Consider the following 54,733-nt stretch of genomic DNA (forward strand, 5'->3'; position numbering starts at 1 on the left):
GGCCGAGATGAACTGGGCCTGGAAGACGTGGCTCGGAGGCGCCAACCCGGACAACGAGGACATCTCACCGGCCCGCATCAAGGACCTGTCCGGCCTGCCGCCGACGCTGATCATCACCGCGGAGTTCGACGTGCTCCGGGACGGCGCCGAGGCGTTCGGGGACGCGCTCGCCGAGGCTGGCGTCCCGGTGGTCACCACCCGGTACCTCGGTGTGCCGCACGGCTTCTTCCGGCGGATGGCGGTCTACGACGCCGGGCGCACCGCGGTGGACCAGGTGGCGATCGCGATCAAGGACGTACTGGATCCCATCGCGTTCCCGGTCAGCATGGCGTGAGCACCGCCTGAGAGGATGCCGGTATGCGCGTCTACCTTGGCTCCGACCACGCCGGATTCGAGCTGAAGCAACACCTGGTCGGCCACCTCACCGACGCAGGGTACGAGGTCGTCGACATCGGGCCGCACGAGTACGACCCGGAGGACGACTACCCGCCGTTCTGCCTCGCGGCGGCGACGCGGGTGGTCGCCGATCCGGGCAGTCTCGGCGTGGTGATCGGCGGCTCCGGCAACGGTGAGCAGATCGCGGCGAACAAGGTCGCCGGGGTACGGGCGGCGCTCGCCTGGAACATCGAGACCGCTCAGTTGACCCGCCTGCACAACGACGCGAACGTCGTCGGCATCGGGGCGCGGATGCACTCGGTCGAGGACGCCACCACGATCGTCGAGGCGTTCCTGGAGACGAAGTTCAGCGGCGAGGAGCGGCACGCCCGGCGGATCGGCCTGCTGGCCGAGTACGAGCGCACCGGGCAGCTCCCGCCCCTGAACGCGGCCGGCCCGGACCGGGGCTGACGGTCTCGGCCTGGACGGGCCCTACGCCGGGTCAGGGATTCGGTCGACGGGCCGCGGGTCTGATGCCCGGCGGCAGGGACTCGGTCGGGACGTACTGGCGGCGGACGACGGTCAGGCTCTGCTCCGCCTCGGCCAGGTCGTCGTCGGTGGGGCGGGACGCGTCTCGGGCTCGCATCGCTGCGTCCAGGCTGAGCAGCGACGGTCCGGCGCCGACGAGGCCGCGCAGCATCTTGTCGGCCTCCCGGACGTCGCTTCCGGCGTCGGATGCCCGGGTGCGGGCGGTCGTGGCGGGGGCGTTCGTCGTAGCCGGGGCGTCCGTCTCGGCCGGCGGCTCGCGTCGTCGCCGCGTTCGGTGCCGGTGCCGAGAGGACTCTCCGGCCGGAGCTTCCGCGGCGGGTGGCCCAGCGGCCGGGGGGCGCCCAGCGGGTGCGGAACCGGCGGCCGCGGCGTCGGCGGGGGACGGTTTCGCCGAATCGTCCGACATCCTGCGAACCCCGATCGAGGAGAATCCGAGAAGTGCCCGAAGGCCACACGATCCACCGGCTGGCCCGGCGGCACAAGCGGCTGTTCGCCGGCGCTCCGGTGCGCGCGTCGAGCCCGCAGGGACGCTTCGAGGCCGGCGCGGCGGCGATCGACGGGCTGGTGCTCCGGCGCACCGACGCCCACGGCAAGCACCTGTTCCACGACTACGGTGACCGCTGGCTCCACGTCCACCTGGGTCTCTACGGGACCTTCACCGACGGCGCGGGCGACCCGCCCGCGCCCCGGGGACAGATCCGGCTGCTGCTGACCGGTGGCCGGCTGCGGCGCGGAGTGCTCGCGCCGGCCTGGGCCGAGCTGCGCGGACCGACTGCGTGCGAGGTCCTCGACGACCCGGCGCGGGACGCGTTACTGGCCAGGCTCGGCCCCGACCCGCTGCGCGCGGACGCCGACCCCGCTCTCGCCTGGGAGCGCATCGGCCGCAGCCGGACGTCGATCGGCGCGTTGCTGATGCGGCAGGACGTCCTGTCCGGCGTCGGCAACGTCTACCGCGCCGAGGCGCTGTTCCGCGCCGGGATCGACCCGTACCGGGCGGGGCGCGACCTCACCGTGGACGAGTGGAACGCTGTCTGGGACGACCTGGTCGTGCTGATGGCCGACGGCGTCCGGCTGGGGCGGATCCTGACGCTGCGCCCGGAGGACAAGAAGCGGGCCACCGACCCGATCGGCAGCGGACCGCAGCGCGATCGGGGCGTGGGGCGCTACGTCTATCATCGAACCGGACGCCCGTGCCGGATTTGCGGCACGCCGGTGCAGACCTCCGTGGTGGAGGCACGGAACCTTTACTGGTGCCCGGTCTGCCAGAAGTGAGTCCGTCAGCACATCACGCTCGGCTGGGGCGCCCGTACCCGTAGCTCGAACCAGATCCGTTTTCCGGGGTGGGCCGGTCCGCCGGGTTCCACCCCCCAACGATCGGACATCGCGTCGACCAGAGCGAGACCTCGGCCGGACACCGCGTCCGGATCGAAGCTACCCATCCGGGGCGGTTCGTAGGCGTCGTCGTGCACCTCGATTCGAACGTCCGAGCGGTCGCGGGCAGTAATGATCAGCACCCGGGCGCGGGACCGGGCATGCACCACCGCGTTGGTCACCAGCTCGGTGACCAACAGTTCCGCCGCGTCGACGAGGTCGACGTCGGCGCGGGGGCCGAGCGTGTCAGCGACGAACCGCCGGGCCAGTCGTGGGCTCCAGGCGACGGGCTCCAGCTCGATCTGGGCGCGGATCGGGCACCTCCTCCAGATCGCGGGGCACGGGGTCGTTCATTCCTAGTGTGCCGTTTTGTCATACACCACCCACGCCTGGGTGTGCCTGTAGCCATCTGTGGTCGTCCGCGCCGGACGAATCGGGACTCTTGAACGGTACGGATCGGGATGTGACATATACGAAACCTCGCCGCCGTTCGTTCGACAATGCTCAGGGGTAGGCAGGTGTCAGCTCGAGTGGTGGGCCCACAAGGCCCTCTGCCAGGAAGACAAGGAAGTTCGATGCGGGACCACGTCATCGTGAAGAACGAACGCCGGGCCCTCGCGGCGTACTCGACCAACACACAGCCTTCGGTCAGCCCCGAATTCAGCCGATTCCTTCGCGGTGCCGGGGCGGCGCTCGACTGGGCCACCGGCTCGGTGGCCACACCTCCGGTGGGCCTCGGCGCCGGCCCCGTCGATCCGGAGGCGATCACCGCCGAGATCCGGCTCTGCGACGTGCTGCTCGCCGGCGCGGTGTCGGCGCTGACGCCGATCCGATCCGATCCGCACTACGTGAACGGCGTGGAGCACGCGCTGCGCTGGTTCCTGGAGCTCGAGGCCGAGCCGCCGGTGCCGCTGGACGAGCGCCCCGAGGTCCCGGCGGCTTGAGTTGGTGAAAGCAACCAACGCGACCAGCGTTTGCCGGTACCGCGACTAGGGCACATGCCTCGACGTTCGACCGGCACGACAGCCGGCCCCGCACAGAGAGGAACCCCCATGGCGCTCAGCGACGACGACATCGTCACCTCGGGTCCTGGCAGCAACGAAGGCACGGCGGACGCGGGAGCGGCGGGCACGCCGGGCGTGCACGACGGTGGCGCTGACGGCGGTGCCGATGGCGGCGCGGAAGGTCCTGCGGACGGCGGCGCGGCCGGCGCGTCGGGTACGCACGACGGTGGCGCTGACGGCGGTGCCGATGGCGGCGCGGAAGGTCCTGCGGACGGCGGCGCGGCCGGCGCGTCGGGTACGCACGACGGTGGCGCTGACGGCGGTGCCGATGGCGGCGCCGAAGGCACGGCGGACGCCGGTGCGGCCGGTACGCCGGGCGTGCACGACGGTGGCGCAGACGGCGGTGCCGACGACGGTGGTGCGACCCGGCTGTGACCGCGGAGAACGTGCATCCGCTCCGGACGACCGGCTCTCCGGCCGGTCGTCCGGCGCTTCGGCGGTGTGTATCGGTCCCACCGGAGCGGTTCGCCGCCGAGAACTGGTCCCGCCGTCCGCTCCTGAGCGTCGGCGGCGACTACGCCGATCTGTTCGGACTCCGCGCCGTCGACGAACTGCTCACCCGCCGCGGGCTTCGGACGCCGTTCATCCGGCTGGCGAAGGACGGGGCGGTCATCGACCCGAGCCGCTACACCGGTCCGGCGGGCGCTGGTGCCGAGATCGCCGATCAGGTCGTCGACGAGCGTGTTCTGCAGCTCTTCGTCGACGGGGCCACGATCGTCCTGCAGGCGCTCCACCGCACCTGGCCCCCGCTGGTCGACTTCGGACAGCAGCTCGCCACCGACCTCGGCCACCCGGTGCAGATCAACGCGTACGTCACCCCGCCGCAGAACCAGGGCTTCGCGGCGCACTACGACGTCCATGACGTGTTCGTGCTGCAGGTGGCCGGTGAGAAGCGCTGGCTGATACACGAGCCGGTGCTCGAGCACCCGCTGCGCGATCAGCCGTGGAACGCACGCGCAGCGGCGGTCGCCGCACGGGCGTCCGAGGAACCGGTGATCGACACCGTGCTCCGCCCCGGCGACGCGCTCTACCTGCCGCGCGGCTGGCTGCACTCGGCGCAGGCGCTCGGTGAGACGTCGGTGCACCTCACGGTCGGAGTCCACCCGGTGACCCGGCACGCGCTCGTCGACGTGCTCGCCGCGCTGGCGGCCGAGGTCCCGGCGCTGCGCGAATCGCTGCCGCTCGGTCTCGACCTCGACGATCCGACCGCGGTCGCGCCGGAGCTGACCGCCGTGGTCGACGCGCTCTCCGAGTGGCTGCACACCGCGGCTGGAAGCGCCGAAGGGGCAGCCGCGGTGGCCGACCGGCTGCGCGCCCGGGTCCGGCCGCAGAGCCGCCCGGAGCCGGTGCCACCGCTGGCGCAGGCCGACGCCGTGGCCCTGCTCGGCCAGGACAGCACGGTGCGGCTCCGCCGGCACCTGCCGTGCTCGCCCTCGTGCCGCGCGGACGGGTCGGTGGTGCTCCGCTTGCCGGACCGGACGCTGACGCTCCCGGCGCTGACCGCTCCGGCGGTGAAGACCCTGCTGTCCGGTGTGCCGGTGCGCGTGGGTGAGCTGCCAGGTCTCGATCCGGACGACCGGCTGGTGCTCGTCCGTCGTCTGCTGCGCGAGGCGATCTGCGTCCCGTTCTCCGAGGCCGACGCCGCCGGCGCGGACGTCCCGGCGGATGGCGGCGCTCCGGCGGACGCGGGCGTCGTCCCGGCGGAGCCGGGGCGGGGCGGCGGCGCGTGGTGACGCTGCCCGCCGCGGCGCGGGCCGAGCCGAAGCCGCGGTGCTCGGTGACCGCTCGAGCGCGCGGTGACCAGCTGTTCGCGACTGCGGCGCCGGGCGAACGCTGGTTGCTGATCGAACACGGCGGTCCCTGGCCGCGGCGGGCGTTCGAGGCGTCCCCGGAGTTGCTCCGGATCGCCGAGCGGGCGACTTCGGCCGGTTTCCGCGCCGTGCTGATCCGCCGCCCGGGGCGCGCCCGGCCGGCCGCGGACCGTGCCTACGCGCTCGTGGATGCCCGACCGGGCCGCGAGGGCGTCTGGTGGGGGACGTTCACCGACGAGCGGGAGTTACTCGACGTCCCGCTGGAGCCGACCGGCGTGGCGTCTCCGGAGCCGGTCCAACTGGTCTGTGCCCACGGGCGGCACGACACGTGCTGCGCGGTCGAGGGACGGCCGGTCGCCGCAGCGCTCGACGCCGCTCGTCCGGGCAGCACCTGGGAGTGTTCGCACGTCGGCGGTGACCGCTTCTCCGCGAACCTCGTCCTGCTGCCGCACGGCCTGTACTACGGGACGCTCGATCCGGGCACGGCCCTGGCGGTTGCCGAGGCGTACCGCGCAGGCCGGTTGGTGCCCCAGTACCTACGCGGCCGCTCCGCGTTCCCGCCCGCCGTGCAGGCCGCCCAGCACTACGCCCGCCTCGCCACCGGCGACGACCGGATCGACGCGCTGCGTCCGCTCGGCGCCCAGACTTTGGACGACGGCACGGTTCGGGTGCGGCTGGACGGGGCGACCATCACCGTCCGCGCGGGCTGGTCGGCGCCGGCCATGCTGACCTGTGCCGCCGACCGACCGCAGCCCGCGCGGATCTTCGAGCAGGTCGCTCTTAGTACGCCTGGCCGTTGATCGTCGGCGGTACGACCGTGCGCTCCCACTCCAGGAATCGGTCGGTCTCGGCGAACAGCGCGCCCGCCAGGTAGACCGCGACCGCGACGTCGTCGGCCAGCCCGAACAGCAGCATGAACGCCTCGGGCATCGCGTCGATGGGAGAGACGACGTACGCGACGCCGACCCCGAGAAGCGCCAGCTTGAGCCGGGACAGCCCCGGGTAACGGCCGGACGCCGACGCTTTGATCATCCGCGGGATCGCGCCGATGCGGGCCGCGATCGACGGCGAGCCCGGCCGGGACGCTTCCTTCGCCACCTTGGCGGCGGCGGCGAGCCGAGTCTTACGCCGCAGGGACCCACTTGCGGTGCGAGCCATCCAGGACACCTCCGATGGTCGAGACGGCGTTGTTGGTTCCTTGATACCCCGTCTCAGCAACGTGACCCGTCGCGCGCCTGTTCCGTCAGTCGGATGTGGCGGTGCTGCAGCCCTTCGGCGGCGGCGTGTGGCCGGCGGCGAAGGCACCCGGCGGCACGCCCATGAGCTGACGGAACTCCCGTCCCAGGTGTGACTGGTCGTAGAACCCGGCCTCGGTCGCCAGCCGGGCCCACGGCGCCGATCCGATCCGGCCGAGCAGGCGTCGGACCCGCTCGATCCGCGCGTAGTGCTTGGGCGAGACGCCGACCGCCGCGGCGAAGCGGTTCCGCAGGTGGCGTTCGCTCACCCCCAGGTCGTCGGCGACGGCGGCGACCCCGGCGGGCGGGCGCCCGGCGGTGCCGACCAGGCGATCGGCGGCCGCACGGACCCACCGCGTCTCCCGCTCGGCGTCCGGTGCGGTGGCGGCCAGGTACGGCCCGAGTGCGGTGCCCGGCTCACCGGGGACGTCGAACCAGCGAATCACCAGCTGCCCGGCGTCGATAGCCGGCAGTTCGGAGAGGGGAACCACCCGGTCGGCGAGCTCGGTCAGCGGAACGCCGACCACCGCGCGTGCCTGGCCGGCGGTCAGCCGGAACCGAGGCGCGAGCGGTTCGGCGTTCGGCCGGTAGTAGAGCGCCCGGGTCCGGGGGCCGAGCGCGACCAGCTCCGGCTCGCCCGGCGAGCAGACCGAGAGAACGAGCTCGGTGGCGGTGGAGGGTGCGTGCAACACGCTTCGAGCCTAAGCGTCCGGACGGCGGACGCCAGTGCCGAAACGTCCTATCCGGCGCTGCGTGGCGGCGGCACGGTGGCGGTCATGATTCTGGTGACTGGTGCCACGGGCACCATCGGTACGCATCTCGTCCAGGTTCTCGCCGCGGCTGGCGAGCCGGTCCGCGCGATGACCCGCCGGCCCGAGCAGGCCGTCGTGCCCGCCGGCGTCGAGGTGGTCCACGGCGATTTCGCGGACGCCGACTCGCTGCGGTCAGCGGCCAAGGGCGCGGAGGCGGCCTTCCTGCTGACCGAAGGCGGACCCTCGGTGGGCGCGCACGACCTGGCGTTCACGGCGGCCGCCGTGAACGCCGGGATCCGCCGCATCGTGAAGCTCTCCGCGTTCGGCACCGATCTGGGCCTGCTCGACTGGCACCAGGCCGGTGAAGCCGCGGTGCGCGAGGGCAACTGGGAGTGGACGCTGCTGCGGCCGCCGATGTTCGCCTCCAACGTGTTCTGGTGGGTGCCGGACCTGCGGGCCGGTGGGTCGGTGCCGAACCGCACCGGCGACGGGGGCATGGGTGTCGTCCATCCGCGGGACGTCGCCGAGGTGGCCGCGGCCGCGCTGACCGGGGACGGCCATGCCGGGCAGGTGTACGCGGTGACCGGTCCGGAGGCGCTGAGCGTGCCGGAGGAGGTGGCGATCCTCGCGGACGTGCTGCAGCGGCCGTTCACCACCGTCGACGCGACATTGGCAGGGCTCGACGAGGGATCCGCGCGCGCGATGGAGTACGTCCGGTCGGGTCAGGCAGCGGTGGTGGCCGACGTCGTCCCGCGCATCCTCGGACGTCCGGCGCTGACGTTCCGGAGCTGGGTGGAGGAGCACCGCGAGCAGTTGGTTGCCACACTGGACGGATGACTGACGAGGACGCCCTGCGGGCGGCGGTGGAGCGGCGGGCCGAGGCGCTGGCCGCCGGGGAAGCGTCCGGGCTGGAGGCGGTGCTCCATCCGCGGTTCCGATGGACGTCGCACCGCGGCGAGGTGTTCGACCGGGCGGCGTACGTGCGGTCGAACACCGCCGGCGGGCTGGTCTGGCGGCAGCAGCTGGTCGACCGGACCGACGTGGTGGTGCTCGGTGACACCGGCGTGGTGACCTGCCTGGTCACCGACCACGTCGAGGTGGAGGGGGAGCAGCGCTCGTACCGCATGCCGGTGACCCAGACCTGGATCCGGGAGCACGGCCGCTGGACCTGTCTGGCCGGCCACGCGGGTCCGCTGCTCTAGGAGAACACGTAGGAAATTGCCTACGCTTGACGCGTAGGTAGTTTCCTACCTCCCGTGGGTACGGGACGAGTGAGAGGGGCTTCGGTGCCACAGCGGGCCAAGTCATCACCGACCGATCGGGTGTTCGCCGCACTGTCGAACCCGACCCGGCGGGACGTGCTCGATCTGCTCCTGGACGGTCCACGGGCCGTGCAGGAGATCGCGGAGCGCTTCGACATGGCCCGGCCCAGCGTCTCCGAGCACCTCCGGGTGCTGCTCGACGCCGGGCTGGTGACCGAGACGCGGCAGGGGCGCCACCGCATCTACGCGGTGGTCCCCGAGCCGCTGCACGACCTGCAGAGCTGGCTCGCTCCCTACGAGCGGTTCTGGCGGGCCCAGCTCGCCGGTCTGCGCTCCTACCTCGACGAGGACCCTTCGGAGGAGAACCGATGACCGACGACCTGACCGCCATCCACGTGGACGAGTTCCTGCCGCACCCGCCGACCCGGGTCTGGGACGCGCTGACCAACCCGGACGCGCTCGCGAAGTGGTTCCTGCCCGGCGACTTCAAGCCGGTCGTCGGGCACCGGTTCCGGTTCCAGGCCGAGCCGATCGAAGCGACGAACTTCAGCGGCGTCATCGCGGGTGAGGTCCTCGACGTGCAGCCGGAGACGCTGCTGAGCTACTCCTGGGTAGACCCGGCCAACCCAGCGGGGCTGGACTCCGTCGTCACCTGGACGCTGCATCCCGAGGGCACCGGCACACGGCTTTTCCTCGAGCACCGCGGCTTCGATCCGGACGATCCGCAGCAGCAGCTCGCCCGGAAGATCATGAGCGGCGGATGGAGCAGCCAGGTGTTCCGTGGCTTGATCGAATACCTGAGCTGATCGGCGTACGGTCGGTGCGTGATCGACGACTGCCTGATCTGCGCCAAGCACGCCGGGCGCGGCGAGCTGCTCGCTCCGGTTGTCTGGGCCGACGAGTCGGTCGTGGTGACGCACCGGCCGGCCGATCTCACCGGGTACGGCCCGCTCGGTTACCTGTTCGTCGAGACCCGGCGGCACGTCGAGTGCTGGGACGCGCTGACGCCCGACGAGGTCGCGATCGTCGCCCACACCGCGTGGGTCGCGGCCCGGGCGCTCCGCGCGGAGCTGCCGGTCGAGAACGTCTTCACCGCGATCGTCGGGCGCCGGATCCCGCACTTCCACCAGCACGTGTTCGCCCGGTTCGCGGACACGCCACCGGACGTCGACTGGCTGGAGTCCCCGGTGGTGGCGCCGCAGCCCGCCGCGGCTGAGCTCGCCGACTTCGCGAGCCGCCTCGGCCGGTACTTCACCTGAGACGTCCGGTCGCCCAGCGGTCTGCTCGCGCAGGTGAGAACGCTCAGCCGCTGAACGCCGTCAGGAACTTGTCGCGGAAGGCGTCCATCCTCCAGACCGGGGCGTCCGGCCGCGGGTTCAGCCCGTCGTGCCAGCCCCAGGACGAGACCCGGTCCAGCACCTTCGGGTCCTTCGCGACGATCGTCACCGGCACGTCCCAGCTCGCGTTCTGCCCGGTGATCAGCGGGATCGGCTGGTGGTCGCCGAGGAAGACCAGCACCGTGTCGTCGGTGGCGTACTTCTCGGCGTACGAGATCACCGACGACAGCGAGTACTCGATCGACTTCCGGTACTGCGTCCGGACGAAGTCCGGGTTTTTCTGGGAGAAGCTCGGCCGCGGACCCGCCGTCGCCTTACCGTCGCCGACCTCGTCCCAATCGGCCAGCTTCGGCACGTAGTTCCAGGGGGCGTGGCTGGACGTCGTCTCGACCTCGGCCACGACCGGCTGGTCACCGGGCTTCGAGAGCTCGGCGCGCTGCAGCTTCGACAGGATGTACTGGTCCGGGATGGACGACCACTGGTACTTCGGCCCCTGGAAGCCCAGGTTGCGGGAGTCGTAGATCTTGTCGAAGCCGAAGAAGTCGCCCTCCGGCCAGTAGCCGGTCAGCCCGGGCATGATGCCGACCGAGCGCCAGTCCGCCTCCTGGAACGCGCCGGTCAGCGTCATCCGGTCGCTCTTGGTGAGGTTGCGGTACCGCGCCTCGTTGTTGATCCAGAGCCCGGAGTGGAGCGTCGAGTGCGCGAGCCAGCTGCCGCCGCCGGTCGTCGGAGACGTGAGGTACGCGCTGCGGGACTCCAGCCCGGCCGCCTTCAAACGCTGCGTGCCCCCGTCGAGCAGCGCGTCGATCTGCGGGGCGTACTTCGGGTCCTCGACCGCGCTGCGTCCGTAACTCTCGATGAACGTGAAGACGACGTCCTTGCCGCGCAGCGCGGACAGCAACTGGTCGTTCGGGGTGTCGCGGAACGCGTCGACGGCCAGCTGCTCGGAGAACCGACGTTGATCGAGCAGCGCGGCCGGCACTTTGCGCAGCGTGTTGTAGGCGAACGGTGCGGTGATGTTGCTGGTGCGCGGCAGCCCTTGGATGTCGTAACCGAATCCGGCACAGACGAACCAGATCACGGTGAGGGCCGCGACCGCCTTCGTCGCGTGCGGCTCGGTGTTGACCAGCGTCGTCGACAGGCGTCGGACGGCGAGCGTCATCAACGTCACCACGGCGAGCACCATCACGACGGCGCCGACCGTAGCGCCGAACGCCGCGGCCCGGCCGTACGAGCCTTCGACGAAGTCGAAGCCGTTGGCGAGCAGGCTCCAGTCGAAGATGACGTTGAACGGGCGTGCCAGGGTCTCGAAGAATCCCATGTCGAGGACCTTGAGCACGGTGAGCAGCCCGAGCACCGCCCCGGTGACCGTCGCGGCGATCCGGCGCAACCGGCCGGGGAGCACCAGCAGCAGGGCCGCGCCGACCACGGCCTCCACCGGGATCCGCAGGAAGGCCTTCGGGGTGAGCAGGTACACCCGGTTCGGGAACAGCAGCGCGGCATAGACCAGGAGGAACGCCAGCGCGGTCAGCGTCCAGCGCAGCACGGTGCGCCACCGGCGAGGCTTCGGCGGCTGGGTGTCGTCGGGCGCGGAGGGCGCAACCGTGCTCAGGTCGTCGTCGACTGCCGCCGGCAGCTCGCCCGTCCCCGTCAAGAGCGCCATCCGTAGGCCCTTCCCAATTAGTGGCCGGCACCGCGGGTCCGCGTCGCCACCTGGCTCACGGACCCGCCCGCCGGAAGGTTCACGCCCGTACGCCGACGCTCTGTCGCTCTGCCGACACCTCCGCGAACTGGTCCAACCCGTCCCGGGGCGCCGACCGCGTCCGAGCGGCCGGCTCGGTTTCGGCCCGGTCGTCGGACGACACGTCCGGCAACCCCGACGCCGGCCGTCCGCGGACGTCCGCCAGCAGTGCGTACAGCGTGATCAGCAGCGCGGCGAGCATCAGCGTGGCGAGCAAGCGCGGATCGATCAGCGGCCCGACCGGCCCGGTCCGGAACAGGAACGGCAGGTACGCGAAGAACGACGACGCCTGGACTATCAGTGGCAGGAACCACAGCCGCGGGCGGTAGAACGCGACGACGAGCGTGAGCACGTCGGCCAGGTAGAAGTAGCGCTCGTGCATGCCCGGCAGGAAGAACGGCACCAGGATCGCGAAGCAGGCGGCGGCGGTCACCAGCCGGGTCCGGTCCAGCTTCGTCCGGGTGGAGACCAGCACGTAGCAGATGCCGAGCACCAGCGCGGCGGCGAACAGGTAGCCGAGGTTCTTCAGGACGTCGAGCCCCACCGAGACCCGCAGATACTGGTAGACCGACGGCGCGCCGCGCCGCAGCGCCGACGGCTCGTCCAGCTGATCGGCGTAGAGCCCGAGCAGTTCGACCGGGTCGCGGCCCAACAGCATCGCCGGGACGTCGAGCGCGATGTACACCAGCGGCAACGCGATCAGCGTCCGCCACCGCACGCGACCGGCCAGCACGGCGAGCATCAGGAGCGGGAAGATGAAGATCGCCTGCGGCTTGAACGCGTACGCCGTGGCGAAGAACGCCACGGCCAACCACTGCCGGTCGCGGAGGAGGAAGTACACCCCACCCAGGCAGAACGCGGCCCAGATCGAGTCGCACTGCCCGTACATCGAGGCGTTGATCACGACCGTGGGCAGGAACGCCGCGACGAGCGCCGCGACCGTGGGGATCCGCCATCCCGGCCACCGTAGCGCTACGAGGCGGTACACGAAGAAGACCAGCAGCGCGTCGAAGGCGACGAGGATCAACTTGATCTTCATCAGCGTTGCTCCGGGCAGCCACCCGGCGACGACCAGCAGGTACAGGAACGGCGCGTTGTAGTTGCCGATCGGCTCCCGCAGCCCGCGGATGCCTCCCGCCGCCTGGAGTTCGTCGTACCACTGGCCGAACACCACGAGGTCGGACGTGTAGTAGCTACGGCACGCGTAGCGAATGAGCAACGCCACGACGACCAAGCCGCCGAGCAGCAGCCATTCGGCCGGCGGCACGGTCCGGGCCCGTGCGATCCGGTCGCGTACCCACGCCACGTGCGCCCCCTTCGGCTGATCGACCGGTCCGGAGGGAACACGGCCGGTCGCGGCCCCGGGTTCGACAGCTGTACCAAAAAAACCCAGGCCGGAGCGGCCTGGGTTGCTTTGGAGCGGGTGACGAGAATCGAACTCGCGTAGCCAGTTTGGAAGACTGGGGCTCTACCATTGAGCTACACCCGCGGGTGGCCGCTTGCACGACCGGCACCATGATAACGGCTACGACCGGGGGACCTGCCACCGAGTTCCGGTGTGGCGTGCGTCCCCACGCCCGGGGCAACGACCCGGTCCGGGACGCTACCGCCTACACTGGCGGCGCAGTGCTGCGGGGTGTGGCGCAGTTTGGTAGCGCACTCGCTTTGGGAGCGAGGGGCCGTGGGTTCAAATCCCGCCACCCCGACTGTTTTTCGGCTGTTCAGGGGCTTTCTGCCAGCTCAAGGCGGGGAGCCCCTCGCAGTTGAGGTGGGCGGCCCCGGATGGACCTACGCGACGCAAGCGCGGTGCTCGTAGCCCGGGGGGAGGGTTCGGCCTCGCTGGCCGCCCTCGATTCGAGTGCGGCTCGCCACCCGCACGGCCACCGACTCGTGACTCGACCCCTTTGACGGGATCAGCCGGCCAGCGTCTCGAGGGGTTGCCCGGTGACGTCGGCGATGAGGTCGAAGTCCTTGTCGACGGCGAGCACGGTCAGACCGGCCTTCTCGGCGGTCGCCGCGACTAGTAAGTCTGGAATGGATGGCGCGCGATGCTGGCCGCGATCGGCCAGCGTCATCTGCACTTCGAACGCCCGATCTTCGATCGCGGGCGTCAGATGCTCGATCGGCATCAATGACAACGGCGGGACCGCGAACTGGCCGCGTCCAGCGTGCCCGGAGCGGGCTGAGAATCCGAGTTCCAGCCGAGTGATCGTCGACAGTCGGACCAGCCCGCGGCTGATGCGGGCGCTCCACTCGTCGCGGTCGGCCGCCTGCCCGAGTTGCAACCGGACGTAGGCGGACCTGTCGATCAGCCAGCTGGTTACCGCCACGCTGCGTCCGTCACCGTCGGATCGGCGAGGTCGGAGAACACCTCGGCGGAGCGCTGCCAGTCCTCGGCGGTGACGGTTTGCTTGCCGGTGGGGGCTCTCTCTTCCTCGAACTTGCGGCGAAGGTATTCGTTCCGGGAGAGCCCGAGGTTGGACGCTGCGGCGTCGATGCGATCGACGGCTTCCTGGCTGAGATCACGAATGAGGATGTTGGGCACGGCGTGCCTCCGAGTGGCTCTTCGATATCATGATATCACCGCATACGGCGGACCGCGGTGAACGGCAGCCTCGGCGGAGGCGGGCGCACTCGATCAGGTGCGTGCGAACAGGCTACGAAGCCGGTCCAGCAGAGTTCGGCGTTCGGCGACGCTCACCACGGTCAGTGGCGCTGAGCCTGCGTCCGGGTGCCACGCAACGGCTGCGGCCAGGCGATCGGCGAAGTGCACCCAGAAGCGGGTGCCTGCCGGTGCCGGTGAGCAGGAAGAGATCGCTGGCGCGGTGCATGCACGTGGTGGCCTCGAAGGCTTTCCCGCTGTGCCGAGCTTCGGAGGACGCCCCTCACCGGTCCGATGAGGGCGTGGCGAGGAAGACCCATTCCCAGCCCGGCCGATCCGGAGCGTCTCGGACCTCCAGCAGCTCATAACCGTGGGTCCGCAGAGACCCTTCGATCTCGCGGCGGGTCCGGAACCGCAAGGTGGAGTGTGACGACAGAGCCGCGCCGTCGGGGAAGACCCACGACGTGCGAAAGGTGACCAGCGCCCCCGCGATGTCGACCACCTCGGTCCAGGTCCGCACCGGGCCGATCCCGTCGACGTCGACCGTGTGTTCGGTCAGCTCGCGGGTCCACAGCTCCCAGGGACGCAGCTCGGGGACGCGGGTCTCGAACACCAGGCACCCGCCAGGCCGCAGCAGCCGACGAGTGCCCGCCAGGGTCTTGTCCCACTTGTTGCGGTCGACGATGGCCTGAGCGACGTTGCCGGTCATCGTCGCCAGGTCGAAGTCCCCGACGGCAACGTCCCGGACCTCGCCGCGGATCCAGTTGACGTGCTGCCCGCCCGGCCGGTTCCGGGCGTAGTTGATCGAGCCGGGGGCCGGGTCGACGCCGGTGACGATCTTCCCGGCGGCGGCCAGCCGGACCGCGAAGGTGCCGGTGCCGCAGCCGATGTCCAGTATTCGTTCGGCTCCCAACTCGTCGACGAGGGCCTCGTAGACGTCGAGGTCGGGGCGGTCGCCTTCCACGGCGTCGTAGACGGCGACCAGCCGGGGGTGGTCGAAGATCGGGTCCGGCATGAGTCGACCGTACGGCGCCCGAAGGCGCGCGGCGTGCTGAACAGTGGCGAGCGCGGGTGCCAGTACCCCGAGCCCTTCGTCTTCCGGCCCGAGCGTTTCCTCGGCAACCGTCCCGGCTCGTACTCCTGGATCCCGTTCGGCGGGGCATCCGGCGCTGCATCGGGGCATCGCTCGCCATGTCCGAAGCGCGGATCGTGCTCCGCGCGCTCATCCAGGAGCTCGACCTCCGTCCCACCCGAACCAAGTCAGAGGCGATCAAGCGCCGGCGGTCGTCGTCGTGCCCGCGCACGGCGCGCACGTCACGACGCGTCGCCTCGAAGGCCAATGTCCACATCGTCCGCCGGAGCCGAGCCCACCGCCGGTGCGCTGACCGCCCGACGCCGCGGTCAGTGATGGAAGCCGGCGGCGTCCCCCTCGTTGATCGGCGCGGCCTGCTTCTGCAGGCGCGGTAATTGTCGTTTGATGTCGGCGATCAACAGGTCGGCCAGATCGTGGGTGAAGCCGCGGCGAACGACGACCCGCAGCGCCGCGAGGTCCTCCCGATTCTTCGGGAACGAGTACGCGGGCACGAGCCAACCGCGTTCCCGCAGCGCGGCGGAGACGTCGAACACCGTGTAGTTGGTGATCTCCTCGCGCAGTGTGAAGGCGAACACCGGCAGCTCGTCGCCCTTGGTGATCAGCTCGAACGGGCCCAGCTCGGCGATCTGGCCGGACAACCGCGTCGCGACGTCGCGGGCGTAGCCGTGCACGCGCTGGTATCCGCTGAAGCCCAGGCGCAGGAAGTTGTAGTACTGCGCCACGACCTGCGCGCCGGGACGGGAGAAGTTCAGCGCGAACGTGGGCATGTTGTCACCGAGATAGTTGACCCAGAAGACCAGGTCGTCAGGCAGCGCGTCGGCGTCACGCCACACGATCCAACCGACGCCCGGATAGACCAGACCGTACTTGTGCCCCGACGCGTTGATCGAGGTCACCCGCGGCAGCTGGAAGTCCCAGACCAGCTCGGTATCGACGAACGGCGCCACGAACGCCCCGGAAGCGCCGTCGACGTGTACCGGAACATCGATCCCGGTCTCCGCCTGGAACGCGTCGAGCGCCGCACAGATCTCTTGGACCGGCTCGTACGAGCCGTCGAACGTCGATCCGAGGATGGCCACCACGCCGATGGTGTTCTCGTCACACAGCTTGACGGCTTCCTCGGCGGAGAGATGGAATCGGTCGCCGTCCATGGGGACCAGACGCATCTCGACGTCCCAGTAGTTGGCGAACTTCTCCCAGCAGACCTGAACGTTGATACCCATCACGAGGTTCGGCCGGTCGGTCGGCTGTCCCGCGGCGGCTCGCCGTTGCTGCCAGCGACGCTTGAGCGCGAGGCCGCCGAGCATCGCCGCCTCGCTCGACCCGGTGGTCGAGCAGCCGGTGGCCAGCGCAGCGTCCGGCGCGTGCCAGAGCCGGCTCAGCATGTTCACACACCGTGTCTCGAGCTCCGCCGTCTGCGGATACTCGTCCTTGTCGATCATGTTCTTGTCGAAGCACTCGGCCATCAACTTGTCGGCCTGCGGCTCCATCCACGTCGTGACGAACGTGGCCAGGTTCAGCCGCGCGTTGCCGTCGAGCATCAACTCGTCGTGGATGATCTCGTAGGCGACATCGCGGGGAAGCTCGCCGGCCGGCAACTCGTGCCGGCTGATCCGCTTTCCCTCCAGGCCGAAGAGCGGCGCCACGGAGAGGTCGCCGGTCACCGCCTGCGTGTCTCGGGGATGCTTGAGCATCACCAAACCTCCTCGTTGTAGTCCCGTCGCCGGTCTGCCCGGCGCGTGCGGTTCGTCGGTCTAGTCGGCACTTCCCGATCGACCGGAGCGTGCGTTGCCCTCCACCGATCCCGGTCCCGGCCCCGGTCCCGGCCCTGGTCCCGGCTCCGGCTCGGCGCGGTGGTGCAGTCGGGACGGCCGCCGACGCGCAGGCCAGCTGCCGAGCGCGCAGGCCAGGAAGCACGCCGCTCCGGCGCAGGTGGTCAGGTTGGCGCCGGCCTGGTCGACCAGTGAGCCAGTGGCCGGCACGACGTACCCGGCGATCGCGGCGATGCCGAAGAGGACACAACCCGCCAGGTTGACCACGGGTTGCCACCATCCGGGCTGTCCCCGCGCCGGTAACCAGCCACGTCGTGCTGATGCGCGGTAGGCGACGAGTCCGGAAGCGAGGAAGCAGATCGAGCCGAAGGCGTCCGGCCGCCACACGAGCCGGTCGTAGTCCGTGTCGGCGAGCACGACTTGCAGGGCGCGGAACGTCGAGATGTTGAAGAAGAGTGTGCCCGCCGACTGGAGCACCGCCGCCAGGTCGTCGGCTCGATGCCGACGAGCTGCGGCTTGCCAGGTCTGCAACGCGCCCCCGATGGTGAAGAACACCGAGCCGACGAAGAAGGTGACGGCGTCAGCGGTGGCGCCCACGAGGGCGACGTACCCCGGCGCCGGGCCCACGAGGAAACACACCGCTCCGAGAGCGAACGCGGATGCCATAGCGCGTTGGAACGCCACCCCACCGGTCGCCGCTCGCGTTCCCACGAATGCACGCTAGGTGCGGCACCGGTCTCCTGACGTCATCCGCTACGGACGAGAAACGCCGGTGCGATCAGCGCCCCGGACGGGCGGCGGGGCAGTGTCGGGAGGCGAACACTCGGGGCGTCACGAGGGCGAGTGAGCCGGTCGCGGATTCGCGGGAGTCTTCTGGTGCAGGCGGAACGGGCACCGGCCCTCCGCCACAGACTTCGAGGAGATGGCGACGATGAGCGACTACAACCACTGCGGTTACGAGCAGTCCTGGGACTACAACGACTGCCACAAGCCGCGCCGGCACCGTCGTCGTCGCCACCAGAAGCGCTACAACGACTGCTGGAGCTACAACTCGTACTGAGTCCAACTCGATAGCGCACCACCGATGGGCCGGAGAGCGAAAGCTCCCGGCCCACCGGCCTGTTCCGGCTAGTCCGGGAGTTGACCGGTCCGCTGCAGGAAGTGCTCCAGCTGGGTGACGACGAAGCGGTGGTCCTCGACCTGGGGGAGCCCGGACACCGCGACCGATCCGATGCAGCCGCTGCCGGCGACGATCAGCGGGAACGCGCCGCCGTGGGCCGCGAACAGCGCGGTGTCGAGCCGCGAGTCGGTGTCGAAGTCGCCGCCCTCGGCCCGGAAGAGGCAGCCGACGTAGTAGGACGAGTGGCCGTACCGTTCGACCACCGCGGCCTTGCGCTGCAGCCAGCCGTCGTTGTCGGCGGAGGCGCCGGGGAGCGCGGTGTGGAACAGCTGCTGCCTGCCGCGCCGCACCGCGATCGCCACCGGGAGCCGATCGGCGTCCGCGGCGGAGCGCAGCGCGCTACCGAGATCCCACGCGGTGTATTCGTCGAAGTGGGCGAACACCAGGCGCTGCTCCTCGGCCAACAGCGTTGCGAGGTCGTCGCTCATCGTGCGTCCACCATGACGACTGCCCCAGCCGCGGCGCTGGTCCGGGCGGCATCGAGCACGACCGCGGTCGCGACGGCGTCGGCCGGGTCGACCGGCGGCGGCGCTTCGCCCCGGACCGCCGCGGCGAAGCGCGGATAGAACAGGTCCCAGCGACCACGCTCGGTCGGGTGACTGCGTGCCGTGCCGCCGCTGTACACCGTGCCGTAGCGTTCCGCCGGCTCCACACCCCACGCCTCGCCCAGATCGGCCGGGCTGTGACCGGCGACGAGCTGATCTTCCTGGCCGTCGCCGGCGGCCACCACGTAGGTGCCCTCGGTGCCGGTCACCCGCCACCGAGGGCCGGGCGCCGACTGACTCCAGCTGCCCCACAGCTGCGACCGCGCGCCGGAGGTGTGCGTGAGGGCGACGAACACGTCGTCGTCCAGACCGGATTCGCGTTCCCGCAGCTCCGCGTAGACGGCCCGGGCCGGGCCCAGCAGGAAGAGCGCCTGGTCGACGAGGTGGCTGCCGAAGTCGAGCAGCGTTCCGCCGCCCGCCGTTCCCGGCCCGTCCTGCGGGGCGTAACGCTCGAAGCGGGACTCCAGCCGGGTGACGGTGCCGAGGGTTCCCTCGGTCGCGAGCGCGCGCACCGTGCGGAAGTCCGAGTCCTCCCGACGGTTCTGGTACGGGCTCAGCGCCAGCCCGAGGTGCGCGCTGAGCTCCACCGTCTTGCGCGCGGCGTCGGCATCGAGGGCGAACGGCTTGTCGCAGACGACGGCCAGCCCCAACCGGAGCGCTTCTTCGGTCAGCGTGCTGTGGGTGTCGGCCGGGGTGGAGATCGCCACCGCCTCGGCGCCGAGGTCGACCAGCTCGGCCAGCGTCGCCACCGTCGCGACGCCGGGGATCTCCCGGTTCACGAGCGCGCGGCGTTCGGGTGAGGACGTCAGGACCCCGATCAGGTCGCAATCCGGCGCGGAGCGGAGCAGCGGGGCATGGAAGTAGCGGGCACCGAAGCCGTAACCGACGAGGCCGAACCGCACGGGCTTAGTCATGGCTTCATCCTCGTCCCGTCGGTCGTGGCCCGGCTCCGCTATCCGGTGATCAAACCAGCCGATCGGAGGCATCGATCAGCGCCACGCCAGTCGGACCGGCGGCGGGTGCGACCACGCGTAGCCCGGGGACGGTCGTGCACGGCGCCGGGCGACGCGCGGTACCGCGAATCGTCAGGCGGGAGGCGGGCCGGACGGCCACCAGGGGCTGCGGGCACGGACGGCGGCCTGGGAGCGAGCGACGAGACCGGGGTAGCGGCGGCCGGGGTACCAGGGCGTGCGGGTCACCTGGTCGAAGCCGGGGAGCGCGGCCAGGTGGGCGTGCATGCGGTCGCGCGTGGCCGCGTCGGGCAGCGGGCCGCGCATCGCTCCGACGTTCTCGGCCGCGTGGTCGGCGCGCGACGTTCCGGCGAGGACGCAGGTCACCGCGGGGTGCGCGAGGACCCACTTGAGGAAGTACTGAGCCCAGTTCTGGATACCGAGCTCGCGGGCGAACCCCGGCAGTGGACGGCCCTGCACGAGTTGGTGGAGCCGGCCCTTCTCCAACGCCATGTTCACCAGGACGGCGGTGCCCCGTTCGGCGGCCGCGGGTAGGACCTGCCGTTCGGCGTCCCGGTAGGCGATCGAGTAGTGCACCTGGACCGTGTCGAGTTCGCCCCGGTCGATCCACGAGGCCAGGGCGGGAAAGTAGACGGATTCGTGGTGGGTGACGCCCAGGTGGCGGATGCGCCCCTCCTTCTTCCACGCATGGAACAGCGGCACGAGGACGTCCACGTTGACCAGGCTGTGGCACTGGACGAGGTCGAACGGTTTCCGCCGGGACAGCCGCTGGAGGGAGCGGGTGAGGCTACGCGCGGCGTGACCGTCGTCCCAGAGATGCTCCCCGGTGGCCCAGACCTTGTCGGCGATGAACAGCCGCTCGGTGAGGCCGAGGTCACGGGCCACCCGGCCGAGGTTCTGTTCGGCGCTGCCGTAGAGCGCCGACGTGTCGACCGCTCGGCCGCCGCCGGCCCAGTGCCGCTGCAGCACGCTCCGCAGCGGACCGAGATCGGTGCCGGGGAGGGTGTCGAAGACCATGAACGTGCCCAAGCCGATGGCGGGCAGCCGTTCGCCGGTGCGCGGAACCTCCCGGGTGATCAGGTCGGACGCGGCGGGCGGCGCGGCGTGACCGGGCGCTGCGCCGGCCCATCCCGCCCCGGCGATCGCCGCGGCGGAGAGTGCGCCGGCTTTGAGGACCGACCGGCGGCTGGTCGACGTGGTGCGTGCCGCGTCGGTCGTGGATTCGATCGATTCGTGCTGGATCACCAACGACTCCTGAGGTGAGCGTCGGATGCCTCCGGCCGGCCGTCGCCGTCGCCGTCGGCAGCCAGAATGAAAGGAGTGCGGCGGCCGCCCGCTCCACCAGTCTTCTCGAAATGGTGCGATTCCGCCGCTACCGGTTGGGTCCACCGACATACCCTGCGGGCATGTCGGTGGAGCTGCGCCTGATGCGTTACGTCGTGACGGTCGCCGAGACCGGCAGCTTCCAGGCTGCGGCCGACCGTCTGCGAATGAGCCAGCCTCCGCTGAGCCGGCAGATCCGGGACCTGGAGCGGCAATTGGGCACACCGCTCTTCACCCGCCGACCGACCCGCCTCACCGAGGCGGGCACGGTGTTCGTGGAGTCGGCACGGCAGGTGCTCGCGGACGCCGAGCTGGTCGTCGAGCGGACTCGTCAGGCCGGGCTCGGTCTGCTGCGCGTCGGCTACACGGTGATGTCGGCCTTCGAGGAGATGCCGGCGCTCTACTCCGCGATGCAGCGCGACTATCCCCGCATCCGCGTCGAGGCGAGGGAGGCCTGGGATCACGAGCTGACCAGCGGCCTGGCCGACGGAAGCCTCGACGCGGTCCTCGGGCGCCTGGTGACCGCACCGGTGTCGACGGGCGCGCTGACGCTCCGGCGCGATCCGCTGGTCGTTGTCGTCGGAGCCGAGCATCGGCTCGCGGCCGCGGATTCCGTCTCGCTCCACGAGCTACGCGGCGACGTCCAGCAGTTCTTCCCGCGACACCTGGCACCGCGCTACCACGACGCGATCCTCACCGCTGTCCGGTCCAGCGGCGAGAACATCGAGGTGTGGGAGAACCCGCTGCCCGGCCTGCGCGCCGCAGCGACGAACCTCAGCCGTGGCGGGTTCATGGTGCTTCCCGCGCCGATCGCCCACCAGTTGCCCGGGGTGCGGCCGATCCCGATCCGCGAGCGCCTGCCCGACATTCCCTTGCAACTGACCTGGCGACGCCCGGCCTCGGCCGTCGTCGGCCCGCTCCTGCAGACCGCCAGACGCATGGCGCGGACTGGCCCGGACTTTCGGGAAGACCACCGCTGAGGGCGCTCGAGACAGGTGACCTTCCCGAAAATCCGACGCCGCCGGGCCCGTGCGGCGCCTTCACGCCTCGAACGTTCCCGCGGACGTCCAGGACAGCGTGGATCCGTCGTACGTTCCGAGCCGGCACGCCCCGTCCTCGCTGCGGTAAGTCAGCAACTGGTCGGTGGCGCCGGTGAACCGACCCGCCCAGATCGATCGCCCGTCGGCCATGCTCCCCGAGCTCAACGTGTTGCCGACGATGGCCCACTGCAGACCCGCGGAGCCCCACGTGCCCGCCCACCAGTTGCCGTCCGCCGGCGAGTAGAACAGCACCTGGTCGCGGCCCCCGGCGAAGCGCCCCACCCAGAACGGGCGCCCGTCGTCCAGCGCGCCGAACACCAGCGTGTTGCCGGCGAACTCCCACTGCAGCGAGCCGGACACCATCGATCCGAGCCACCAGTTCGCGTCCGCGGGTGAGTAGAACAGGAGCTGGTCGCGGTCCGCGGAGTAGCGCCCCACCCAGAACGGGCGCCCGTCGTCGAGCGCGCCGAAGTTCGGCCACGGTGCCGGCTGGGCCGGGGCGACCGGCGTCGGTCCGCGCTCCGCCCTGGCGAGCGACGCGCGCAGCGTCAACAGTTCCCGGACCACCGGCCCGCGGTCCGCCACGTCCGCCGCCCGCAGCGCGCCCTGCAACGACGTGACCTGTGCGCGGAGTGCGGTGTCCACCACCGGCACGACCGGAGCCGCCCGCTCCGCGCCGACCGTGTTCCCGACCACCCGCCACTCGAACCTGTCGTCCCGCAGCGTCGCCAGCCACCACTCGCCGGCGTCCTCGACCAGGAGGTTGTCCCGGCCGTCGCCGTCGAAGTCGCCGACGTGCAGCGTCGAGACGTCGGCGGTGAAGCCAGCCGTGTTCCCGGCGAAGGACCACTCCAGCGCACCGGAGTCGACCGAGCCCAGCCACCAGTTGCCGTCGGCGGGGGAGTGCATCAGCACCTGGGCGGAGTCCGCGCTGAACCGGCCGGTCCAGGACAGGCCGGAGTACTGCCGGTTCCCGACCAGCGACCAGGTCAAGGTCCCGTCGATACTCCCGAGCCACCAGTTCCCGTCCGCCGGTGAGTGGCACAGCAGCCGGTCCCGATCTCCGGAGCGCACCACCCAGATCGGCCACCCTCCGCCCGGCGGCCCGAAATCGTCGGAGCCACCGACCACCGTCCAGACCAGCGAGCCGCTCACCGCCGAGCCCAGCTGCCACGTGCGACGGCTGCGCAGGTAATACAGCACCTCGCTCCGGTTGCCGGAGAAGGCCCCTACCCAGGTGTTCGACGCCGACGGTTCGAGGTCGGGGTAGATCGCCCTGATCCCGGCCCGGTCGCCGGGGGACAGCGCCGACCGCTGGCCGATCGACACCTCCGGCTGGACCGGCGCGATCGTCGGCTCGCCGTTCACCGAGAACGCGGCCGCGGGGTAATGCATGATCGAGCCGTAGTCGTACGGCCCCACGTCGTCGCCGTCGGTGATGTGCTGGTCGAAGTTGTGCCGCAGAGCGGCGTCGATGTTCTCCCAGACGATCCGGACGAAGCTGTCCCGGTCCTCTCGGCTCTGCTCGTGCCAGAGCCCGACCGCGTGCCCGATCTCGTGGGTCGCCTGACCGAAGAAGCACCCGGAGCCGAGGCTGATGTGCTGCGGCCCGCCTTGCCGCCCGACCGGCGACGAACACCCGCCACCGGGCACGAACCGGAGGTAATCGGTCTCGGAGCTCCGCGGCACCAGGGTCAGTCGCGTCTGCGTGTTCCAGTGCACGACCGCGTCCTCCGCGGCGACGCGCTGCGCCTCCGGTAACGCCGGGTCGACCTCGTACGGCACCACACCGTCCGGCCAGCGCGACCGTCCGGCAGGCAGGGCCACCGCGGGCAGAACACCTGGACCCGCCACGGCGAGCCGGTCCGCGATCGGACCCTCCACGAACGCGGTCCGCGCCGCCATCTCCTCGACCGTGCCGAGGACGATGTCGCCCTCGAAGACGGCCAGCCCGTCGCGCACGCCGTAGACCACCGGACGCACGTCGAACGTCTCGCCGAACACATAGCCGGTTCCGGTGCTCTGCTCCGCGCCGGTCGTCTCCGACATCGGACCTCCACAGTAGAAAAACGCCGATATGTGGATCCCTACCACCGTAAGGTGGCGAGACCGGGCGCCCACGGAAGGGAGATCTCCCGCATGGTGACCTCCGCTCGAACCGGCGAGACCTCCCTTCCGGTCGGGCAGGAGCCCTGGCCACCGCGGTCCCGGCTGATCGTCTTCATGCTCGCCCTGTTCATCCTGCTGGCATTCGGCGACAAGGCGATCCTCGGCCTGGTCGGCCCGCCGATGATGGAAGACCTCGGGCTCACGAACGCCCAGTTCGGGCTGATCGGCAGTAGCTTCTCGCTCCTGTTCTGCTTCACCGCGATCATCATCGGGCTGCTCGGCAACCGGATCTCGCCGCGCTGGTTGCTGGCCGGGCTCGCGCTGGTCTGGTCGATCGCCCAGCTCCCGGTGCTGCTACCGGTGGTCGGGTTCGCCGGGCTGGTCGGCACCCGGATCTTGCTCGGCGGCGGCGAGGGACCCGCGCTCCCGCTCGCCTCGCACACCGCGTTCACCTGGGTTCCGGTTCGGAGCCGAGCGCTCGCCTCGGCCCTGCTGGCGGTCGGAGGCGGGGCCGGCATCGTGATCGGCGCCCCGCTGCTCATGCTCGCGATCCAGGCCTGGGGGTGGCGGGCTCCCTTCGGGATCCTCGGCGCGCTGGGGCTGGTCTGGGCGGTCGCCTGGCTCGCCGTCGGTGGTGCCGGTCCTCATCACTACGCCGCTCCGGGCACCACCGCCGGAAACGCCCTCCGACGCCCACACGGCAGCCGGAGCGCGGGCAGCGCGTCCGTCTCCGGTCCGTCCCCGGCCGAGCCGCCCGCTGGTGGCGCTCCCGTCGGGGTGGCCTCCGCAGCGACTCCGCCCGCCCCGGTGTCACCCGCACCCGCCGTGCCTCCGTCCGGCGGAACGGCGGCGGCGGTGCTGCCCGAGCGGCTCCCGTACCGGCGGGTGTTCCGCGTCGGTACCTGGTGGGGTGCCGTCCTGGCCGGCTTCACCGTCTCCTGGACGCTCGGGCTGGCGCTCACCTGGCTGCCGACGTACCTGGAGGAGCAGGCCGGCTACTCGCCGTCGACCGTCAGCCTGCTGGTCGGGCTGCCGAGCATCGGCTCGATCGTCTCGATCCTGACCGCCGGCCTGATCGCCGACCGCCTGCTGCGCCGTGGTGTGAGCCGTCGTATCGCGTACGGGTTGGTGCCGGCGGTGGCGATGGTGGCCGGTGGGATCGCGCTGTTCGCGATGAGTCGGCTGGGCGCCGGCTGGCCCCTGCTCGCCGCGATGGCGGTGGCGTTCTCCACCGGGCCCGCGCTCACCCCGCTGGCGAACGCGGCGATCGCCGACATCTCCCCGCCCGCCCAGCGCTCCGGCGTACTCGCCACCGCACATGCGTTCGTGACGACCGGCAGCGTGGCGTCGCCGTTCGTCACCGGCCTCGTCGTCGACCTCGCGCGCAACGAGAGCGTCGGCTTCACCGCCGCACTCGATCTGGCCGGCGTCCTGCTGCTCGGCGGCGCGGTAGTGGCCGCGACCGTCATCCGTCCAGACCGCCACGCCCTCCGCCTGGCATCCTGACTCTTCTCGGCGGCGGTCCCGCCGCGGGCGCCACCCGGAGGGCGTCGATCCGTGCGGAGCCGGGTATGAGGTCTGGGGTGCGGCTGCCAAACCCGGGTCGCATAGACTGCGTAGAGTCAATCCTGCGGTATGCCCGCGTGCGCGTCTTCTGGTGGTGCCCCGTGTCGATCGTCGGCGACCTTCTGCTGCCGCGATCCCGGGCGGTCCCGCCTCGGCGAACCCACTGAGATTGAACACCCAACTACACCTGCAGCGTTGAGGAGCACACACGTGAAGAGCACCGTCGAGACCCTGAGCCCGACGAGGGTGCGGCTCGCCGTCGAGGTGCCCTTCGAGGAACTGCAGCCCAACCTCGATCAGGCTTACCGCTCGATCGCGAACCAGATCTCGATCCCGGGCTTCCGGAAGGGCAAGGTTCCGCCGCGCTTGATCGACCAGCGGATCGGCCGGGCTGCGGTGCTCGAGGAGACGCTCAACAACGCGATCCCGACGCACTACTCCACTGCGGTGCGTGAGCACGACGTCAAGGTGATCGGCCGCCCCGAGGTCGAGGTCACCGAGCTGCAGGACGGCGAGAAGGTCGCGTTCACCGCCGAGGTCGACGTCCGGCCGGAGCTCACGCTGCCCGACTTCGCGACGCTCGAGGTCACCGTCGACGAGGCCGAGGTCGCCGACTCCGACATCGACGACCAGGTAGACAGCCTGCGCCAGCGGTTCTCCACCCTCAAGGGTGTCGAGCGCGAGGTGCGTACCGGCGACTTCGTCCAGCTCGACCTGCACGCGACGATCGACGGCGAGGACATCGAGGGCGGCAGCGCCGAGAACGTCTCGTACGAGGTCGGCAGCGGCCAGCTGCTCGAGGGCACCGACGCCGCGATCGAGGGGCACTCGGCCGGCGAAGAGGTCACGTTCACCACCACGCTCGCCGGTGGTGAGCACGCGGGCAAGGACGCGGACGTCAAGGTCATGATCCGCACGGTCAAGGAGAAGGAACTCCCCGAGCTGGACGACGAGTTCGCCCAGACCGCGTCGGAGTTCGACACGCTCGAGGAGCTGCGGAACGACGTCCGCACCCGCCTCGGCCGGGTGAAGAAGCTGGAGCAGGCCGTCGCGGCCCGGGACAAGACGCTCGAGGTGCTGCTCGCCGCCGTCGAGGTTCCGATGCCGGAGAAGGTGCTCGCCGACGAGATCGAGTACCGCAAGCACCAGCTCAGCCACGCGCTGGAGAACGCCGGCGTGACGCTGGAGCAGTACCTGGAGAACGAGGGCCAGACCCAGGAAGAGTTCGACGAGCAGCTGGAGAAGGACTGCGCGCAGGCCGTCCGCTCCCAGCTCGTCCTGGACGCGGTCGCCGACACCGAAGAGGTCGGCATCGACGACGGTGAGCTGACCAGCGAGGTGGTTCGCCGGGCGCAGCAGTCCGGCGTCCCCCCGCAGCAGTTCGCCGACCAGCTCGTGCAGAACGGCGAGCTGCCGATCGTCGTCGCCGACCTCCGCCGCGGCAAGGCCCTGGGCCTGATCACCGAGCAGGCGAAGATCGTCGACTCGGCCGGCAACCCGGTCGACCTGAAGGCGCTGCAGGCGGAGATCAACCCGCCGCAGGCGGATGCCACCGCTAGCGACGTCGTTCCGGCGGACGCCGAGCCGGCGCAGGCCTGACCTACCGGTCGGCGGTCGTGCGCTCACAGCGAACAGGCACCCGGAGCCCCGTCAGGGGCCCCGGGGCCGCGTTAGTGTCGGGCATACGGCTTCGGACGACGCGCAATTCCTCCTGACGCCCCGGCGCAAGAGGAGACGAACGTTTCGGTAGTAGCCCCAGTCGGCCCCGCAACACGGAAAACCCGAAGGCAGGCATCGTGACCCAGTTGCACACACCGGCAGGACCCGTCGGCCGCGCGCCGAGCGGTAGCGGGATGGGCTTCGATGACTCGGTGTTCAACCGGCTCCTCAAGGAGCGCATCATCTTCCTCGGCCAGCAGTTCGACGACGAGATGGCCAACCGCATCTGCGCCCAGCTGCTGCTGCTCTCGGCGGAAGACCCCACGCGCGACATCGCGCTCTACGTCAACTCGCCGGGCGGAAGCGTCTCGTCCGGCATGGCGATCTACGACACCATGCAGTTCATCCCGAACGACGTGGCCACCTACGGGCTGGGTCTGGCCGCGTCGATGGGCCAGTTCATCCTGTGCGCCGGTACGCGTGGCAAGCGGTTCGCGCTCCCGCACACCCGGGTGATGATGCACCAGCCCTCCGGCGGCATCGGCGGTTCGGCGAGCGACATCGCGATCCAGGCCGAGCAGATGCTGTACACGAAGAAGCTGATGCAGGAGCGGATCGCCTTCCACACCGGGCAGACCGTCGACCAGATCGAGCGCGACTCCGACCGCGACCGGTGGTTCACCGCCGACGAAGCCAAGGAGTACGGCCTGATCGACGCCGTGCTGCCGACCACCGCCGACGTGGCGACGACCTCCGAAGCGCGCTGAGCGTGCGACGTCCGACTCGCCTGTTCCACGCGCCTTTCACGTCCGGAGGAATCTGACGATGAGTAGTTTGAACTTCCCGGGGTCGGGCCTGTACGACCGCACCACCGCCCCGCAGTCCCGGTACGTCCTGCCGTCGTTCGTCGAGCGCACGTCGTACGGGATCAAGGAGATGAACCCGTACAACAAGCTCTTCGAGGAGCGCATCATCTTCCTCGGCGTGCAGATCGACGACGCCAGCGCGAACGACGTGATGGCGCAGCTGCTCTGCCTCGAGTCGATGGACCCCGACCGGGACATCTGGATCTACATCAACTCGCCGGGCGGCTCGTTCACCGCGCTGACCGCGATCTACGACACGATGCGCTTCGTGCGCTGCGACATCCAGACGGTGTGCATGGGTCAGGCCGCCTCTGCCGCGGCCGTCCTGCTCGCCGCCGGGACGCCGGGCAAGCGCCTCGCGCTGCCGAACGCCCGGGTGCTGATCCACCAGCCCTACAGCGAGGGCGGCGGTCAGGGCTCGGACATCGAGATCCAGGCGCGTGAGATCTTGCGCATGCGCACGCAGCTGGAAGAAATGCTTTCCTCGCACTCGGGCCAGCCGATCGAGAAGGTCCGCAAGGACATCGAGCGGGACAAGATCCTGACTGCGGCCGAGGCCAAGGAGTACGGCCTCATCGACCAGGTGCTCGAGAGCCGCAAGAAGGTTCCGGTCGCGGCGGGTTGAGCGACGAAGTGAACTCTTTCGACCGGTTCCTACCGAGGTCGCTCCAGCCGTGAGAAGGCCGGGGGTCGAAAAGAGATCAGTAGGGCGACGCGCCCTCGCGACCAGGGGTCAGCGAGGGCGCGGAGCATGTACCGTCGAGGAGTCAGTCGGCCGGCGGTCCGGCGAGGACAGGGAGATGGTCGTTCGTGGCACGGATCGGTGACGGCGGAGACCTGCTGAAGTGCTCTTTCTGTGGAAAGTCGCAGAAGCAGGTAAAGAAGCTCATCGCGGGCCCAGGTGTGTACATCTGTGATGAGTGCATCGACCTGTGCAACGAGATCATCGAGGAGGAGCTCTCCGAGTCCTCCGAGCTGAAGTGGGACGAGCTCCCCAAGCCGATCGAGATCTGCGAGTTCCTCGACCAGTACGTGGTCGGCCAGGACTCCGCCAAGAAGGCGCTCGCCGTAGCGGTCTACAACCACTACAAGCGCATCCAGGCCGACAACACCGGACACCGGAACTCCGGGCCGGAGCCGGTCGAGCTGGCGAAGTCGAACATCCTGCTGATCGGCCCCACCGGCTGCGGCAAGACGCACCTCGCCCAGACGCTGGCGAAGCTGCTCAACGTCCCGTTCGCGATCGCGGACGCCACGGCGCTGACCGAGGCCGGTTATGTCGGCGAGGACGTCGAGAACATCCTGCTGAAGCTGATCCAGGCTGCCGACTACGACGTCAAGCGCGCCGAGACCGGCATCATCTACATCGACGAGGTCGACAAGATCGCCCGCAAGAGCGAGAACCCGTCGATCACCCGAGACGTCTCCGGTGAGGGTGTCCAGCAGGCTCTGCTGAAGATCCTGGAGGGCACCACCGCGAGCGTGCCGCCGCAGGGCGGCCGCAAGCACCCGCACCAGGAGTTCATCCAGATCGACACCACGAACGTGCTGTTCATCGTGGGTGGGGCGTTCGCCGGCCTGGAGAAGATCATCGAGAACCGGGTCGGCAAGAACGGGCTCGGGTTCGCCGCCAACATCATCTCCGCGTCCGAGCGGACGACCGACGACACGTTCGCCGACGTCATGCCGGAAGACCTGCTGAAGTTCGGGATGATCCCGGAGTTCGTCGGTCGGCTCCCGGTCATCACCACGGTGCGCAACCTCGACCGGCGCGCGCTCATGCAGATCCTCACCGAGCCGCGGAACGCCCTGGTGAAGCAGTACCAGCGGCTGTTCGAGCTGGACGGCGTGGAGCTGGACTTCACCCATGACGCGCTGGAGGCGATCGCCGATCAGGCGATCCTGCGGGGCACCGGCGCCCGCGGCCTCCGCGCGATCATGGAGGAGGTGCTGATGTCGGTGATGTACGAGATCCCGTCCCGGCCCGACGTCGCCCGCGTGGTGATCAGCCGCGAGGTCGTGCTGGAGAAGGTCCTGCCGACGATCGTCCCCCGGGACGTCCCGAAGCGGGAGCGCCGCGAGAAGTCGGCGTAACACAAACGCTCGTCGAGCGGCCCCGCCCGGTTCTCCGGGCGGGGCCGCTTCGTGTGTGCCGCTGCAACCGGGCGGGTGGGCCGCGCGTGTATCCGGCGACCGACGGGGAGGAGCCACGTGGGCGCGAACGGGCGTGACTTCGGGCGGTTCTACGCCGACCACTTCGCCGGCCTCTGCAAGCAGCTCTACGCCTACCACGGCGACTACGCAGAAGCCCAAGACCTGGCGCAGGAGGCCTTCACCAGGGCCTGGCTGCGCTGGGCAGCGATATCCCGCTACGACGATCCGGCCGCGTGGGTCCGGCAGGTGGCGTGGCGGCTGGCGATCAGCCGCTGGCGACGGGCCCGCACGGCCCTCTCGTTCGTCCGACGACAACGGGAGTTACACGCGCCTCCGCCCGGCCCGGAGCACGTCGTCCTGGTGCGGGCGCTGGCCACGCTCCCCGAAAAGCAGCGCCGCGCGGTGGTCCTGCACCACCTGGCCGACCTCTCCGTCGCCGATATCGCCGAGCAGGAGGGAGTGGCAGTCGGGACCGTCAAGTCCTGGCTGCACCGGGCTCGGGCGGCGCTGGCCGACCAACTCGACGACCGATCGAGCGAACTGGGCGTTCCCGATGGGAGGTACGACGATGGCCGAGCCTGATGCCGATCACCGGATGGCGGCGCTCTTCGCGGGTCTCCGGGATGATCCGGCACCGTCGTTCACCGGCCCCGGCCCGGACGCCGTGGCGACCATCGGGCGCCGGCGCCGACGTGTCCGGCGGCTGACCGTGGCGGTCGTCGCGCTGGTGCTAGGGGTCGCCGGCGGGGTAGGGGTCAGGGCGCTCGAGCAGCCCGAGACGCTCCGTCCGATCCAACCGCCGCCCCCGTCTCTGTCCCCGTCGACGACGTCCCCGATTCCCAGTGGCTCGCCGTCGTCCCCGTCGGCGGATCCGAGCGGAGACCCGACCTCCAGCGGCTCGCCGTCGGCGTCGAGGGTGACCACGCTGCGCGCGACCGACTGGGGGAACGCGATCCTGAACGTCCCCGCGATCAGCACCGGCTGCGACGCCGGTCGTCTCCAGTTCTCCGGAGGTCAGGCCAGCGTGGAGCATCCCCGGTACGGCCGGTTGCGCTACGTGTTGCCGGCGCCCGGCCGGCAACCGGTCTACGGGGATCTGGACGGCGATGGACGCGACGAAGCGGTCGTCTCGGTGGGGTGCATCGCCACCGAGTCGCGGCCGGGAGCCCCGATCGAGTGGATGTACGCGGTGGTCGCCTACACCGAGAACGAGAAGGGCGGCCCGAGGGTGCTGGGCACCGTGCGGGTCGTCCTGCCGACCACCTCCGGTCCGTCGTACCGCCTCGTGGACGGCGTCGTCGTGGTCGAGCCCAACCTGGTCAACGACGGTTCGGTCAGCGAGCGATATCGCTGGACCGGAAACGGATTCCAGAAAGCCTGATCGCCCTACGTCTTGAGCAATCGCTTAACTCGTTCTATGTTTTAAGCGATCGCTCAAGACGGAGGTCGACGATGTTGCGGTGGGTCGTGGTGCCGGCGATCGCGCTGGGCATGTTGCTGGTCGTGCCGCTCGGACTGCGACTGCTCGCCGCGCCCGGGGTCGGCGTCCTACGTAGGGTGTGGCCGTGGGCCGGGGTCGCCGGAGTCGGCTCGCTGCTGCTCCCCACGGGGGTGGGAGCAGCGGCGGTGGCCGTTCCCTACGCGGCGGTGACGCTCGCGCTCGTGGGTGTAGCGGCGGTTCGCTTCGCGCGGACCCTCGGCGCCGGGAGGCTCGGTGTCCTGTCCCGCGCGTCGGTGAGGGCCGGCGCGGGCGCAGCGCGGGGGCTGCCCGCCGTCGCGGGTGAGATCGCGGTGCTCACCGCGCTGGTCACGCCGTCGATCGCCGGCCTCTCGCTGATCGCCGAGCGAGGCGGCTGGACGCTGCTGGCCTTCGGGCCGAAGATCCTCCTGCTCACCGTCGCGCACTTCCACTACGCGGGCTTCGCGGCGGCTCTCGTGGCCAGCCTGGTGACCCGGCTACCGGACGCGGGCCGGGCGTCCGTGTTCGGTGCGCTGACCGTGCCGACCGGCACCCTGCTGGTGCTGATCGGGTTCTTCGCCGGTGAGCTGGTCGAACTCGCGGGCGCGGTCGTGCTGACCGCCGGGATGTGGGTGGTGGGGGCGTTGACCTGGCGGGCGCGCTCGCTGGCGCCCGACCGGGCCAATCGCGTTCTGTTCGCGGTCTCCGCCGCCGTTCTCGTGGTCACCATGGCGCTCGCGCTGGACTGGGCGCTCGGCGAGGCGTTCGGCGTCCCGAAGCTGAGCTTGACCTGGATGGCCGCGACGCACGGCGTCCTCAACGCGGTCGGGTTCGGCCTCTGCGGGGTGCTGGCCTGGAACGGCCTGCGCGCGGCGGACGACGTCAGCGCCGCTGCGCCCGCCGGTCGAACTCACCCGGTGGCATCGTGACGACCATGTGGACGCGGGTCTGCTCGCCGCCGTCGTTCCGGTACGTGTGCGGCACATCGCCCGGGTACAGCGCGGTCTGACCGGTTCCGACCCGCACCTCCACCGCACCGACCCGCAGCGTGAGGCTGCCGGTCAGCACGTGGGCCATCTCGCGGGTGCCGACCGCGTGGTCCTCGGAGACCTGCTCCTCTCCGGGTTCCAGCACCCACTCCCAGAGCTCGACGAACTCCGGCTCGTCGATGCCGCCGAACAGCGTGGCCCGGCCCCCGGACGGTCCCTCCCACAGCACGCTGTAGTCCGCCGGGCCGTTGACCCGCACCTCCGGCGGTCGCTGCTCCTCGACCAGGCGCGCGACCGTGACCCCGAATGCGTCCGCGATCCGAACCAGCGTGCCGATGCTGGGGTTGGTCCGCCCGGCCTCGATCTGCACGACCATGCCCTTGCTGACGCCGGAGCGACCGGCCAGCTCGTCCAGGGACCAGCGTCGGGCCGTGCGTAGATTGCGTACCCGCTCGCCGACCAGCGCCGCAATCGCGGGACGTGCGTTATCGCCAGCGCCGGTCAATATATTGGCCCCTTCGGTCAATACAGTGATACAACCATGGCATGGACGTCGTGCTGAACGCTACCGGTCGGACTTCGCGGTGATCCCGGCCCTGCTCGCCGCCGGCTCGGCGCTGGTCTACGGCCTCGGCGACTACTGCGGCGGCACCGCAGGCAAGCGTGCGCCGGTGGTCGCCGTGACGCTGCTCGGCAAGCTCACCGCGCTGCCGCTGCTCCTCGTCCTCACGTTGCTGTTGGGCGCGGAGCGCGCGCCCGATGCGGTGGACATCGGGTGGGCCGCGCTCGCCGGCCTGGCCGGCGTCGGCGGCGTCGTGCTGTTCTACAAGGCGATGGCGGCCGGCGCGATGGCGGTGGTCGCTCCGGTCGCGGCCGCGGCGGCCGCGGTGCTGCCGGTGATCGTCGGCATCGCGGTGGACGGGTCGCCCGGGCTGTTGCCGCTGCTCGGCATCGCGGCGGCGATCGCCGCGATCAGCCTGGTCAGCGCCGGGGGTGGGCGCCTGGTGCTCACCCCGTACCTGATCGGGCTGGCGCTGGTGGCCGGGGCCGGGTTCGGGCTGTTCTTCGTCCTGCTCGACCGAATCCCGTCGACCGTCGGCCACTGGCCGCTGGTCGTGGCCCAGCTCGCGGGGGTGACCGCGCTGGTGGTCGTCGGGGTGGCGCGGCGCGGCTCCCTGACGATGTCGCGCGGTGCCGTGCCCTTCGCCGTGGCGGCGGGAGCCTTCGACACGGTCGCGAACGTCCTCTACGTGGTCGCGAGCAGTGGCGGACAGCTCGCGGTGGTCGCTCCGCTGGCGTCGCTCTACCCGGCGAGCACGGTCGTGTTGGCGCTCGTCCTCGACCACGAGCGGATCCGCGGCTGGCAGGTGCTCGGGCTGGGCCTGGCCGGAACCGCCCTCGCCCTCCTAGCTGCGACGGCGTAGTAGCCCAGCCGTACCCGCACCCGCCGCAGGGCCCCGGTTCGCCGCGCGGCGGCTCCGGGGCCGGCGGCTCGGGGGTGCTTTTCCCGAAAGGCACCCCCGCGGAGGGCGCCCCGAGCGGAGCCGCCGCGGGAATTGGCCCAGCGGCGCTGGGGTCGGCTCGCGCCGGTGGAAGACTGGAGCCATGCGAGTCGCGGTGTGTCAGCTCAATACACGGGACGACCGGGCGGCGAACCTCGCCGAAGCACGGCGTCTGCTGGAACAGGCCGCAGCGGCGGGCGCCGACTTCGCGGTGCTCCCCGAGTTCGTCGACTACCTCGGCCGGCGTCGCGGCGAACCGGCGCCGGAGCCCGTCGACGGGGAGTTCGGCGCGTTCTTCTCCGCCGCCGCCCGCGACCTGAACCTCTGGGTGCTCGCCGGCTCCTTCCGTGAGCGTGCCGAAGACGGCGAGCGCGCCTACAACACCAGCCTGGTGTTCGACCGCGCCGGAGAGCGGGTGGCCGCCTACCGCAAGATCCACCTCTACGACGTCGAGATCCCCGGCCGGGTCTCCTACCACGAGTCGAAGACGATCGCGCCCGGCGGCGAGCTGGTCGTCGCTGACGTCGAGGGCGTGCCTGTCGGGCTCTCCATCTGTTACGACCTGCGGTTCCCCGAGTTGTACCGGGCGCTGGCGATCGCCGGTGCGCGGGTGCTCGTGGTTCCGGCGGCGTTCATGGCCCACACCGGCCGCGACCACTGGGAGGTACTGCTGCGGGCGCGGGCGATCGAGAACCAGTGTTACGTCGTGGCCGCCGGCCAGATCGGCGACCACGAGCCGGACCGCACGTGCTACGGGCGCAGCATGGTGATCGACCCGTGGGGGACCGTGATCGCTCAGGCGCCTGACGTCCCCGGCATCGTGCTCGCGGACCTCGACCTCGACCGTGTCGAGTCGGTGCGCGCCGAGCTGCCCAGCCTGGCCAACCGGCGCCTCCCCGATCAGGAGGGCGTGCGGGTGCGCGTGAATACCCAGGTCTCTCCGGTGGCCAGCGCGCGGTAGCCGATCCGTTCGTAGACGCCGTTGCTGGTCGGGTTCGCCGCGTCGGTGAACAGCAGGACGGCCCGGGCGCCGATGTCCAGTAGGTGCTGGCTCAGTTCGGCGGTGGCGGCTGCCGCGTAGCCGCGCCGACGCAGCTCCGGCGGGGTGTAGACCATGCTGATCCGGTAGACGCCGCTCGCCGGGGGCCGGTTGACGACGAGCGCGACCGGCTCGCCGCGCACCTCCCAGAGCCAGGCCAGTCGTGCGCTGAGTAACTGGTCGACGCTACGGGCGGCGGCCTCCTCGGTGACCTCTGCCGGTTCGTCGCTGGGCGTGTCCCGCTCGAACCCGAGGACGGCTCGGATCAGCCAGGTCCGGTAGGTCCAGTCCGCTTTGATCAACCGCCCCGGGACGTCGGTCGGTGGCCGGAGCGTGTCGAGGACGAGCAGCCGGGTGGCCATGCCGGGCCGGGTCGTATCACCGGTGCGGGCGACCCAGGCCCGCGCCACCGCTGTCGGACCCGGGGCCATCCCGGTGACGCCCGGCAGCGTGTCGCCGGCCTCGATCAGGGCGTCCACCAGTGCGGTGGCGGCCTCCTCGTCGAGTTCCGGCACGAGCAGGAGGTGCGGGGGCGTCCAGGTCGCGACCCACTGCGGTGGCGCACCGGCGCGATCGCGGAGCAGCGCCCACACCGCGTCCGGTTCGGTGGGCAGGATGCCGTCGGCTCTCTGGCTGACGACCGTCGCGAGGTGGTTGTGGCGTACCGGATCGCGGGTCAGCCACCCAGCAGCGGCAGGGGCGAAAGCGGACAGGCCGATCGGACCGCGGAGCAGTTCACAACGCACCCTGCGATCCTGGTGCGCCGCGCGCCCTTGTGCACGCAATTAGCGATCGTGCCCCCGCTCAATGGCGGGGAGAGCGGCAGTGGCTAAGGCTGGACGACCGGGTTGCCCGCGGAGTGGTCGGCCGGGCCTGCGCAACCCTCGGCAGCCACCCCGAGCAGGAACACCGCGACGATGCCGCCGCCGACCGTCATCATCGCCCGGCGCATGGGCAGCGAACCCGGGCCGCGGACGCGCACCGCTGCCGCGACGACCGCAACCAGTACCAGGAGGCCGAGCAGCGGTCCCCACATCGGGTCGACGAGGTCCGTAAGCCCTGCACCTCCCAACCCGTCCGCCCGCGAGCGGAGTCCGGCCAATGGCCTGACCCAGCCTGCCACGTCCGGCGCCCCGAAGCGAACGCCGCGCCGCCCGGAGCGGGCGCAAACCCGATCGCCCTCCGAACTAGGATTCACACCGTGACCACAGAGCCCGATACCCAGGCACCGCTGAGGCCGTCGACCGAGCTGTCGACCAAGTACACGCCGGCGGAGGTAGAGGGGCCGCTCTACGAGCGGTGGGTCGAGGCCGGCTACTTCACTCCGGACTCGTCCAGCGACCGGCCGCCGTACTCGATCGTGATCCCGCCGCCGAACGTGACCGGCACCCTGCACCTGGGTCACGCTCTCGACCACACGCTGATGGACGCGCTGACCCGGCGCCGCCGGATGCAGGGGTACGAGGTGCTCTGGCTGCCGGGCATGGACCACGCCGGCATCGCCACCCAGAACGTGGTCGAGCGGGAACTGGCGAAACACGAGGGCAAGTCGCGTCACGACCTCGGTCGCGAAGCGTTCGTCGAGCGCGTGTGGAGGTGGAAGGAAGAGTCCGGCGGCAAAATCACCGGCCAGATGCGCCGGCTCGGTGACGGCGTCGACTGGACCCGGTCGCGGTTCACGATGGACGAGGGTCTGTCCCGCGCGGTCCAGACGATCTTCAAGCGGCTCTACGACGACGACCTGATCTACCGCGCCGAGCGCATCATCAACTGGTGCCCGCGGTGCCAGACCGCGCTGTCGGACATCGAGGTGGAGCACGCCGACGACGAGGGTGAGCTCGTCAGCATCCGGTACGGCGAGGGCGAGAACTCGATCGTCGTCGCGACGACCCGGGCCGAGACCATGCTCGGCGACACCGCCGTGGCCGTGCACCCCGACGACGAGCGGTACGCGCACCTCATCGGCACGGAGGTCGAGCTGCCGCTCACCAACCGGCGCATCCCGATCATCGCGGACGAGCACGTCGATCCGAGCTTCGGAACCGGCGCGGTGAAGGTGACCCCGGCGCACGACCCGAACGACTTCGAGATCGGCCAGCGGCACGGCCTGCCGAACATCACGGTGCTGGACGAGAAGGCGGTCATCACCGCGCCCGGCCCGTTCTTCGGCCTGGACCGGTTCGAGGCCCGCCCGGCCGTGGTCGCCGCGTTGCGCGAAGACGAGCGGATCGTCGCCGAGAAGCGCCCCTACGTGCACGCGGTCGGGCACTGCTCGCGCTGCGACACGGTGGTGGAGCCGCGCCTGTCGCTCCAGTGGTTCGTGAAGGTGGAGACCCTGGCCAAGGAGGCCGGTGACGCCGTGCGCGACGGCCGGGTGGCGATCCACCCGCCGGAGCTGGCGAAGCGGTACTTCGACTGGGTCGACAACATGCACGACTGGTGCATCTCTCGCCAGCTCTGGTGGGGTCACCGCATCCCGGTGTGGTACTCGCCCGACGGTGAGGTGCGCTGCGTCGGTCCGGACGAGGAGCCTCCGGGTCCGGAATGGACGCAGGACCCGGACGTGCTCGACACCTGGTTCTCGTCCGGGCTGTGGCCGTTCTCCACGCTCGGCTGGCCGGACGACACCGCCGACCTGAAGAAGTTCTATCCGACCAGCGTGCTGGTGACCGGCTACGACATCATCTTCTTCTGGGTCGCCCGGATGATGCTGTTCGGCCTCTACGCGATGAAGGACACCGGACAGCCGTCCCAACCTTTCGATGTCGTGGCGCTGCACGGTCTCGTCCGCGACAAGTACGGCAAGAAGATGTCGAAGTCGCGCGGCAACACGGTCGACCCGATCGAGTGGATGGACGCCTACGGCTCGGACGCCCTGCGCTTCATGCTGGCCCGCGGCGCGAACCCCGGGTCGGACCAGGCGTCCAGCGAAGAGTGGGTGGCCGGCGCCCGGAACTTCTGCAACAAACTCTGGAACGCCACCCGGTTCGCGCTGCTCAACGGCGCGCAGGCCAAGGAGCTGCCGAGCGATTCGTCGGCCTTGTCCATCCCCGATCGATGGATCCTCTCCCGCCTGCACACCGTGCTCGCGGAGGTCGACGACCTGTACGAGCGGTACGAGTTCGCGAAGCTCACCGACCTGCTGTACCACTTCGCGTGGGACGAGGTCTGTGACTGGTACGTGGAGCTGGCGAAGCCGGAGCTGGCGGCCGGAGGCACCCAGGCGGAGACCACCCGCGCGGTGCTCGGCCACGTGCTCGATCGGCTGCTCCGGGTGCTGCACCCGGTGACGCCGTTCGTCACCGAGGCGCTCTGGACGGCGCTGACCGGGCGGGAGTCGGTGGTCATCGCCGAGTGGCCGACGGCCGACCCGACCCGGCACGACCCGGCCGCCGAGGCGGAGATCGAGGCGTTCCAGCGGGTGGTGACCGAGATCCGCCGCTTCCGCTCGGACCAGGGCCTGAAGCCGACGCAGCGGGTGCCTGCCCGGCTCGACGGCCTGGACGTCGTCGGACTCACCGCGCACGAGAACCTGATCCGGTCGCTCTCCCGGCTCGACGCCCCGACCGAAGGCTTCGCGCCGTCGGCGTCGGTGTCGATCGGTGGGTTCCCGGGCTCCGCGCAGGTCGACGTGGCCGTCGACACCTCCGGGACGATCGACGTCGCGGCCGAGCGTCGTCGTCTGGAGAAGGATCTGGCGGCGGCGGAGAAGGAGCGGGCGCAGAACAGCGGGAAGCTCGGCAACGAGGCGTTCCTCGCCAAGGCGCCGGACGCCGTGGTGGCGAAGGTGCGGGAGCGGCTGGCCGCCGCCGAGGCCGATCTGGTTCGGCTCGAGGCTCAGCTCGGCGCGCTGCCTTCGGCGTGAGCACCGCGGCCGCGCGCCACCGGGCGGCCAGAACGTCGTGGTTCCGCTCCGCTACAGCCGGAGCGGAACGCGGCACGAGAACGGGAGCGCATCGTGGTGAGCAAGGGCCGTCCGACGGGCAAGAGCGGCGTCGACGAGCGCGCCGCGGAGGAAGCCGCGGAACTGGCCCGGGCCGAGGCGGGGCTCAACGCCCGCGGCCCGGGCCGGATGGTGCCCGATCGCGACCGCATCGTCGCGCTGCTCGACCTGCTCGGTAACCCGCAGCGTGCCTACCCGGCTATCCATCTCACCGGCACCAACGGCAAGACCTCGACGGCCCGGATGGTCGACAGCTTGCTCAAGGCGTTCGGTCTGCGCGTCGGGCGGTACACCAGCCCGCACCTGGAGTCGGTCACCGAGCGGATCTCGCTGGACGGCGAGCCGATCCCCGCCGGGAAGTTCGCGGCGGCCTACGACGAGGTCGCGCCGATGGCCGACCTGCTGGACGCCAAGAACCTGCAGGGCGGCGGAGACCCGGTCACCTACTTCGAGTTCACCACCGCGATGGCGTTCGCCGCGTTCGCGGACGCACCGGTGGACATCGCGGTGGTGGAGGTCGGGCTGGGCGGCGAGTGGGACGCGACGAACGTCCTGGACGCGGGCGTCGCGGTCGTCACCCCGATCAGCCTGGACCACGCCGCGCTGCTCGGCGGAACCATCGCGAGCATCGCGACCGAGAAGGCCGGCATCATCCACGAGGGCGCCAGCGTGATCACCGCGGTGCAGCCGGCCGAGGCGATCGAGCCGCTGATCTCCCGCGCGGCGTCGGTCGGGGCGTCGGTCGCCCGCGAGGGCGTGGAGTTCGGCGTGCTGGACCGGGCCATCGCGGTGGGGGGCCAGCAACTCCGGCTGAAGGGCCTGGCCAGCGAGTACGAGGACATTTTCCTACCGCTGCACGGAGCCCACCAGGCACAGAACGCGGTGGTGGCGCTGGCGGCGGTGGAGGCGTTCCTCGGCGCCGCTCCCGGACGGATGCTCGCCGCCGACGCCGTCCGCGAAGGTTTCGCGGCGGTGCGGTCGCCCGGCCGTCTGGAGCGCCTGCGTACGTCGCCGACCGTGTTGGTGGACGCCGCCCACAACCCGGCGGGCATGACGGCGACCGTGCAGGCGATGGCGGAGGCGTTCGCGTTCCGGAAGCTCGTCGCGGTGGTCGCGGTCCTCGACGACAAGGACTACCGGGGGATGCTGGAACTGCTCGAGCCGGTCGCGGACGCGATCGTGGTGACCGAGAACTCGTCCCCGCGCCGGCTGTCGGTCGACGCGCTGGCCGCGGAGGCGGTCGACGTGTTCGGCGCCGATCGGGTCGACGTCGCGACCCGGCTCGACGACGCGATCGAGTCGGCGGTGACGATCGCCGAGGAGGACGACGCCGGCGACGCCCCGCTGGCCGGGGCCGGCGTGCTGGTCACCGGCTCGGTCGTCACCGCCGCAGATGCACGGAAGCTGTTGGCCCGATGAGCGCTGTGCACCCGACGAGCGAGGGTGCCCGGCGAACGGAGGTACCGGTGTCCGACGAGCCCGAGAACCCGACGTCCGACGGCCCCCCGCCGTCCACGCAGGCTCCGGAGGAAGCGGCGCCACCGTCGGGGTTGAAGAACCCCGACGCGGCGGTGCGCGGCGTCGGTGCGGCCACGCTCGGCCTGGAGTTCCTCGTCCTCCTGCTCGCGATCCAGCCGCTCCGGCTGCTGCTTCCGGATGCCTCGGCCGCCGCGTCCGGCCTGGCGGCCGGGCTCGCCCTGCTCTGCCTCCTCGCCGCCGGCCTGCTCCGGTACCGCTGGGCCTGGCAGGCGACGACGGTCCTGCAGGTCGTGGTCGTGCTGACCGGCATCGTGCATTGGATGCTCGGGGCAGTTGGCCTCATTTTCCTGCTGGTGTGGATCTATGTCCTCAACGTCCGGAAAACCGTGCTTGGTAGCGGTAAGTAGTCGCTCGTTCTCGCTGAGTGAAATGGAGTGACTCGCGCGTAGGCGCCATCACCATCCGTTAATCGGATATCTCGCCGAGTAACGGAAATACTCACCGTTCAGACGCAACGTCCGGTCGGCTCTCGGCGTCTAATAGGTGTGCTAGGAAACTCGCCCGCATCCGGGCCGCCATGTCGAATCCGTAGCGTTCGAGTGGCTTTCCGTAATCGGTGACCGCGATGCCTGATCGCCTCCTTAAGTCCACGTCGAGTGGACGTGGGGAGGCGTTCGTGGTGTCCGCTCTCTGACTCCTCGATGCCGCGTGACCTGGCAGAATGTGCTGCGAACCGGGATCGGCGAGGGAATGGACGAGCCTACCTTCCGAATCTGAGCCGCTACGCCCGGTAATTCTTGTCATCGTCTGTACGAACCGAACCGTGCGAGTTGACGTCTGTGGATTAAGACGCACGACCCGTATCGGATCTGTACCGGCGAGCCCAGTTCCGTCGAACAGTTGAGGTTGTATGTCAGATAGGTGACTTCACATTAACCGCGCTGTCCGTGATGACCGTTTGACCCCTTCCTGACCGTCCGAAAGATGAGCTAAGTGGGGCGGAAGTCGTGCTTGTCGGTTTCGTTGACGTCTTTGAGATATCGCTTAAGGTGCACACGTGGAATCAGGGCTGAATTCCGATACTCAGCAGGTCGAGGTCTTACCTGAGGAGATCGTCGCCGTACCGGTCTTCGTCGACTCGACCGGTAAGCGCAAGCGACGGTTCCGGACCCTCGGCTTCGTCGCGGGCGGTGTCGGGGTCGCGTACGCGGCCATGCTCGGACTGAGCTTCGCGGGCGGGCCGATCGCCCCCAACTCGCTGCTCCCGGTTCCCGGCATGCCGACCGCCGCACCGCTGGCCAACACCGAGCCCGAGAGCTCGATGTCCGCGGTCAGCGACGAGGAGATCGCCCGCGAGGACGGCGGTGACGGTGGCGACGGCGAGGATCGCATCGCCAGCACCTCCACGCCCCGACCGGGCGCCACGGTGACTCCCAAGCCGGGCCAGCCGACGCCCAAGCCGAGCGCCACCAAGCCGACGACGAAGCCTCCGGCGGTCAAGCCCACCACGAAGCCTCCGGCGGCGACCCCGACGACCAAGCCGCCGGTGAACCCGCCGCCGTCGAACCCGCCGCCGTCGAACCCCCCGCCGTCGAACCCCCCGCCGTCGAACCCGCCGCCGGCCGACCCGCCGCCGTCGAACCCCCCGCCGTCGAACCCGCCGCCCGCGAACCCGCCGCCGGCTGACCCGCCCGCGGGCGGAGGCGGCGGATCCCAGACGAGCGCGCCGGCCGACCCGCCGGCGACGACCTCGGCACCCATCAAAACCGCGACCCCAGAGTCCTCCACGGAGAGCTGACCGAGATGCAGCCTGGGCAATACGGCCGCGTCCCGCAGCCCACCCAGTACCCCCAGCCGGCGCAGTACCCGCCGCAGCAGCGCTACCCGCAGCCGGGCGGTCCCGCCGGTCCGGGGGTGCCGCAGTTCCCGCAGTCGGGTATGCCCGCGAACCCGCCGACGTTCGGTGACGGCGGTGGCCCCGCAGGCCCGGGTGGCGGTGACGGCGGCGAGGCGCGCAACGTCCCGCCTCGCCCGCGGTTCCTGTTCGTCGCGTTCCTCCTGCTGGTGCTGGTCGCCGTCCTGATGGTGCAGGCGTACGTGCAGGCCCAGGTAGCCACGCCGAAGAACGTCCACAACGCGGGCGCCTCCGACGAGGTTCCGAAGGAGATCCTCAACGGCGGACCGATCATCGACACCACGCACGACAAGCCGTACGAGTACTCGTTACCCGCAAAGCACATCGCGCTGACGTTCGACGACGGGCCCGATCCGGAGTGGACGCCGAAGATCCTCGACCTGCTCAAGCAGTACAAAGTGCGGGCCACGTTCTTCGTCGTCGGTTCCGCGGTCACCGAACACCCGGACCTCGTCGAGCGGATGGTCGACGAGGGCCACGAGGTCGGCATCCACAGCTTCACCCACCCCGAGATGTCCGAGATGAGCGCCTGGGAGCGCAAGCTCCAGTACTCCCAGACGCAGATGGCGATCGTCGGCGCGGCCGGCGTCACCACGTCGTTGCTGCGCTTCCCGTACTCCTCGCAGCCCGACGCGATCGACAACGTGTACTGGCCGATCGTGGTGGAGGCCGGAAAGCTCGGCTACCTCAACGTCGTCAACGACACCGACAGCAGGGACTGGGCGAAGCCGGGTCCGGAGAAGATCGTCGAGAACGCCTACCCCAAGAAGGGGCAGGGCGCCGTCTCGCTGTTCCACGACGCCGGTGGCGATCGTGAGCAGACGATCGACGCGATGAAGATCATGCTGCCCAAGTTCACGGAGGAGGGGTACAAGTTCGTCACCGTCGGTGAGGGCCTCAAGCTCTCTCCGGATTGGGACGCGGGCGACGGCAGCACGTTCAACGCGATGCAGCCGGCGACGTCGGGTGAGATCTGGCGCGGCAAGGCCATGATCTGGGTCGTCCAGGCGTCCGGCTGGTTCGTCAAGGGCCTGGTGGCGATGCTGACGATCGTCGGTGTGCTGACGCTCGCCCGCCTGGTGCTGATGCTCGTGCTGGCCACGGTCCACGCCCGCAAGCGAAGGGCGAAGAGCTTCCGGTGGGGACCGGAGTTCCTCGAGCCGGTCTCGGTCGTGGTGCCGGCCTACAACGAGAAGGAAGGCATCGCTGCGGCGGTCAGATCGCTCGCGACCAGCAACTACCCGATGGTCGAAGTCATCGTGGTCGACGACGGGTCGAGCGACAACACCGCGGAGATCGCCGAGAGCCTCGGCTTCGCCAACGTCCGGGTCGTCCGGGTGCCGAACGGCGGTAAACCCGCGGCGCTGAACATCGGCACCGCGTGGGCGCGCGCCGACATCATCGTCATGGTCGACGGCGACACGATCTTCGAGCCGGACTCGGTCTACGAGCTCGTGCAGCCGTTCGCCGACCCGCGCGTCGGCGGCGTGGCCGGCAACGTGAAGGTCGGTAACCGGCAGAGCATCGTCGCCCGGTGGCAGCACATCGAGTACGTCATCGGCTTCAACCTCGACCGGAGGATGTACGACATCCTCCAGTGCATGCCGACTATCCCCGGCGCGATCGGCGCGTTCCGCCGAGAGGCGCTCAACGACGTCGGCGGGGTGTCGCACGAGACGCTCGCCGAGGACACCGACCTGACGATCGCGATGGGCCGCGCCGGCTGGAAGGTCGTCTACGAGGAGAAGGCGCGCGCTTGGACCGAGGCGCCGTCGACGATCCAGCAGCTGTGGCGACAGCGCTACCGCTGGAGCTACGGCACCATGCAGGCGATGTGGAAGCACCGCCATGCGGTGGTGGAGAAGGGTCCGTCGGGCCGGTTCGGCCGGTTCGGGCTGATCTTCCTCGGCATCTTCCAGGTCGGCCTGCCGCTGTTCGCGCCGCTGATCGACGTCTTCGCGCTCTACGGTCTGGTCGCCTACGACGCCACGCTGTCGATCCTCGCGTGGGTCGGAATGCTGGCGCTCCAGTTCTTCCTGGCGGTCTTCGCCTTCAAGCTGGACAAGGAGAAGCTCGGTCCGCTCTGGTCGCTACCGGCGCAGCAGTTCGTGTACCGGCAGCTGATGTACGCGGTCATGATTCAGTCGGTGGTCACGGCCCTGACCGGTGCCCGGCTGCGGTGGCACAAGCTGCACCGCACGGGCCTCACCGCGCCCGGCCAAAGCTGATCGAACGACGAAGGGCTCCCCGGACGCGCGCCGGGGAGCCCTTCGTCGTGTAGTGCACCGACTCTGCGTGGCAGAGTGTCGGCGTGAAGGTGCTCGTGGTCGAGGACGACGCCGACCTGGGATACGCGGTCGCGGCGGCGCTCCGGGGCGCCGGGCTCGCCGTCGACCTGGTGGGGGACATCCCGGCGGCGGACGAGGCGGTTCTGATCAACGCATACGCCTGTGTGGTGTTCGACCGGATGCTCCCGGCCGGCGACAGCGTCGAGTACGTGGCCGAGCGTCGTCGGCAGGGTTGGACCACACCGGTGCTGTTCCTGACCGCGCGGGACAGCGTGGCCGACCGGGTCGCCGGCTTCGAACACGGTGGGGACGATTACCTGGTCAAGCCGTTCGCGGTAGCCGAGCTCGTCGCCCGGGTCCTGAGCCTGGGCCGTCGGTCGCTGGCCAGCGGTCCACCGGCCGCGCCGGTGCTGCGGGTCGCCGACCTGGAGATCGACGTCCCGCGACGGCAGGTGCGGCGCAGCGGTGTGCTGCTGACGCTCACCGCGAAGGAGTTCGCGGTGCTCGAGCTGTTCGCGAACCACGCCGGGGAGGTGATCAGCCGTAGCACGCTCATCGAGCACTGCTGGGACGCGATGGCCGAACCGATGTCGAACGTCGTCGACGTGCTGGTGCGGCAGCTCCGGCGGAAACTCGGCGGGCCGCAGCTGATCCACACCGTGCGCGGCGCCGGCTACCTGCTCGGGGACGACCCGGCCGAGGGCGCAGACGACCGGATCGTCGGCTGACCGTGGTCGCGATGCCGCCGGTGGAGTCCCCGGTGCCCGCACGGCCGCCGGGACGACGCCTGGGCCGGTGGCTTCGACGTCGCCGGCCGCCGCAGCAGGGGCCGGTGGGAGTCCGCCGGTCGCTGCGGCTCCTGCGCTGGCGCCTGACCGTCCTCTACACGGTCGTGGCGGCGTGCGGGCTGGTCGCGCTGGCCACGCTCGCGGTGAACACCGACACCCATCTGCGGGAGACCCGGCTAGACAACGCGATGGAGACCCGAGCGCGGACCGCGGTGGCTCTCCTCTACTTCACCGACTCCGGCATCCAACTCCAGGACATCGCGCAGGACGAGGTGGGGACCGGCTCCCCGCAACTGGCCGTGCTCCTCGGCACGCCACCGGTGCGGTCGGTGTTCGCCAGCAGCGCCCCGGCGCTGCCGGTGCGGGCTTCCCACCTGCACGGTGTGGCGGCGGAGGCGGTGGACGCGGGCACGATCGTCCGGGCCGAGGGCCGCGACGACCACGGCGACCCGACCCGTCTGCTCGCTGCACCCCTCTACGACAACGAGGGCGACGCCGCGGGCGCGGTGGTCGTCGTCGGTGACCCGACCGAGGGGCGCGACGAGCACGAGAAGCTCGTGGCCGCGTTGATCCTCGGCTGCGTGACGCTCGTGACGCTGGCGGCGCTGGCCGGTCACGCCCTCTCCGGACGCAGCATGCGGCCCGCGGTCGACGCACTGGAGCGGCAGGAGGCGTTCCTCGCCGACGCCGCCCACGATCTGCGGACACCGGTGGCGACGCTCCGGACGTTGGCGGAGGCTGCTCTCGCCGACCCGGGACAGCGCTCCGACCTGCTTCCTCGCGCGGTCGTGCTCTCCGCCCGGATGGGGGACATCATCGACGACCTGCTGACCCGGGCGCGGCTCAACGCGGGCGTCCAGCACCTGAACAAGGAGCTGCTCCGCCTCGACCAGCTGGTCGAGAGCGTCGTCGACCAGCTGGCCGACCCGGTGGGTGGGCCCGGCGCCCGCGACCGGATCACGTTCACCGCCGAGGAGTGCACGGTCCGCGCCGACGCGCACCTGGTGACCCGGGCGGTCGCCAACCTGATCGAGAACGCGCTGCGGCACGGGCACGAGCCCGGCGTCCCGGCCGAGGTGGACGTGGTCGTGCGGCGGCCCGGACGGGTGACGGTCAGCGACCGTGGCCCCGGCGTGGACCCCGCGGTCGCGTCCGCGCTGTTCGGCCGGTTCCAGAGCAACGGCGGGTCGATCGGCCTCGGACTCTCGATCACGCTCTGGGCCGCCGACCTGCACGGTGGGACGTTGACCGCGGCGCCGCGGCCGGGCGGCGGCGCGGTCTTCGACTTCTCGCTACCGGCCTGATCGTCCCGTTACCGGTCGGAGCCGTGACGCGGAGGCCACCCCGCATCGTCGAAGGACTGTCCTTCGCCGCGAGCTGAGCCGGCCGGGTCGGCGCCGCTCTCGTCGTCCGGACGCTGCGGATCGGGAACCCGCGCCCCGCCGTCGTACGCACTGCTGCGGTAGACGCCAGGGGATCCGGACGCGGTGGGCTGGTACCGCACGTCCGGCCAGTCGGACCGATGATCCATCCGGCTGCCGGACGACTCCGGACCGGCCACCGGGGTGAGTGCCACCGTGTGGTCGTTCACGTTCGCGGCCACCGGCTCGGGCTGTGCGGCGGGAACGGGCTCCGGCGCAGGGGCCGGCGAGCCGCCCTTCTTCCCCAGGTCCTTCGGGAGCAACTGCGGACGACGCTGCGCGGCGACGTCCTCGATCCAGCCGAACGCGAACATGCCCAGGATGGTCAGCAGGACCGCGATCACCGCGCACAGGCCGGTGCCGACCGTCCCGCCCCACCTCCAGACGTCGATCTTCTCGCCGACCGGGTAGCTCAGCTCGATCGCGACGTTGTGCCAGAGGTAGATCACCATCGCGCGGCCGTTGACGATCGTGATCAACCGGTCGAGGACCCTGTGGTCGCCAACCCAGCTGAACGTCGGTGCGAAGCGCAGCAGGATCAGCACGATGCCGAACGAGTAGAACGCCTGACCCTCCGGGATCAGGTTGAAGTCGTAGCTGTTCTCCACCTGGTGCGTCAGAGCCCAGAAGGTCGCGCCTCCAGCGAGAACCAAGCCGAACGTGACCACCGCCCAGACCGGGATCTTCTTGACCATGCCCTCGCGATGCGCGAAACCGAGCAGCCACAGCGAGAGGAATGTGAAGCCGTCCATCAGGCCGCCCTCGGCGATCTCGCCACCCCAGCCGAACGTGACGCTGCCGAGGCCGACGCCGACCATCACCGCGAGCGGGAGCGCGATCATCGTCTTCGGGTACCACCGGAACAGGATCAGCAGCAGCGGCGAGAGCAGGATGAACCAGACGATGCTCCGCAGGTACCAGAGCGGCTCGGTCAGCGACTGGGCCCACTCGGACCCGGGCGGGTCACTGAGCGGGAAGATCCAGAAGACCAGGCGCCACAACGCCGGACGCTCGTCGGACGGCCAGCCGTGCCAGAACATGAGCGGGACGCCGATGAGCCCCGCCAGCCACAGCACCGGCAGGAGACGCTGGAGGCGGTTCTTGAGGGTCTGCAGCGCTCCGCGGTCGAGCGAGCGGACCATCAGGGAGCCGGAGATCGCGAAGAGTAACCCCATGGCGGGCCAGAAACCGAGCCACGCCTGCGTCGAGAAGATGTGGTAGACGACCACCCACACGATGCAGAGGAATCGGAGAACGTCGAAGTACCGGTCCCGGCCACCAGTGGCGGCGCGTGCGGATGTGGTTCGTGTGGTCACCGGCCCATGATCGCCTTCTCATCGAGCGCGCATGGTTAGTTGGACAACATAAGTCCCGCGCGCGGTGTGCCTGATTCACGACAGATATTGAATATTCGTGCAGCTAACGCCGTACATCCCCGGGTGAGAGTGCTCGTCTCGAACGGGCTACGGAGAGTAACTTTCAGCGCTGTGTCCGATTGCGGTTACGGTCCGGGTAGTCGTCGGGATCGGGGTAGTCAGGCCCGCGGCGCGGCTCGGTGGGACGGGATCGGGGGACCGCGCCGTACTCCGGCGGGTAGGGGTTGCGTGGGGCTCGCGGTGGCGGAGCGGGACGGTGCCGGGGGTCGTGCTGGGGCACGCCGTAGGCCGGGTCCTGGGGAACGTCGTACCGCGGGTCGCGGCGGTAGGGCCGGGCGTGCCGCGGGGGTTGGCCGGCGCCGGCATAAGGGTCGTACGGCCTCTCCGCCCCGTGCGGCGGCCCGGTCTGCCCGTTGGGGGCCTCGGACCCGTGCCGCGCCCGAGGTCCGTAGGAGGCGTCGGGCCCGTAGCGCGCTCCGGGGCCCGCCGGCGCGGCGGCGACCGGCGATGCGCTCTCCGGCGTGGTCGGCGAGGACGGCTGGACCGAGATCGCGGGCGCTCTCGTCTTGCCCGGCACCAGCTCGGGCTTGCGTCGAGCGGCGACGTCCTCGATCCACCCGAACAGCAGCACCGCGACGCCGATCAACGCCCAGGCCAGCGGGAACCACACGTACCAGGGGTAGAGGCCGATGCGATCGGTGAAGCCCAGCGCCAGGGCCAGGGCCGCGTTGTGCCAGAGATAGATCGTCACCGCGCGCGAGTTGAAGATCGTGATGATCCGGTCGATCACGCGGTGGCGCTGGAGCCACTCCATCCGCGACGAGTACCGCATCAGGATGAAGACGACGCCGAACGAGTACAGCGCCAACGTGAGGCTGCTGTTCTCCACGAACCACGTCTGCTGGCCCTCCTCGAGGGCCTGCGCGTTACCCGGCCCCGCGAGCCAGGCGATCCCGGCCAGCGCGACCGCGCCACCGATCGCGAACAGCGCAGGCAGGGGCAGCCGCTTGATGATGCCCTCGGCGTGGGCGAAGCCGATCAGCCAGCAGCCGAGATAGACCAACACGTCGTTGAGCGCGCTGCCCCACCAGTCCTCCAGCGGCAGGATGCCGAACTCGGCGAGCACGAGCAGCGCGAACGGCACCGCGAACACCACCCACGGGGCCTTGCGGAACGCCTTGAGCAGGAGCGGCGAGAGCGCGACGAACCAGAGGTAGGTCTTGAGGTACCAGAGAACGCCCCACGCCGTCTCGCCCCACTCGCTACCGGGCGGGTCGCTCACCGGGAGGAGCCAGAACACCAGCTGCCACACCGGGATCGGGTCGCCGTCGGCGTCCACCCAGTAGGAGGGCGCGCCGTCGTGCCAGATCATCAGCGGGATCCAGATCGCACCGAACGCCCACACCACCGGCAGCAGGCGGCGGTACCGGTTCTTGACCGCCTGGAGCGGCGACTTGTCGATCGACCGCACCATCAGCGTCCCGGCCAGCGCGAACATGATGCCCATCGCCGGGAACCAGGGGAACCAGGCAAAGCCGAACGCGTGATAGGTGACCACGCGGATGATCGCGACCGCTCGCAGCGTGTCGAGGTAGCGGTCTCGACCCTTCACGGCGGCGGCTTTCGGCGCAACGGCAATTCCGGACACGAGCACATGCTCCGCAGGTGACATGAAGATTCGATGAGGCGGACAGCCCTTCGCTGTGTCGCGAGTTGCTCGAAAGGGCTGAAAGAGGGCAGAACGTCTCCGACTCGGGGGCGTATGAGAGCGGCATCACGCGGGCGGTACCCTCCGGTAACGGGTTGGTTCGCGTCCGCTTCCGGTGTTCACTCCCCGGTCGCCCACCCCGACGAAGCTATCCGCCGGGTGTCGCGACGCCCGGCCGAACGAGGAGTCATCCTGTGTCCGAGCGCACGCTGGTCCTGATCAAGCCCGACGCCGTCCGCCGCGGCCTGGTCGGGGAGGTGCTCGGACGGTTCGAGCGCAAAGGGCTGACGATCGAGGCGATGAACCTGCGGTCGGTCGACACCGCTCTCGCGGACGAGCACTACGCCGAGCACCTCGAGCAGCCGTGGTACCCGGGGCTGCGCGACTTCATCACGTCCGGGCCGCTAGTGGCCCTGGTCCTCTCCGGTGACCAGGCGATCTCCGTGGTCCGCGGCCTGCTCGGCGCGACCGACGGACGGAAGGCCGCCGCCGGGACGATCCGCGGCGACTACTCGCTCTCCAACCAGCAGAACCTTGCGCACGCGTCCGACTCGCCGGAGTCCGCGGCACGCGAGATCAAGATCTGGTTCCCCGAGGCCTGAGGCCCGCGTTCTGGCGTCGAGCCGGGTTCCACGCGCCCGTGGTGCCCGGTCAGCCGCCTGTCTCCCCGGACGCCCGACGTTCCGGGTCCGGCTGGGGTGCCGGCGAGATCGGCATGACCTCGGCGACGGCGGGGGGCGGCGCCAGGAGCGCCGCGTCCGCGGCCTGGGCAGGCGTCGGACGCGAGGGTCGGCCCGGCAACAGCTCGGGTTTGCGGCGGGCGGCGACGTCCTCGATCCACCCGAACAGCAGCACGGCCAGGCCGATCAGTATCCAGGCGAACGGGAACCAGATGTACCACTGGTAGACGCCGATCTGTCCGAAAATATTGACCGCGATCGCCAATGCGATGCCGTGCCAGAGGAAGATCGTCACCGCGCGGGAATTGAAGACCGTGATGGTCCGGTCCAGCAGCGGAAAGCGCGTCAGCCATTCCATTCGGAAAGAAAAGCGCATCAGAATGAAAACGGTGCCGAAATAGAAGAGCCCGATCGCCAGGTTGCTGTTCAGCAGTGACCACGGGCTCTCGCCGAGTGTTGCGGCGTCCGCGTTGCCCGGGCCGACCAGCCAGGCGATGCCGGAGAGAGCGACCACCCCGCCGATCGCCAGCAGGGTCGACAGACGCATTCGCTGGAGCATTCCCTCCGCCCGGGCGAATCCGATCAGCCAGCAGCCGAGATAGGTCAGCGCATCGCTGATCGAAGCTCCCCACCAATCCCGAATCGGGAGAACCTCGGTTTCGATGAGAGTCAAGAGGACGAAAGGCGCGGCCATCGTCGCCCAGGGCAGTTTCCGGAAGGCCGGTAGCAGCAGCGGCGACAACGCGACGAACAGCAGGTACGTCTTGATGTACCAGAGAACGCCCCAGCCGATCACACCCCAGGCGCTACCTACCGGATTGCCCACCGGAATCAACCAGAACACCAGTTGCCAGCTCGGTACCGAGTCGCCGTCGGCGTCGGTCCATTGACTGGGCGGACCGTCGTGCCACATCATGACCGGAACCCATATGGCACCAAAAACCCATAGGACAGGTAGGAGACGCCGAAGGCGATTGACGAGGGTTCGCGAAACGGACTTGTCCAACGAGCGAACCATCAGCGATCCCGCGAGGGCGAACATGATGCCCATCGAGGGAAGCCATTTGAACCACATGATCGGGGACGCGTGGTACGCGACCACCCGAAAGAGAGCTAATGCGCGGAGTGTGTCGAGGTATCGGTCACGCCCCGGATGCGTGGCGGTGTTCGGCGTAGGTGCCGAGTCCGTCGAAGGCATGCCCTCATACTGGCGCAGCCCCGCGACGTACCGCTGCGCCAGGGCGACGTGAGAATTTCGACGCCACGAATTCTGGCGTTAGGTCGACGGAATTCGGCACGCTTGGCGACTGGTTGAACGCGTAAGAAACTGCTAGTTATTCGCTACCTACTCTCTGTTGCGACCGCGTTTCTGACTTCCGCCCTCATGTTTCGGACGCCGGGTCAGTCCCCGCCGCGGTGACGGCGCCGCTCCGGCGGGCGCGCTCCGGAGCGTCCTGCCCGGGGAACGCCGACCATGCGAGCTCGCGGACGAGCTGCGGCGCAGGCGTGATCCGGACGTCGGAGCCGGCGATGCCGACAGCGTGGGCGACCCGGATCGGGCGGCACTGCTCGGCCGGTATCTGGTCCGCGCGGAGCAGCCGCAGCGCCCACGGGTCCGCTACTGCCGTCCCCGCCGCCGCGTCGCCGGTCGGGCTGCCCGCCACGCCGGCCGTCGGCGTGACCGTCGCTGCGGCCGAGGCGGACGCGCCTGGCCGCGGGCGCGATGCGGACGCCCGACGCTCGGGCAGGCGCGGCAGTAGCGCCGGACGACGTCCGGCGGAGAGGTCCTCCACCCAGCCGAGCGCCAGGACGCCCACGCCGATCAACACCAGTGCGATCCCGCAGCAGGCCGCCATGCCGCCGGCCGCTCCGAGCGACCAGACCTCGATCGCCGTCCCGATCGGGAAGCTCAGCGCCAGCGCGACGTTGTGCCACAGGTACAGCACCATCGCGCGCCGGTTGACGACCAGCACCAGCCACGCCACCGGCTGATACGGCCACCACCGGCGCTCCAGCCCGGCCCAGCGCGGTGCCGCGCGGAGCAGGAACAGCACGGTCCCGGCGGAGAACAGCAGCTGGGCCAGCGGAATCGAGTTGAGGTCGAGGGACCGGTCGGCGCCGGCCGGGTGGGTGAGTGCCCAGGCGACGCCGGCGAGCGTCAGCACTGCCCCGCCGACCAGGACGGTCCGCCGACGGGCGTTCGCGATCCACTCGTCCCGGTGGGCGAAGCCGAGCAGCCAGCACGGCAGGTACACCGATGCGTCCTGGACCACCGCACCGAGCTGCTCGCCGAGCGTCCACACATCGAACAGGCCGGTGCCGATCGCGACGGCCACCGTGACCGGAACCAGGACCGTCAGTCGCGGGAAGCGCCGGAAGACCGGCAGCAGGACCGGCGAGAGCAACAGCAGCCAGAGGTAGGTGCGCAGGTACCAGAGCACCTCGGTCAGCGCGCCAGCCCACGGCGCGCCGGGCGGGTCGGCGATCGGCACCACCCAGAACAACAGCTCCCAGCCGGTCTCCGGACGCCAACCCAGGCCCAGCATGAGCGGCACGGTCAGCAGCGCGGTGACCCAGAACGGCAGCAGGAGGCGCCGGAGCCGGGTGGCCACCGCGCGCCGGGTGGACGCGTCGAGCGAGCGGGCGGTCAGCGAGCCCGCGATCGCGAACAGCAGGCCCATCCGGGGCCAGTACGAGAGCCCCGCCAGCGGGAAAGCGTGGTACAGGACGACGTAGGCGATGCAGCCGGCCCGCAGGACGTCGAAGTATCTGTTCCGGCCTCCGGCCGGAGGCTTCACCGCCTGCGTGCCCGCCTCGGCGGCGGGGGTGACGTGGGCTCGGACGGCGTCGGGTAAGTCGGCAGCGGGCTTTTCGAGAGCTGTTGCGGTCACCGCGCCATGGTGGTTCGGCGTAACCCCGCCGTGGGGGACGCATCATGGCGATCACTGTCAAAAGGGGGTGATCGGGCGGGCCATTGTGACCGGACGGGCAGGCGTGACTCGGATTAACCCGTGTGGTCAGTGGTCGTCCGTGCCGTAACCCTGAAGCGCACGCCGTCAGCGACACCGAGGACATGACGTCGTTCGGCGGCTGGCGCGTACGTGTTTGCGTTAGGCGCGATCGCGGAGGACCTCGAGCGCCTTGTCGGCGTGGACGGACATGCGGAGCTCGCTGCGGATCACGGCGAGCAGACGGCGGTCGACGTCGATGACGAACGTGTGGCGCTTCACCGCCAGTGGGCCGAGGCGGCGCTTCACGCCGTACTCGGCCGCGACGACCCCGCCGATGTCCGACAGCAGTGGGTAGTCGAGGTTGTGACGACCGGCGAACTCCTGTTGGACCTCGACCCGGTCGTTGCTGATCCCGATCCGCTGAGCGCCGACCGCCGCGAACTCCTTGGCCAGGTCACGGAAGTGGCAACTCTCGGCGGTGCAGCCGGGGCTCATCGCGGCCGGGTAGAAGAACAGCACCACCGGTCCGCCCTCGGCCAGCAGCGTGCTCAGCCGGCGGGGCACGCCGTCCTGGTCGGGCAGTTCGAAGTCCGGAGCCAGATCGCCTGTGTCCATCGTCGACCTTCGTCAGTGCGGGTACGTCCTGGCAACTCTCGCAGCCCCGCCGCGCTCCCGCCAGTCGGTGCGGGCAACGCCACGTTCGCGACCGTCCGGATCCGGGCTGACACGTGCGTGGAAACGCCGCGCGGCCCGACCCCGTTCAGGGGCCGGGCCGCGCAGTGGCGTTGGTCAGTCGACGCGGTGGCGACGGCGGCGAC

55 protein-coding genes and 2 tRNA genes (1 of these 57 only partly in view) are annotated in these 54,733 nt (G+C 70.4%); 32 read left to right on the forward strand and 25 right to left on the reverse strand.

Annotation, left to right across the window (positions count from 1 at the left end; genetic code table 11):
* Positions 1–334: the 3' end of an alpha/beta hydrolase gene (locus ABEB28_RS29845; protein WP_345731571.1), read on the forward strand. The gene continues 620 nt to the left of window position 1, outside the view; 334 of the gene's 954 nt are visible here — the last part of the coding sequence; its start codon lies beyond the left edge, outside the window; it ends in the stop codon at positions 332–334.
* A 23-nt stretch (positions 335–357) separates the two neighbouring features.
* Positions 358–846 (forward strand): ribose-5-phosphate isomerase, encoded by a 489-nt coding sequence (locus tag ABEB28_RS29850; RefSeq protein ID WP_345731572.1) that lies wholly within the window; start codon positions 358–360, stop codon positions 844–846.
* Between the two features lie 31 nt (positions 847–877).
* On the opposite strand, the gene ABEB28_RS29855 is transcribed toward ABEB28_RS29850, so the two are convergent.
* Entirely contained in the window at positions 878–1,330 is a 453-nt protein-coding gene (locus ABEB28_RS29855) for a hypothetical protein (RefSeq protein ID WP_345731573.1), read from the reverse strand.
* A gap of 32 nt (positions 1,331–1,362) precedes the next feature.
* On the opposite strand from ABEB28_RS29855, the gene ABEB28_RS29860 reads away from it, so the two are divergent.
* Positions 1,363–2,196: an Fpg/Nei family DNA glycosylase gene (locus ABEB28_RS29860; protein ID WP_345731574.1), complete on the forward strand. Its 834-nt coding sequence runs from the start codon at positions 1,363–1,365 to the stop codon at positions 2,194–2,196.
* Between the two features lie 5 nt (positions 2,197–2,201).
* Here the strand turns inward: ABEB28_RS29860 and ABEB28_RS29865 are convergent, their stop codons facing one another.
* A complete protein-coding gene (locus ABEB28_RS29865; RefSeq protein ID WP_345731660.1) occupies positions 2,202–2,627 on the reverse strand; it encodes an ATP-binding protein in 426 nt (141 codons plus the stop codon).
* 243 nt (positions 2,628–2,870) lie between these two features.
* Here ABEB28_RS29865 and ABEB28_RS29870 point away from each other — a divergent pair, with 243 nt between their 5' ends.
* The 4 genes from ABEB28_RS29870 (at position 2,871) to ABEB28_RS29885 (ending at position 5,970) form a co-directional block, all read left to right on the forward strand.
* Positions 2,871–3,239, forward strand: coding sequence for a hypothetical protein (locus ABEB28_RS29870; RefSeq protein ID WP_345731575.1), 369 nt, complete (start codon positions 2,871–2,873; stop codon positions 3,237–3,239).
* Positions 3,240–3,347: 108 nt separating this feature from the next.
* Complete coding sequence (locus tag ABEB28_RS29875) at positions 3,348–3,734, forward strand: BatC protein (RefSeq protein WP_345731576.1); 387 nt, start codon at positions 3,348–3,350, stop codon at positions 3,732–3,734.
* Positions 3,731–5,092 carry a cupin domain-containing protein gene (locus ABEB28_RS29880; RefSeq protein WP_345731577.1) on the forward strand — a complete coding sequence of 454 codons (1,362 nt, stop codon included), beginning with the start codon at positions 3,731–3,733 and terminating at the stop codon, positions 5,090–5,092. Before ABEB28_RS29875 ends, ABEB28_RS29880 begins: the two co-directional genes overlap by 4 nt.
* Positions 5,086–5,970: a ferredoxin family protein gene (locus tag ABEB28_RS29885; protein ID WP_345731578.1), complete on the forward strand. Its 885-nt coding sequence runs from the start codon at positions 5,086–5,088 to the stop codon at positions 5,968–5,970. The genes ABEB28_RS29880 and ABEB28_RS29885 overlap by 7 nt, the downstream gene beginning before the upstream one ends.
* On the opposite strand, the gene ABEB28_RS29890 is transcribed toward ABEB28_RS29885, so the two are convergent.
* Together ABEB28_RS29890 and ABEB28_RS29895 are read right to left on the reverse strand one after the other, a co-directional pair.
* Positions 5,951–6,328 carry a YkvA family protein gene (locus tag ABEB28_RS29890; RefSeq protein WP_345731579.1) on the reverse strand — a complete coding sequence of 126 codons (378 nt, stop codon included), beginning with the start codon at positions 6,326–6,328 and terminating at the stop codon, positions 5,951–5,953. The genes ABEB28_RS29885 and ABEB28_RS29890 overlap by 20 nt on opposite strands.
* Before the next feature lie 85 nt (positions 6,329–6,413).
* Positions 6,414–7,097, reverse strand: a complete 684-nt coding sequence (locus ABEB28_RS29895; protein WP_345731580.1) for a helix-turn-helix domain-containing protein — start codon at positions 7,095–7,097, stop codon at positions 6,414–6,416.
* A gap of 84 nt (positions 7,098–7,181) precedes the next feature.
* Between ABEB28_RS29895 and ABEB28_RS29900 the strand changes: the two genes are divergently transcribed.
* The 5 genes from ABEB28_RS29900 to ABEB28_RS29920 all read left to right on the forward strand — a co-directional run bounded on the left by ABEB28_RS29900 (position 7,182) and on the right by ABEB28_RS29920 (position 9,678).
* Entirely contained in the window at positions 7,182–7,994 is an 813-nt protein-coding gene (locus ABEB28_RS29900; protein WP_345731581.1) for an NAD(P)H-binding protein, read from the forward strand.
* Positions 7,991–8,359 carry a nuclear transport factor 2 family protein gene (locus ABEB28_RS29905; protein WP_345731582.1) on the forward strand — a complete coding sequence of 123 codons (369 nt, stop codon included), beginning with the start codon at positions 7,991–7,993 and terminating at the stop codon, positions 8,357–8,359. Before ABEB28_RS29900 ends, ABEB28_RS29905 begins: the two co-directional genes overlap by 4 nt.
* Positions 8,360–8,443: 84 nt before the next feature.
* On the forward strand, positions 8,444–8,791 hold the full coding sequence (locus ABEB28_RS29910; RefSeq protein ID WP_345731583.1) for an ArsR/SmtB family transcription factor: 348 nt from the start codon (positions 8,444–8,446) through the stop codon (positions 8,789–8,791).
* Entirely contained in the window at positions 8,788–9,225 is a 438-nt protein-coding gene (locus tag ABEB28_RS29915; RefSeq protein WP_345731584.1) for an SRPBCC family protein, read from the forward strand. Before ABEB28_RS29910 ends, ABEB28_RS29915 begins: the two co-directional genes overlap by 4 nt.
* A gap of 18 nt (positions 9,226–9,243) precedes the next feature.
* Complete coding sequence (locus tag ABEB28_RS29920; RefSeq protein WP_345731585.1) at positions 9,244–9,678, forward strand: HIT family protein; 435 nt, start codon at positions 9,244–9,246, stop codon at positions 9,676–9,678.
* A gap of 43 nt (positions 9,679–9,721) precedes the next feature.
* Here the strand turns inward: ABEB28_RS29920 and ABEB28_RS29925 are convergent, their stop codons facing one another.
* From ABEB28_RS29925 to ABEB28_RS29935, 3 genes are all read right to left on the reverse strand, one after another.
* Positions 9,722–11,419, reverse strand: a complete 1,698-nt coding sequence (locus tag ABEB28_RS29925) for a sulfatase-like hydrolase/transferase (protein WP_345731586.1) — start codon at positions 11,417–11,419, stop codon at positions 9,722–9,724.
* Between the two features lie 79 nt (positions 11,420–11,498).
* A complete protein-coding gene (locus ABEB28_RS29930; RefSeq protein WP_345731587.1) occupies positions 11,499–12,803 on the reverse strand; it encodes a hypothetical protein in 1,305 nt (434 codons plus the stop codon).
* Between the two features lie 109 nt (positions 12,804–12,912).
* Positions 12,913–12,986 (reverse strand) — tRNA-Gly (locus ABEB28_RS29935).
* 143 nt (positions 12,987–13,129) lie between these two features.
* Here ABEB28_RS29935 and ABEB28_RS29940 point away from each other — a divergent pair.
* A tRNA-Pro gene (locus tag ABEB28_RS29940) sits at positions 13,130–13,203 on the forward strand.
* Between the two features lie 207 nt (positions 13,204–13,410).
* Here ABEB28_RS29940 and ABEB28_RS29945 read toward each other — a convergent pair.
* From ABEB28_RS29945 to ABEB28_RS29965, 5 genes are all read right to left on the reverse strand, one after another.
* The gene (locus ABEB28_RS29945) at positions 13,411–13,827 is read right to left on the reverse strand and encodes a PIN domain nuclease (RefSeq protein ID WP_345731588.1); all 417 of its coding nucleotides are present in this window, start codon (positions 13,825–13,827) and stop codon (positions 13,411–13,413) included.
* Complete coding sequence (vapB, locus tag ABEB28_RS29950) at positions 13,818–14,042, reverse strand: type II toxin-antitoxin system VapB family antitoxin (RefSeq protein WP_345731589.1); 225 nt, start codon at positions 14,040–14,042, stop codon at positions 13,818–13,820. Before vapB ends, ABEB28_RS29945 begins: the two co-directional genes overlap by 10 nt.
* A 340-nt stretch (positions 14,043–14,382) precedes the next feature.
* Positions 14,383–15,114 carry a class I SAM-dependent methyltransferase gene (locus ABEB28_RS29955; RefSeq protein WP_345731590.1) on the reverse strand — a complete coding sequence of 244 codons (732 nt, stop codon included), beginning with the start codon at positions 15,112–15,114 and terminating at the stop codon, positions 14,383–14,385.
* 386 nt (positions 15,115–15,500) lie between these two features.
* Positions 15,501–16,889, reverse strand: a complete 1,389-nt coding sequence (gad, locus tag ABEB28_RS29960) for a glutamate decarboxylase (RefSeq protein ID WP_376980961.1) — start codon at positions 16,887–16,889, stop codon at positions 15,501–15,503.
* Between the two features lie 57 nt (positions 16,890–16,946).
* Entirely contained in the window at positions 16,947–17,675 is a 729-nt protein-coding gene (locus ABEB28_RS29965; RefSeq protein ID WP_345731592.1) for a hypothetical protein, read from the reverse strand.
* A 220-nt stretch (positions 17,676–17,895) separates the two neighbouring features.
* Here ABEB28_RS29965 and ABEB28_RS29970 point away from each other — a divergent pair, with 220 nt between their 5' ends.
* On the forward strand, positions 17,896–18,024 hold the full coding sequence (locus ABEB28_RS29970; RefSeq protein ID WP_345727257.1) for a hypothetical protein: 129 nt from the start codon (positions 17,896–17,898) through the stop codon (positions 18,022–18,024).
* Positions 18,025–18,092: 68 nt separating this feature from the next.
* On the opposite strand, the gene ABEB28_RS29975 is transcribed toward ABEB28_RS29970, so the two are convergent.
* The 3 genes from ABEB28_RS29975 to ABEB28_RS29985 form a co-directional block, all read right to left on the reverse strand.
* Complete coding sequence (locus ABEB28_RS29975) at positions 18,093–18,572, reverse strand: heme-degrading domain-containing protein (protein ID WP_345731593.1); 480 nt, start codon at positions 18,570–18,572, stop codon at positions 18,093–18,095.
* Positions 18,569–19,603, reverse strand: coding sequence for a Gfo/Idh/MocA family protein (locus ABEB28_RS29980; RefSeq protein ID WP_345731594.1), 1,035 nt, complete (start codon positions 19,601–19,603; stop codon positions 18,569–18,571). The genes ABEB28_RS29975 and ABEB28_RS29980 overlap by 4 nt, the downstream gene beginning before the upstream one ends.
* Positions 19,604–19,774: 171 nt before the next feature.
* Entirely contained in the window at positions 19,775–20,905 is a 1,131-nt protein-coding gene (locus ABEB28_RS29985; protein ID WP_345731595.1) for an aldo/keto reductase, read from the reverse strand.
* A 161-nt stretch (positions 20,906–21,066) separates the two neighbouring features.
* Here ABEB28_RS29985 and ABEB28_RS29990 point away from each other — a divergent pair, with 161 nt between their 5' ends.
* Positions 21,067–21,963 (forward strand): LysR family transcriptional regulator, encoded by an 897-nt coding sequence (locus ABEB28_RS29990; RefSeq protein WP_345731596.1) that lies wholly within the window; start codon positions 21,067–21,069, stop codon positions 21,961–21,963.
* A 60-nt stretch (positions 21,964–22,023) separates the two neighbouring features.
* Here the strand turns inward: ABEB28_RS29990 and ABEB28_RS29995 are convergent, their stop codons facing one another.
* Positions 22,024–24,072, reverse strand: a complete 2,049-nt coding sequence (locus tag ABEB28_RS29995; protein ID WP_345731597.1) for a M12 family metallopeptidase — start codon at positions 24,070–24,072, stop codon at positions 22,024–22,026.
* Positions 24,073–24,162: 90 nt separating this feature from the next.
* On the opposite strand from ABEB28_RS29995, the gene ABEB28_RS30000 reads away from it, so the two are divergent.
* From ABEB28_RS30000 to ABEB28_RS30035, 8 genes are all read left to right on the forward strand, one after another.
* A complete protein-coding gene (locus tag ABEB28_RS30000) occupies positions 24,163–25,638 on the forward strand; it encodes an MFS transporter (protein ID WP_345731598.1) in 1,476 nt (491 codons plus the stop codon).
* A 270-nt stretch (positions 25,639–25,908) separates the two neighbouring features.
* Positions 25,909–27,297: a trigger factor gene (gene tig, locus ABEB28_RS30005; RefSeq protein WP_345731599.1), complete on the forward strand. Its 1,389-nt coding sequence runs from the start codon at positions 25,909–25,911 to the stop codon at positions 27,295–27,297.
* 197 nt (positions 27,298–27,494) lie between these two features.
* The gene (locus ABEB28_RS30010) at positions 27,495–28,124 is read left to right on the forward strand and encodes an ATP-dependent Clp protease proteolytic subunit (RefSeq protein WP_376980963.1); all 630 of its coding nucleotides are present in this window, start codon (positions 27,495–27,497) and stop codon (positions 28,122–28,124) included.
* 58 nt (positions 28,125–28,182) lie between these two features.
* Positions 28,183–28,848 carry an ATP-dependent Clp protease proteolytic subunit gene (locus tag ABEB28_RS30015; RefSeq protein WP_345731601.1) on the forward strand — a complete coding sequence of 222 codons (666 nt, stop codon included), beginning with the start codon at positions 28,183–28,185 and terminating at the stop codon, positions 28,846–28,848.
* A gap of 185 nt (positions 28,849–29,033) precedes the next feature.
* On the forward strand, positions 29,034–30,317 hold the full coding sequence (gene clpX, locus ABEB28_RS30020) for an ATP-dependent Clp protease ATP-binding subunit ClpX (RefSeq protein WP_345731602.1): 1,284 nt from the start codon (positions 29,034–29,036) through the stop codon (positions 30,315–30,317).
* A 117-nt stretch (positions 30,318–30,434) separates the two neighbouring features.
* Positions 30,435–30,959 carry a SigE family RNA polymerase sigma factor gene (locus ABEB28_RS30025; protein ID WP_345731603.1) on the forward strand — a complete coding sequence of 175 codons (525 nt, stop codon included), beginning with the start codon at positions 30,435–30,437 and terminating at the stop codon, positions 30,957–30,959.
* Positions 30,946–31,758, forward strand: coding sequence for a hypothetical protein (locus ABEB28_RS30030; RefSeq protein WP_345731604.1), 813 nt, complete (start codon positions 30,946–30,948; stop codon positions 31,756–31,758). The genes ABEB28_RS30025 and ABEB28_RS30030 overlap by 14 nt, the downstream gene beginning before the upstream one ends.
* Positions 31,759–31,829: 71 nt before the next feature.
* On the forward strand, positions 31,830–32,765 hold the full coding sequence (locus ABEB28_RS30035; protein WP_345731605.1) for a YndJ family protein: 936 nt from the start codon (positions 31,830–31,832) through the stop codon (positions 32,763–32,765).
* Here ABEB28_RS30035 and ABEB28_RS30040 read toward each other — a convergent pair.
* Positions 32,719–33,351: a helix-turn-helix domain-containing protein gene (locus ABEB28_RS30040; RefSeq protein ID WP_345731606.1), complete on the reverse strand. Its 633-nt coding sequence runs from the start codon at positions 33,349–33,351 to the stop codon at positions 32,719–32,721. The two genes, ABEB28_RS30035 and ABEB28_RS30040, sit on opposite strands and share 47 nt — an antisense overlap.
* Positions 33,352–33,409: 58 nt before the next feature.
* Between ABEB28_RS30040 and ABEB28_RS30045 the strand changes: the two genes are divergently transcribed.
* Positions 33,410–34,249, forward strand: a complete 840-nt coding sequence (locus tag ABEB28_RS30045) for an EamA family transporter (protein WP_345731607.1) — start codon at positions 33,410–33,412, stop codon at positions 34,247–34,249.
* 181 nt (positions 34,250–34,430) lie between these two features.
* On the forward strand, positions 34,431–35,288 hold the full coding sequence (locus tag ABEB28_RS30050) for a carbon-nitrogen hydrolase family protein (RefSeq protein WP_345731608.1): 858 nt from the start codon (positions 34,431–34,433) through the stop codon (positions 35,286–35,288).
* Here ABEB28_RS30050 and ABEB28_RS30055 read toward each other — a convergent pair.
* Together ABEB28_RS30055 and ABEB28_RS30060 are read right to left on the reverse strand one after the other, a co-directional pair.
* Positions 35,228–36,112 (reverse strand): GNAT family N-acetyltransferase, encoded by an 885-nt coding sequence (locus ABEB28_RS30055; protein WP_345731609.1) that lies wholly within the window; start codon positions 36,110–36,112, stop codon positions 35,228–35,230. The two genes, ABEB28_RS30050 and ABEB28_RS30055, sit on opposite strands and share 61 nt — an antisense overlap.
* 83 nt (positions 36,113–36,195) lie before the next feature.
* Positions 36,196–36,402: a hypothetical protein gene (locus tag ABEB28_RS30060; RefSeq protein WP_345731610.1), complete on the reverse strand. Its 207-nt coding sequence runs from the start codon at positions 36,400–36,402 to the stop codon at positions 36,196–36,198.
* Between the two features lie 165 nt (positions 36,403–36,567).
* On the opposite strand from ABEB28_RS30060, the gene ABEB28_RS30065 reads away from it, so the two are divergent.
* The 3 genes from ABEB28_RS30065 to ABEB28_RS30075 all read left to right on the forward strand — a co-directional run bounded on the left by ABEB28_RS30065 (position 36,568) and on the right by ABEB28_RS30075 (position 41,195).
* Positions 36,568–39,231: a valine--tRNA ligase gene (locus ABEB28_RS30065; protein ID WP_345731611.1), complete on the forward strand. Its 2,664-nt coding sequence runs from the start codon at positions 36,568–36,570 to the stop codon at positions 39,229–39,231.
* Positions 39,232–39,438: 207 nt separating this feature from the next.
* Entirely contained in the window at positions 39,439–40,728 is a 1,290-nt protein-coding gene (locus tag ABEB28_RS30070) for a bifunctional folylpolyglutamate synthase/dihydrofolate synthase (RefSeq protein WP_345731661.1), read from the forward strand.
* A gap of 47 nt (positions 40,729–40,775) precedes the next feature.
* Positions 40,776–41,195, forward strand: a complete 420-nt coding sequence (locus ABEB28_RS30075) for a DUF4233 domain-containing protein (RefSeq protein ID WP_345731612.1) — start codon at positions 40,776–40,778, stop codon at positions 41,193–41,195.
* Between the two features lie 676 nt (positions 41,196–41,871).
* On the opposite strand, the gene ABEB28_RS30080 is transcribed toward ABEB28_RS30075, so the two are convergent.
* On the reverse strand, positions 41,872–42,576 hold the full coding sequence (locus ABEB28_RS30080) for a hypothetical protein (RefSeq protein ID WP_345731613.1): 705 nt from the start codon (positions 42,574–42,576) through the stop codon (positions 41,872–41,874).
* A gap of 15 nt (positions 42,577–42,591) precedes the next feature.
* Between ABEB28_RS30080 and ABEB28_RS30085 the strand changes: the two genes are divergently transcribed.
* The 3 genes from ABEB28_RS30085 to ABEB28_RS30095 all read left to right on the forward strand — a co-directional run bounded on the left by ABEB28_RS30085 (position 42,592) and on the right by ABEB28_RS30095 (position 47,083).
* Complete coding sequence (locus ABEB28_RS30085; protein WP_345731614.1) at positions 42,592–44,931, forward strand: bifunctional polysaccharide deacetylase/glycosyltransferase family 2 protein; 2,340 nt, start codon at positions 42,592–42,594, stop codon at positions 44,929–44,931.
* 89 nt (positions 44,932–45,020) lie between these two features.
* The gene (locus tag ABEB28_RS30090) at positions 45,021–45,719 is read left to right on the forward strand and encodes a winged helix-turn-helix domain-containing protein (protein WP_345731662.1); all 699 of its coding nucleotides are present in this window, start codon (positions 45,021–45,023) and stop codon (positions 45,717–45,719) included.
* 32 nt (positions 45,720–45,751) lie between these two features.
* On the forward strand, positions 45,752–47,083 hold the full coding sequence (locus ABEB28_RS30095; protein WP_345731615.1) for a sensor histidine kinase: 1,332 nt from the start codon (positions 45,752–45,754) through the stop codon (positions 47,081–47,083).
* An 8-nt stretch (positions 47,084–47,091) separates the two neighbouring features.
* Here ABEB28_RS30095 and ABEB28_RS30100 read toward each other — a convergent pair whose 3' ends face one another.
* The gene (locus tag ABEB28_RS30100) at positions 47,092–48,516 is read right to left on the reverse strand and encodes an acyltransferase family protein (RefSeq protein ID WP_345731616.1); all 1,425 of its coding nucleotides are present in this window, start codon (positions 48,514–48,516) and stop codon (positions 47,092–47,094) included.
* Positions 48,517–48,679: 163 nt separating this feature from the next.
* Positions 48,680–50,224, reverse strand: coding sequence for an acyltransferase family protein (locus tag ABEB28_RS30105; protein WP_345731617.1), 1,545 nt, complete (start codon positions 50,222–50,224; stop codon positions 48,680–48,682).
* A 254-nt stretch (positions 50,225–50,478) separates the two neighbouring features.
* Here ABEB28_RS30105 and ndk point away from each other — a divergent pair, with 254 nt between their 5' ends.
* Positions 50,479–50,886: a nucleoside-diphosphate kinase gene (ndk, locus tag ABEB28_RS30110; protein ID WP_345731618.1), complete on the forward strand. Its 408-nt coding sequence runs from the start codon at positions 50,479–50,481 to the stop codon at positions 50,884–50,886.
* Positions 50,887–50,935: 49 nt separating this feature from the next.
* Here ndk and ABEB28_RS30115 read toward each other — a convergent pair whose 3' ends face one another.
* The 3 genes from ABEB28_RS30115 to ABEB28_RS30125 form a co-directional block, all read right to left on the reverse strand.
* The gene (locus ABEB28_RS30115) at positions 50,936–52,162 is read right to left on the reverse strand and encodes an acyltransferase family protein (RefSeq protein WP_345731619.1); all 1,227 of its coding nucleotides are present in this window, start codon (positions 52,160–52,162) and stop codon (positions 50,936–50,938) included.
* Between the two features lie 184 nt (positions 52,163–52,346).
* Entirely contained in the window at positions 52,347–53,855 is a 1,509-nt protein-coding gene (locus tag ABEB28_RS30120; protein WP_345731620.1) for an acyltransferase family protein, read from the reverse strand.
* Between the two features lie 219 nt (positions 53,856–54,074).
* A complete protein-coding gene (locus ABEB28_RS30125; protein WP_345731621.1) occupies positions 54,075–54,530 on the reverse strand; it encodes a peroxiredoxin in 456 nt (151 codons plus the stop codon).
* Positions 54,531–54,733: the final 203 nt, after the last annotated feature.

Origin of the sequence: Cryptosporangium minutisporangium, from assembly GCF_039536245.1 — a bacterium.
GTDB classification, from domain to species: Bacteria; Actinomycetota; Actinomycetes; order Mycobacteriales; family Cryptosporangiaceae; genus Cryptosporangium; species Cryptosporangium minutisporangium.

Coding starts and splice junctions, on each gene's coding strand:
- ABEB28_RS29850 (WP_345731572.1), top strand. CDS start 358: ATGCGCGTCTACCTTGGCTCCGACCACGCCGGATTCGAGCTGAAGCAA.
- ABEB28_RS29855 (WP_345731573.1), bottom strand. CDS start 1,330: ATGTCGGACGATTCGGCGAAACCGTCCCCCGCCGACGCCGCGGCCGCC.
- ABEB28_RS29870 (WP_345731575.1), top strand. CDS start 2,871: ATGCGGGACCACGTCATCGTGAAGAACGAACGCCGGGCCCTCGCGGCG.
- ABEB28_RS29875 (WP_345731576.1), top strand. CDS start 3,348: ATGGCGCTCAGCGACGACGACATCGTCACCTCGGGTCCTGGCAGCAAC.
- ABEB28_RS29890 (WP_345731579.1), bottom strand. CDS start 6,328: ATGGCTCGCACCGCAAGTGGGTCCCTGCGGCGTAAGACTCGGCTCGCC.
- ABEB28_RS29900 (WP_345731581.1), top strand. CDS start 7,182: ATGATTCTGGTGACTGGTGCCACGGGCACCATCGGTACGCATCTCGTC.
- ABEB28_RS29905 (WP_345731582.1), top strand. CDS start 7,991: ATGACTGACGAGGACGCCCTGCGGGCGGCGGTGGAGCGGCGGGCCGAG.
- ABEB28_RS29915 (WP_345731584.1), top strand. CDS start 8,788: ATGACCGACGACCTGACCGCCATCCACGTGGACGAGTTCCTGCCGCAC.
- ABEB28_RS29925 (WP_345731586.1), bottom strand. CDS start 11,419: ATGGCGCTCTTGACGGGGACGGGCGAGCTGCCGGCGGCAGTCGACGAC.
- ABEB28_RS29955 (WP_345731590.1), bottom strand. CDS start 15,114: ATGCCGGACCCGATCTTCGACCACCCCCGGCTGGTCGCCGTCTACGAC.
- ABEB28_RS29970 (WP_345727257.1), top strand. CDS start 17,896: ATGAGCGACTACAACCACTGCGGTTACGAGCAGTCCTGGGACTACAAC.
- ABEB28_RS29975 (WP_345731593.1), bottom strand. CDS start 18,572: ATGAGCGACGACCTCGCAACGCTGTTGGCCGAGGAGCAGCGCCTGGTG.
- ABEB28_RS29980 (WP_345731594.1), bottom strand. CDS start 19,603: ATGACTAAGCCCGTGCGGTTCGGCCTCGTCGGTTACGGCTTCGGTGCC.
- ABEB28_RS29990 (WP_345731596.1), top strand. CDS start 21,067: ATGTCGGTGGAGCTGCGCCTGATGCGTTACGTCGTGACGGTCGCCGAG.
- ABEB28_RS29995 (WP_345731597.1), bottom strand. CDS start 24,072: ATGTCGGAGACGACCGGCGCGGAGCAGAGCACCGGAACCGGCTATGTG.
- ABEB28_RS30000 (WP_345731598.1), top strand. CDS start 24,163: ATGGTGACCTCCGCTCGAACCGGCGAGACCTCCCTTCCGGTCGGGCAG.
- ABEB28_RS30015 (WP_345731601.1), top strand. CDS start 28,183: ATGAGTAGTTTGAACTTCCCGGGGTCGGGCCTGTACGACCGCACCACC.
- ABEB28_RS30030 (WP_345731604.1), top strand. CDS start 30,946: ATGGCCGAGCCTGATGCCGATCACCGGATGGCGGCGCTCTTCGCGGGT.
- ABEB28_RS30035 (WP_345731605.1), top strand. CDS start 31,830: ATGTTGCGGTGGGTCGTGGTGCCGGCGATCGCGCTGGGCATGTTGCTG.
- ABEB28_RS30050 (WP_345731608.1), top strand. CDS start 34,431: ATGCGAGTCGCGGTGTGTCAGCTCAATACACGGGACGACCGGGCGGCG.
- ABEB28_RS30060 (WP_345731610.1), bottom strand. CDS start 36,402: ATGTGGGGACCGCTGCTCGGCCTCCTGGTACTGGTTGCGGTCGTCGCG.
- ABEB28_RS30070 (WP_345731661.1), top strand. CDS start 39,439: ATGGTGCCCGATCGCGACCGCATCGTCGCGCTGCTCGACCTGCTCGGT.
- ABEB28_RS30085 (WP_345731614.1), top strand. CDS start 42,592: ATGCAGCCTGGGCAATACGGCCGCGTCCCGCAGCCCACCCAGTACCCC.
- ABEB28_RS30115 (WP_345731619.1), bottom strand. CDS start 52,162: ATGCCTTCGACGGACTCGGCACCTACGCCGAACACCGCCACGCATCCG.
- ABEB28_RS30125 (WP_345731621.1), bottom strand. CDS start 54,530: ATGGACACAGGCGATCTGGCTCCGGACTTCGAACTGCCCGACCAGGAC.